A 57,671-nucleotide genomic window follows, 5' to 3' on the forward strand; every position below is an offset into this window, starting at 1 on the left:
AGCTTTATTGCAGCTAATGTTTGGATTGAAACACAAAGTGATAAAACAAAGAAAGTACTTTTTAAAAGCATGTATATTCCTAAATTGACTTAAATTCTAAAATTTCTAATATTGAAAGTTACTTCAATTTTACTTGAAACTATTTTTAGGTCAACAAGCAATATAGACAACTCATTAATAAAGCGACTACTTATCTTCTTTAAACTCAACACCATCAAATTGATAAACAATAGACTTATCTTCCACAACAGTTGTGATTGAAACAGGTCTCTTCCAAATCTTATAGATATTTGCCATCGTATCTTGGGCCTGAGTTAAGTCTAGATCGACACCCTGGTGAACATGGCGAAGCAGTAACTCTCCACGGTTCTTATGATTAGCAGATTCGACCTCTATTATTGGAGAACCAAAATTCGTTAGTTGATTTAGAAGCTTTGCCTTAATTTCTTTGAAGTCACGTGTTTCGATCTCATTTCGGCCAGTGCGTGAGTTATACTTGTAAGTGAAAAGCTGCATACGGTTGCAAAATTCTTCAGTAAAGAACTCATCGATAAAAGTAATATCGTTATGAGTACGTCTTACTTCAAAAATCTTTTCGCGTCCTTTATTCGTTTCAATATGCCAATTCTCTTTCTTGTGTAGATCTGTACACTCTTGGTATTCTTTACCAAATTTTCCAGTATCCCAACGGTACTCAATATCGCGCATCAGCTCAATACCGATTTTATATGGATTAATATTTTGCTTACTCATGGCCATAACACCAGAGTGAATATCTGCAAAATCAATAATCTCAGAACTATTCAATGCCTTCTTCGTTAGGATCTTAGAGTGCCAATAAGAGGCCCATCCCTCATTCATAATTTTTGTCATTCTTTGAGGTAGAAAGTAATACGCTTCCTCTCTAAGAATACCTATGATATCCGCTTGCCAATCTTCAATTGGAGCATGATCGATAAGAAATTTCATGATATCACGTGTGCCGCGAATCTCTTCATCTAATAGCTCTAGAGGCGTCTTTTTGACTTCGTCCTTACCTTCTTCAAGTCCAACTCGTCCCATTTTAGAATTCATGAAAGAGCGCAGAACTTGCGAGCGATCATCTTTGAATTCAAAATCCTCGTCGGCCGATGTTTTTTGTTTTTCTTCGCTTTGGAAAAGAACATTAACATCCAGTAAGTTTTCAAAAGAAAGAACTGTATCAATGAATTCTTCCACACGATCTTGGCCATACTTATCCATGTAGCGACGTACTTTTGTCCCATGATTGGCCATAACATCCATCATGCGACGATCTGTTCCTCTAAACCAAGCGTTATTTTTAAAGAAGTCAGCATGGCCATAAACGTGGGCCATAACTAGCTTTTGATCAACATAACGATTAGAGCTAAGAAGATAGGCATAACAAGGGTCTGTGTTAATCACAAGTTCGTATATTTTTTGAAAACCGTATTTATTACCTTTAGCAAGGCGGTCATACTCTAGACCGAATCTCCAATGAGGATAGCGTGAAGGAAATCCTCCATTTGCGGCAAGAATACAAACTGTATCATAGTCACAAACTTCGAATACAACAGGATAGAAATCAAGTCCGTACTCGACTGCATAGCCGTGTACTTCATCTCTTAATCTTGCAAGTTCACCACTTAGTGGTTTTGTTCTTTCCATACTACTTATTACTGGAGTCACGCCTTACTTACCTTTTCCTAGAAAATCTTTTATTGAATCTAAGATTGCTTCTTTATTTTTAATTTTACTTAAAATGACATCCTCATGTTTTTCACCGAACTCTTTGGAAAGGTCTTTATAAAATTGACCTGAACCATAACGAGACTCAACTTGTCCGTAGAAGAATGCATTTGAATTTGGAATGATTGAATTCTTTAAAATATCAAGACAAACCTTTGTGTCTTCGGCCGACCAGTTATCACCATCAGAAAAATGGAAAGGATAAATATTCCATTCATCCGAATTATAATCACTAGCGATCATATCCTTACAAAGCTTAAGTGCCGATGAAATCAGAGTTCCACCACTTTCACGCGTTCTAAAGAATGTCTCTTCATCAACTTCTTTTGCCGTTGCATCGTGGATGATATAGCGAATTTCAATGTCTTTATACTGAGACTTAAGCCATAGGTTAATCCAAAAAGATTCTGTGCGAACAATTTCTTTTTGCTCATCACCCATTGAACCTGAGACGTCCATCATATAAATAACAACCGCAGAGTTTTCAAATTCAATCTTTGAATCACTTGAGCGGTAGCGCATATCACTTTTAATTGGAACAACCACAGGATTCTTTGGATCATAAGTCCCCATTGCGATTTGACGCTTTAAGGCCTCTTTAAAAGATCTCTTATAATGCTTTAGGGAATCTGGCCCAACTGTACCGATACTAGTGTAGCGATCCACAGTTGACTGCATATTCTTCTTCCCCTTAGGTTCAATCTTAGGTAGCGCGAGTTCATTGCCAAGAATTGAAGCAAGCTCATCGAGACTCATTTCAACATCAAGGGCCTTCTCACCTTCCCCTTCACCAGCTTCTCCTGGCTCTCCTTGACCTTCTTGTGGTTCACCTTGTCCATCGACTGGATCCCCAGGTTGGCCATCACCTTGTCCTGTTCCACCTTGACTTTTGTCGCCAAAACGAAATTGTGGAGTGTTGATAGAAGGCATTGGAACTTTAAATTGGCCATTACCTTTTGGAATAGGCATCTCACCGCCGGCAATATACTTTCTTAGATTATCACGCACCTTTCCTTTAATAATTTTACGAAAACGTGCGTGGTCTCTTTTAATCGGGTGATCCATTAACTCTCCAATTGTGGAGGTGCTAAGTCCTAAGACTTAGCACTGTCTCCTTTTGCAAAAATACTAGCGACATAATTAAGAGCATCAGTTGCTGAGATTTCACAGTAACCGTAGTTCTTAATTAGACGAGACTTGATAACATCAATCTTCTCTTGTGTTTCTTTATCAACAACATTAGAGATGATTGTTGTAAGTTTAATCGCATCTTTTTGATCTTCAAAAAGCTTAAGCTCAAGTGCACGGTGTAGTCTTTCATTCATCTTGTAATCAAATTGCTTACCTTCGATTGCAAGAGCACCGATGTAGTTCATGATCTCACGTCTAAAGTCATCCTTGCGTGATTCAGCAATGTCGATTTTCTCTTCGATGCTTCTCATGAAACGCTCATCCGCTTCTTCAAGTTTACCTGTGTACTTGTTGCGAACCTTCTCTTTTTGAGTGTAGGCCTTAACGTTATCAATATAATTTGCACATAGAGTTTCAATTGCAGTTTCATCAAGAGAGATCGCTTTTTGAACATCATTTTTAACGATGTCAGTATACTCTTGGCGAACAATTGCTAGCATCTCACGGTACTTATCAACAGCTTCAGGATTATTTGCCATTGAATTCTTAAGTCCTGACTCAAGTTCATTGAAAACCATAAATGGATTTAATGATCCAGTATGACCGTACTTTACAAGTGCATTTGAAATTTTATCTTGAATATAACGTGGAGAGATACCTTCTAGACCTTCTCTAACAGCTTCTTTACGTAGCTCTTTTACATTATCTTCATTGTAACCAGTCAGTGTCTTACCATTGTATAGCTTAAGTTTTTGAACAAGAGTAAGATCTGCTTTCTTTGGCTCCTCCATTCTTGTAAGAACTGCCCACATCGCGGCCATATCAAGTGTATGTGGAGCAATATGTACGTGAGGAATTTTTTCTGCGTTAAAATCACGCTGATAGATTCTCACTTCGTTATCAAGACGAGTGATATATGGAATATCAATTTTTACGGTACGGTCGCGAAGTGCTTCCATAAATTCGTTATTTTGTAGCTTTCTAAATTCAGGCTCATTTGTGTGACCAAGAATAACAAGGTCAATATCAGTTTGAGCGAATTTCTTAGGCTTAATCGATTGCTCTTGAGAAGCGCCTAGTAGGTCATATAAGAAAGCAACATCAAGTTTTAACATTTCGATAAATTCGATAATACCACGGTTCGCGATATTGAATTCACCATCAAAGTTAAAGGCACGTGGGTCAGAGTCTGATCCATATTGTGCAATCTTTCTGTAGTTGATATCCCCTGTTAACTCAGTAGAGTCTTGGTTCTTTTCATCTTTAGGTTGGAAAGTACCAATACCTAGACGATCTTTTTCTGAAAGAATTAGTCTTTTAACACGGATATGGTTTTCCATAACCTTCATGAAGTCACCATCATACTTAATCATGTATTCATTCAGGATATAACGGTCAGCAGGACAAACTTCACCACGGATTTTAATCTTGTGGTCCTTATTGCCCTTATTCATATTTTCTAAGAACTCTTTTCTTACTTCGTGTGGAATTAGCTTTAATGGATCTTCATGCATTGGAGATGGAAAAACTTTTTGTCCACCAAGAATGTCAGATTCTTCTTCGTCATACCATTCAAAAGTATAAAGAGCACCTTCATCTGTGCGTGAATAGTGTTCTAAACCTTTTTTAAGATTTCTTGCAATTGATGACTTAGCAGAACCAACAGGCCCATGAAGTAGTAGAACCCTTTTTTCAGTTCCGTAACCAAGAGCTGCGGCCTTAAAAAAGTTAACTAATTTCATTAGGTGTACATCAATTCCAAAAACGGCATCTTTACCATTTCCAATTGGGTCATCAAAAAAGTGATAGCGAGTGATTTCTTTTTTATATTCTAGATAAGTACTCGTTCCAAAAGTCATAATCATATCGAAAATTCTTTGGAATGAATTGCGTCCGATTCTTGGGTCTTCAGCTACAAGATCTACGTAATCCTGAAAACTCCCCGTCCAGTGTAAGTGAGCAAAGTCTTCAACTTTGTAGTTCTCACTCATAAAGTCTTTCATATTCATTTTAGTCATATCTTCTCCATCCATGAGTTGCATTCGATGCAAGCTAAATTCCTAAATATATTATAACGTAAAAAACTAAGTAGAAGCAAAGGTAACTATAAAAAAAATATGTAGTGACTTTTTGACACCGTAAAATAATCAGGTACTCACTAAAATTACTAGGCAAATATTTGGCAAAATGAATGCCCAACAAAAGCATTTGACTAAAATCTGTATCCAATTGAAAATATAGGAATTACAGATTTAGCATTGTTGAGGGATTACAAGGGTGAATATGGATATTATTTGTGCCGGCGTATCAGATATTGGACGCAAGAGAGAGACCAACCAGGATTCAATTTACGTTGGGAATTCAAGTAAACTCTATGTCGTGGCAGATGGCATGGGTGGACACTCTGGCGGTGAACTGGCCTCAACAATGGCCATCAAATATGTTGCAGAGAAAGTGAAAGAGCTCAAAGCATCAAACACTGATACTTCTTCTGTCCTCAAAGACTCTGTTCACTTTGCTAACGAAAAAATTAAAAATTACGCTGATGAAGAACCATCTTTAAAAGGAATGGGAACAACTGTTGTTGGAATTCTCTTTGGCGAAGATAAAGCAAGTATTGCAAATGTTGGTGATTCACGTGCCTATGTCATCACTCAAGGACAGATCTTTCAATTAACAAAAGACCACTCTGTCATCCAAGAAAAAATCAATTTTGGAATCTATACTCGTGAACAAGCTGCTAATGATCCAAATAAGAATTACCTGTCTCGAACGGTCGGGTTTGAATCAGGAATTGAAGTAGATCTTTATGATTACAAACCGAATAAGGGAGATATTTTTCTTCTTTGCTCAGACGGGCTTCATGGAAAACTAAGTGACGAAGATATCCTCTTTATCATTAGCGATATGATAAAAAAGAACGACGAACTAAGTCATCAGCTCATTCACGACTGCGCACAAACACTTGTGAGGCAGGCCAATGAACACGGTGGACAGGACAATATATCTGTAATCTTAGCTGTAGTTAATTAATCTTAACCAGCTTAATCAGGACGATTATTTCGTCTCATTGTGTCATGGATTAATGTCTTGCAAACTGTTATCAAGAAACCTACAATAAACATCAGAAATTATTGAAAATTCAAGGAAGTAATTTTGAGTCGTTTTTACACAATTATGGTAATTCCTGAAAAGGAGAAGGGAGTTAAGTCATTTCGCATTCCACGAGTGATCTTTAACTCAGTTCTATTTTTCATCGTTATCATTGTAGCAGTTATTGGTATTCTTACTTTTGACTATATTAAAATTCTTAAACAAGTTTACGAAAACCGTCACCTAAGCATTGAGAACCGTCAGCTTAAAGAGCAAATCCAACTCTTTAATATGAAACTCAATACATTAACTGATGATATTGAACGTATTCAAAAAATCGAAAGTAAATTAAGAGTGATCTCTGGTTTTAAGGACTTTGATCTAACAAAGCCAGTAATGCAAAACTCTGATGAGCACGAGGCACAAGAAGGCGATCATGGCCATAATCACACGGCCCCTTCAAATCCTTCGCGCAACCCACAGTCTGTTCTCATCCCCCAACGAGACCAGGAGTTAATGAATAAAGTTAAGTCGGAGCTAATTGACCTTAAGAATGTTGAGGAGTTTAGCGACATTAATGATCTCTACGAAAGAAAGATCGCAACAAACTTTGGGTTAACTTCTGGTTATAGCTTCACAAAAGAATGGAGTAGCTTAATTAAACAAAGTTTTAAGTTAGCTGAAAACTTTGCGTTTTTTGATTATCGATATTCAATCCTACGCAAGATTTCAGGTGATTTAGAGATTCGTGTAAATGAGCTCGATCAATTCTTACTCGATCGCGAGTCTTTCTTAAGATCAACACCAACACTTCTTCCGGCCCGTGGCTGGATTACTTCGTACTATGGGCCTCGTATGAGTCACTACTCAAAACGAGTAAAAATGCACGAAGGCCTCGATGTTGGTGCACCAATTGGAACAATCATCCTAGCTCCAGCAGATGGGATCGTTAAAGTATCAAAGAAAAATTACGGTTTTGGAAACCACGTTGAAATAGATCATGGATACGGTATAACTACAGTTTACGGACATAATTCAGAAAACATCGTTGTAAAAGGCCAAAGTGTCAAACGGGGGCAACCAATTGCAAAAGTTGGTAACTCCGGTTTATCCACAGGCCCCCATTTGCACTACGAAATTCGCATTAATGGAACACCGGTGGACCCACTTTATTATGTACTGGATTAATTAGGAGAAATTTAAATGTTTAATCCGCTTAAGTCTTTTTTTGGCACGAAACACGATCGCGATATCAAGAAGCTCATGCCAATCGTTAATGAAATTAATTCTCTTGAAGCACAAATGGAAAAACTTAGTGATGACGAGCTTAAGGCACAGACGACTAAGTTTAAGCAACGCCTAAGTGAAGGAGCGACTCTAGACCAAATTCTTCCTGAAGCATTTGCAACAGTAAGAGAAGCTGCTAAGCGTGTCCTTGGTATGCGTCCGTATGATGTACAGATCATCGGTGGTATTGTTCTTTACAAAGGAATTATTGCGGAGATGAAGACAGGGGAAGGTAAGACTCTTACTGCAACTCTGCCTCTTTACCTAAAAGCTCTTGAAGGAAAAGGTGCCCACCTTGTAACAGTTAACGACTACCTAGCAAGTCGTGATGCTCAGGAGATGGGTGTTCTTTATAATTGGTTAGGTCTAACGACTGGTTGTATTATTGCAGATATGGAAGATGAAGATCGCCAGACGGCATATGCTTCAGATATCACATACGGTACAAATAACGAATTTGCTTTCGACTACCTAAGAGATAATATGAAATTCTCTTTAGAAGAATATGTTCAAAGAGATTTTCACTATTGTATCGTGGATGAGGTTGACTCGATTCTAATTGATGAGGCCAGAACTCCCCTACTAATTTCAGGTCCAAGTGAAGGTGACTCAACTCTTTATGGTGTTGCAAATAAAGTTATCCCACAACTTACTGTTGAAAAGCATTTCACAATTGATGAAAAATCAATGTCAGCTGTTTTTACAGAAGAAGGGATTTTAAAAGTTCAAGAGCTAATGAAAGTTGATAATCTTTATGATATCGAAAACTCTGCTCTACTTCACCACTTAAACCAAGCGCTTCGTGCTCATCACCTATTTAAAAGAGACGCTAACTACATCATTAAAGATGGTGAAGTTATTATCGTTGATGAGTTTACAGGACGTCTTAAAACGGGTTCTCGTTGGTCAGACGGTCTTCACCAAGCTATCGAAGCAAAAGAAGGTGTTGAGATTAAGCAAGAAAACCAAACTCTTGCCTCGATTACATTCCAGAACTACTTTAAAATGTACTCAAACCTAGCAGGTATGACAGGTACAGCAGATACAGAAGCGGAAGAATTTAAGAAGATCTATGATCTTGACGTAATTGTTATTCCTACAAATCTTCCAATTGCTCGTGTTGATGAAGCGGACGTTATCTATAAGAACAAGCAAGCAAAATATAGAGCAATTATTAAGCTTCTAAGAGAACTAAACGAAAAAGGCCAACCGGTTCTAGTTGGGACAATTACAGTTGACTCTTCTAACCTACTTTCGCAAGAGCTAGAAAAGGCAGGAATTGAACACAATGTTCTAAATGCCAAGCAACACGGTAAGGAAGCCGGTATCATTGAAAATGCTGGCCGAAAGGGATCTGTCACAATTGCAACAAATATGGCCGGTCGTGGTACCGACATTAAAATCAATGATGAAGTAAAGGCCCTAGGTGGTTTATATATCCTTTGTACTGAAAGACACGAGTCTCGTCGTATTGACAACCAGCTTCGTGGTCGTTCAGGACGTCAAGGAGACCCTGGTCGTTCAAAATTCTTCCTTTCTCTAGAAGATGATTTAATGAGAATTTTCGGAAGTGATCGTATCGCAAAAGTGATGAACACTCTTGGAATGGAAGAAGATGAGCCAATTGAGCACAAGATGATTACTAATGCCATCGCTAAAGCTCAAAAGAAAGTTGAAACGCACAACTTTGAAATCAGAAAGCACCTTCTTGACTTTGATAATGTTATGAATGAACAACGTCGAGTAATCTACCGTATCCGTCGTGATATTCTTTCAGATGAAGACAACCTTGGATTCGTTAAAGAGATGACAGAAGATGTTGCTGACAACCTTCATGAAACATATCGTCCACAAAAGAAAGTTCCTCTTGAGGACCTTCCTTGGGAAGAGATGAAATCAGGATTCTGTGCTACTTTTAATACAGAATACGAAGTAAGTGCAGTTGAATGTTCTGACAAATTCGAAGGTAATGTAAGCAAGTACTTTGAAGAAAGAGCAAAAGAAATTCTTGAAACAAAGCTTGCTGGTTATGACGAAAGACAAGTGACTCTTGCTCTAAGAGAAATTCTACTTTCAACTTTTGACCAACACTGGAAAGATCACTTAAGAAATATGGATCACCTAAAAGAAGGGATCAATCTTAAGGCCTACGCACAAAAAGATCCTCTTACTGAATATAAGAGAGAAGCTTTCAACCTATTCGAACAAATGCGTGTTGATGTAAAAGCAAGTGTTGTTCGCAATATGTTTACTGTACGTCTATACACTCAAGAAGAGATTGAAGAACTAAGACGTCAACAGGAAGAAGAACTACAAAAGCAACTAGAAATTCTAAAAGCAAAAAGAATTGCTGAAGAAGAAGGACATGATGAACCAGCACAAGCTCAGGCTCCTCGTTCACGCGGTCAAGTTAAGGTAGGACGCAACGACGCCTGCCCATGTGGTTCTGGAAAGAAATTTAAACACTGTCACGGATCATAATTAATATGTCAGATGGCGATAACAAGAACGATTTAACACGTATTGAGGACTTGTCTGAGTTTCTTCATCAAGGTGATGATGAGCTCGACAAGCTTCTTTCTGATCTTGATGAGTCCAGTGAGGACTCTAATGAAGAAGACGAAGCTGAAATCGAGTTAGCGCCATTTGAATATTCAAATAACTCAGAAGAAAATTCGGATGACGATACTTATGAGTCTGAAGAAGAGTTTTATAATGACAATAATGAGGACGACTCATATGACGAGGCCGAATACGCCTTTGATGAGTCAGGCCTCGACGACGATGTCGATCATGAAGACGATCAGGAAGTTGGTCAAGAAGACGATCAAACAGACTTCAACGAAGACTTTGAAAGCAACTTTGAAAACGACTCCCAAAATGACGCCCTCGATGACGACTTCGACAACAATCAAGACGAAAATGTCGAATATGCAGAAGATGACCAAATAGAGGACCAAGAAAGCGAAGAAGCTGAAGAAGCTGAAATCGAACTATCTCCTTTCGAAGAAGAAACTGAAACTGAATCTGAAACTGAAGAAGACAATAACATCCTTGAAGAAGAACTTCCTCAGCAAGAAGAGCTCTCTACACCAGAAGCACAAGCCTATGAGCAAGTAGAAACTCCCCTTACTGCCACACCTGAAACCGTAACACCTGAAGTTAAAATGGCCCAAGACTTTGCTGAAGTCAGAGACTTTGCGGCCAACTCAACATACGGCAAGGTTGCAATTGGTGGAAATCCACCTTTTTCCATCCTTATGCAAGGAATTATTCCTGGTGAAAATGATGAGAGTATTCTTGCCATTTTAAATGAACATGGACTCTTAGGTGATAACGAAGATCTTTATCGCACAGGCCTAGAAAGTGGACAGCTTCTGATTGCACAAATTGGCGAGTTCAGTGCCATTTACTTAGCAGGAAAATTACGTCGCTATTGCCGTGTGATCAAGCTTGGACTGGCCCATGAAATCCATGCTAGCCCTAATTATGACCACAATGATCAGAGAGGGCTAACAGGGCCTCGCTCAGTCAACCAAAATAAAACAAAGCGTTTTGTCAGAAATGATGAAGACTTTAACCAAGAAGATGTTCTTCTTAGCTCTTCTCACTTCGTCCCAGGATACCTTATCACACATAGCTTAGGGCCAATGCAGATAAATGAAGTCATTGATGGTAACGAGTTTAATGATATTAAATCAATTAACCTCATCGAATACTTCAGTGACCAATTCAAAGAAAGCGCCTTTAAAAAGGGTGCCAATGCAATTATTTCGATCCATTTTACAGTGAATCATCACAATAAAGACTCAGCGTCTAATGATATTATTATCATGGCCCACGGGGACTATGTCGTTTTAGAAGAAAACAAGGCATAGAAAATAGACAATTATGATTAGCAATTTAAGCGATACAAAAGATTTTTACAGCACCATCATTATTGGAGGCGGCATTGTAGGGGCCGGAGTTTTCCGAGACCTAAGCCTACATGATGTCGATACTCTTCTTGTCGACAAGAAGGACTTTGCCTCTCAAACGAGTTCTAAGAGCTCTAAAATGCTTCACGGTGGAATCCGCTATCTTGAAAATTTTGACTTTCCCCTAGTATGGGAGGCCTTACATGAGAAGAACCTGTGGCTAAAACTTGCTCCTCACCTTTGCTTTGAAGAAAAGTTCTATCTACCGATCTATTCTGATTCAATTCGTCCAAAGTGGATGATTAGAATTGGCCTTTTCTTATATGATCTTCTTTCAAGCTTTCAAAACTCTCCGTATGAGATGAAGAGTAAAATTGAAACACTTGAAACAAATGCGGATTTAAAAGAAGACGATTTAAAAGGAAGCGGCGTTTATCATGATGCTGTTGTACACGATGGGCGATTAACGATTGAAGTCCTAAGAGATGGGGCCTTCAATCCTAAGTGTCATGCTCTAAATCATGTGGCCTTAGTTGATTATGAATTTCTAGCAGATGGAACAATCAGAGTTGTTCTAAATGATGAAATTGAAGGGACAACAAAGGAAGTCTACTGCAATGACATGATCTTTGCGACAGGACCTTTTACAGACAAAATCCTCGCAAAATCGAAGCAAATCCACTGGCATCCACAACTACTACCATCACGTGGTAGTCATATTTGGATCTCAAAAGAGCGCTTAAAAATAAAGAGTGCAATTCTTTTAACACCAAATGATGGCCGAGTTATTTTTGTCATTCCACAGGCCGATAAAATTCTAGTTGGTACAACAGAAGCAAAAGTAGAAGAAGATTATTTTGATCTAAAACCAACTCAAGAAGAGATCACTTACTTACTCGCCAACTTAAATCAATATTTCCCAAAGGCCAAGATCGAAGAAAGTGATATACTCTCAAGCTTTGCAGGAATTCGTCCACTGGTAAAAGATGATTCCACGGCCGCTCTAGGAAAGACTGCGCGAGTCCACAAATACTTTCAACCATTGAAAAACTGTCACGTTCTCATTGGTGGAAAATATACGACATTTAGAACAATGGCCCAAGATGTAGCAAGAGCAATCGTTCACAAACATAAGAAACCATATATTCAAGATAAGACCCTTGCAGAGTTTCGCTTTAAGATGCGCTACAATCCTTTTAAGCAAAAAGGCTTCACACCTGAGCAGGAAGTTGAAGTTAGAAAATACGAATTTGTTCGTTGTGAAGAAGATTTTAACAGACGCCACTAGAGTATTAAGTCGCGTCTGTTAAGAGAAACTAGAAGCGCAAGTAGGCTCCAGCAATTGCTCTAAAGCCACTTAGAGAGATCGTATTTTCAACTGTCGATCCACCAGTTTCAATACTGAAAGTTGATGAGCTGCTAAAGTAGTCACCTTTTGCATAGAAACCAAATCCTGAATCAAGTGTGTACTTGATCCCACCACCAAAATTCATATATGTCCCTGAACCAGAAAGGCTTTCAGTTGTTGAAGAACCAGCACTCTGTGGGATTTCATTAAGTGAAGTCATCGATAGACCAAAACCAACTTCAACGTAAGGAATAAAGCGGTTTGTTGCAAGAGGATTAAAAATATGGAAATTAACGGCCCCACCAAAATCAATTGAAGATGAAGTTGAGTCAGAGATGCCATTGCTTCCAGAATAGTAACCAACACTTGCTTTAAGTGAAAATTTTTGTAGAAAACTTTGAGACTTTGGAAAGAATAGCTCAAACTCTCCAGCAAAACCAAGTGAGCTAAGTTCTGCATCAGTACTTACACCAACATTGTCATATGTTCCGCTAAGCATATTAAGGCCAGCTGAGACATTAAAGGCCATATTCTTATCTAGAATCTTACTTGGTGTCGGTTTAGACATTGTTTGATTGCTTGAAAATGATGTTGTTTTAATGGCCTCAAGCTCACTCTGTTCCTCATAGCTATTTGAAGCTGAAGATTGAGTATATGAACTTCTTTGTTGTGGGGCAGAACGGTTAACATCAACAGGCTCCCCCATCTGCTTTCCACCAGGATACGTTGCCTGTAGAGACTTCGATCGATCATCTGTCAGTTTCACAGGAGAAGAAATCTTTAAGTTTGCAACTTTATCACGTTGGATTTCATTAGGTTTTACAATTCGATAAATACTCCATACAGAACGTGAAGGAGTGGCCTTAATACAGACAGCTCTTGCAAAAACACCTGTCGTAATAAAGAACTTTGCATGATCCCCGATAACTAGGCCATCTTCAAGGCCTCGATTCATAAGAATCGTTTTCTTCGATGTTGAAGTCTGAAGAATTCTGAAAGTTAACTTCTCATCAATATCCAGAGCCAGTGTACTAGAGCTCAATAGTGTAATTAGTGAGAAGGTTAGAATTTTTAGTAAACGTCCTGTCATATCATATCCTTAAAAAAATATACTTAAACTAGCGATAAATTTTAAATTATTAACTGTTTGGTTAAGTGCAAAATTATTAGCATCCGTTGCATTAACTTCGCTTATAGGAGACAAACTTAGTAGTTCATAGTTTAACTTGGCCCCTATACCATAGCCAAACATATTCCCTTTTTCATAATCTCTAAATGTAGAAATTCTTGTTTTAATTCCAAGAGTAATTGAAGGAAGAGCGACTGATTCATAGTCATAGCTGTAATTAGCAAAAGAGGCAGAGGTCGTCTCACCAGTTCCTCGTTTCATTCCAAGACCAACAAAAGCAAGAAGTTTATTTCGCACGTAAGGAGCATTGTAGAAGTAATAATTAACATGCGCGCCAAAATTCATATAAGTCATGCGGCCATTGATACCACCAAGATCAACATTTAGGTTTGAAACGTCGAGACCAAAGTCAACACTCCACTTTTTGAGAGAATCATGTGCTCTGATAAGATGAAATTCATAAGAAGCGGCAAGGCCATAACCAAGGTTTTGGTGGTTACTGTCACTATCCGTATAATTTGGCATAAGGTTTGAAATAAAGCTTAACTGAACTTCATTACCACTTTCGATTGAAAGAACATTTTCTCTTCTAAATTTTTCACGAGCAATACCAGATGACTTTAAATAGCGACTAAGTTGCTCACTATCCATATCAGCAGACCATAGTGGCCCTTCTTTATCGAGAACTGCCTTTGCCGATTTTGTCACACGATTCTTGGCCCTTTCTCTTGCAAGGCTTTCTTCCATCGCATTTGGAATTGAGAGATTTGAATTAGCACCAGTTAAGTCAGGTCGCCCACTATAGAGCATTTCTTTGTAGCCATCTTGGGCCGCAGAGATCTTACTTAATTGATCTTGATTTTGGCGTGCCATTTGAGCATCAAATTCTTCGGCCGTAAGTTTTGCTGTATCAACAGGCTCTAGCTGAGAATCGACATACTTATAACGAAGTCTACCATCTCTAACGATAATCTCGTCACCATCTCTTAACTGAGTTTTCTTTGTGACCTTATAAATTGTCGACTCATCAATTCTTGAGTCATAATTCTTATCACTTGGAGTCTCTTTATCTTGCACAAGATCTGTCGGAACTTCACCATCGATGGCGTGTTGATTATTAAATTTTGTTTTCTTTGACTCATAGGCCTTAATTTCGTAGACAGGTTTTTTCTTATAACGGCCACTTGCGGTTTGAGATCGAATTTGTAGCGCAATAGTTGCATCCGGAGCGAAATTAGCACGGTTTAGCTTATCTCCAGAAATATCCTTGAAATACCAATAAGATTCTCGATCTGAAACCTTTAGAAGCTCAATACTTCCAAGGTAGAGGTATTTTGGTTTTTGATAGTCGCCAATACGCATTGATACGTCTGCCACATCACCAGTTTTTAGTCCTGTAAGCTTTCCGACAGACAGCTTAATTGTGCGTCCAGACTGGGAAAGGGCCACAACTTTTGCTTGCATCATTGCATAAGTATTTGCCATCAATAAATTTAGCAAAAGTATCATTACGAATTGTTTATATTTATCCATATATTTAATTATAACGAATGGAAGTATTTGAAACAATATGGTAAGGTATGTATATTTTTACAAAATTATGCCACGGTGCACCACGAGTGAACGGAGGAAAATATGGCCAAAAGAAAGAAGAATATTCAGATTTTTCGATACGAATGCCAAATGACTGGCGAAGTTTACAAAACAACTAAGAAAGCAGCTAATCCTGATGATCTAGTAAGCGTCAACGCATACTACGACATGAACCCTGAGGAAGATGATCGTCCTGAGGAAATTAAGAAAGAATTAGGAATTGAATAAAATTTAGAAAAAAACGGAGTTTTTAAATGGCACACCACAAAGTCATTATTATTGGATCAGGTCCTGCTGGTTATACAGCGGCCCTATATGCATCACGTGCAAACCTTGAGCCTCTTGTTATTGAAGGACATGAGCCAGGTGGGCAATTAACGACGACGACTGATGTTGATAACTTTCCAGGATTCCCAGAAGGAATCATGGGGCCAGAGCTTATGGCCAATATGAAAAAACAAACTCAGAGATTTGGTACACAATACCTGAGTGGTTTTGTCACTGGGCTTGATACGTCAAAGAGACCTTTTACTCTTACAGTAGATGAAGATAAAACTTACACTGCAGATGCTGTTATTCTTGCAACTGGTGCATCGGCCAAGTATCTTGGCCTTCCAAATGAAAAAGAATTAATTGGTAAAGGTGTTAGTGCTTGTGCAACTTGTGATGGATTCTTCTACCGCGACCGTGTTGTTCACGTTGTTGGTGGTGGGGATACTGCAATGGAAGAAGCAACTTTCCTTACAAAATTTGCTTCTAAAGTATATGTTGTCCATAGAAGAGATGAGCTTCGTGCATCTAAGCCAATGCAAGAGCGTGCTTTTAATAACGAAAAGATTGAATTCGTATGGGATAGCGCTGTTACAGAAATCATCGCAGATGCAACAGGTGTAACTTCAATTAAGGTTGAAAACTTAAAAACTGGTGAAGTTACTGAGAGAAAAACTGATGGCCTATTTATGGGTATCGGACATAAGCCAAATACAGACTTCTTAAAAGGTAAAGTTGATCTAGATGATCACGGTTTTATCATCACTGAAGGAAGACACCCTGATACAAGTGTTGCTGGTATTTTTGCTTGTGGTGATGTTCAAGACTCTTACTACCGTCAGGCAATTTCTGCGGCAGGTTCTGGATGTCAGGCAGCAATCAGAGCAGAAAGATTCTTAGAAGAAAACGAATAATTTAAATTCATATCGTGGCCTAGAGAAAATCTAGGCCACATTATCTGAAATATACAACTCAACTCTTTCAACAGTTTCATTAAATAAGCGCTTTACAACCTTACTACCATTTTTAAGGCGGCCAACCATATCTTCGTAGTCGATTAAGGAGCCTTTTGCCACAGACTTAAGCCCTACGGCACCTTCTTTTAATTGCTTGGCCACGAAGAAATAAAGATAGAGGTCTGCACACTCCTGTTCATTTAGGTCATGTTCATCAAAGGCATTAATTTTTAAATCATTGGCCTCAATTGATATTTGTGGCTGTATGTCCTTTTCAAATAAAGGAGTGATCTCACTCGTTCTAATCGTCAAATTTCCACTGCCTTTATTAAAGATCATGAGTCTTGCAATACAGGCCTTGAGTTCAGAAATATTTCCAGGCCAGTCATAATCGAGAAGCATTTTTTGAACACGATGAGAAAGACGTTTTTTAGTGGTATGATTTTTAAGGCTATATTGTGAGATAAAGTAATTTGCAAAGAAGAGAATATCTTCCTTTCTCTCAACGAGTGAGATGGTTTTAAAGCTTGGAATCATTAACTCATTCAAATAAACAGTACCAGTAAAAAGAATTCTAAACGATTCTCTCTGATCAACAGTCTCGATAATATAATTTGCCACCGTAGGTGAAAGCTTATCAAGGCCCTTAAAGATTACATGGCCATTAATAACACGATCTCTAATCTTATCAACAACCTCATCAATATCTTTCTTTGTCATCTTGGCATAGCAATTAACAACTTCGATATGAGTATTAGCAGTATTAGACTGGCGAGCAATTTTTTCACAAAGATAGAACTTACCACTTCCCTCGCCGCCGTAAATATAGACAGGGCCCTTTTCATTAGGTGCGCTATATTGATCTAAGAACGATTGGGCACCTTTGGCAAAAACACTTATTCCCATTGAAGTATTTAAAGCAACTTCATTTTCGTAATCGTCCCCATAATCACCACTATTATATTCTTCATACTCTTCAATCTCATCACTCTTGTAAAAGTAGAGAAGGCCAATAACTCGAGCTAGGAACATTGCCTGTTTTAAATCGTTATCAGTAAAGAGTTCATTCTTTTCTTTATTTGAAAAATTTAAAATCCCAAAGATATTTTCATTATGATCGAAAATCGGACACATCATATATGTTGAGATCGTTGTATTATTAACAACCTCGTACATATTAAAGAATTCATCACTTGATAGAGATTGAGAGAATTTTGATTTAATACCACGAGGATTGTTATATAGCTCCTCAAGTATTCCAACAATAGGATACTCAATTTCTTTTAGCTGATTCGTGTGAAAATCAAACTCACTGAAAGTGTGTTCATCATGTCCTACAATAAAAGCCCTAGCATCTCGTGCCTTAACAATTCTTTGGACTTCAATAATGAATAATTTTATCAATTCAACTTTATTACGATAGTTCTTAAAGATGTGAAATAAATCAAGAATCATTGAAACAGAAACATTATCATCGATATCTTTATCGAATGTATTATCAGAATCATAATTTCCCGCAACTGCTTCATTTAAAACCATATCATACATAAGGTTTCGAAGACGTCTCTTGCCCATTGAAGAAACAAGTTCTGTCATGAGGTTCATAATGCTTTCAACCTCGTAGTCAATAAACTCAAGGCCAAGGTAGTTATCACCAACATTATTAAAATTTGGACGATATCGTCTTAGCTTAACGGTTTGGAATAATCGTATTTTTTTAAACTTAATTTCAATCTTAAAAATTTGACTATCAACATACTCTCCGATGAGAACACCAATACCTGTTGTTGATATATTGTCGACGGCCACATTGAATGAATTTGAAGTTGAGTCTCCAATCATTTCATAGAGAATACACTCTATATTATCCGACTCTTTTAGTTTAATACGATAATTTCTAAGTTTCTTCATATGAATATTTATCGTCTAGTAAAATTACTAACTTTAACTCTCAGAGATATAAAAATTCTAAAGAAATCGACGATAAGAAGATATCTGAAATCGGACCCATCATTGAGGAATAATTGAAATTTAATATTCAAAATTACAAATTTTTCAAATCATATCGCTTCCCAATTCACGAGGAAGATAAAGTTAGTGCTGAAGTGATCACAATAGATCGCGAAAATATCAAACATAATAATGTTCGCATTGACTCAATAAACCTCTCTGGCCTAAATTTCATTTGCTCGCAAAAATATTCAATTGGCGAGAAAGTTAAAATCAAAATCGCAACTAAAAGACTTTTTAATAACTGGGACTTTGAGTTAACTGGAATAATCATCCGCTCATTCATCTATTGTGAGGATGTGACAAAGACGATATACGGAATTTCAATTGAACCAAATTCACAAACAACGGTTTTAAAATACTTTTTAAAAGACTTCTTATCACACTATCGAACGGCGAAGCTCAAAGACAAGCTCTTTCAAATCTGCCAAAATAAAATAAAGATCAATCGTGATGATGGGGTTGAGTTATTTTCACTCTTTCAAAGCTTAATTCAAAAAACCTATAGTGGTAAGATTATCGATATCTTAAATGAGCTTCCTAGCATTTTCCGCTGTGAAAACTATCATATCTTTCTCTTTGATGCCAAAACAGGTGAATTCGAAATTGAAAGAACCAATAGTGACGTTACACCGAGGGATCATAGCTTTAATAGCATTCTAAAAGAAGCCTACTTTAATAAAGTAATCATTAACAAAAGTTTTCATGAAAAAAAAGCAACCGGTGTCGATCTCGACATTAAAAATATCCTAATGTCCCCTATTGTTAACCACAATGGAGAAAGCATTGGCATTATTTGTATGTCTAATAGTGTATCGGGTGGGAAGTTTAATTTTACGATGATTGAAAATATAAAGATTATCGCTAGCCTTATCTCTTATTTTTATGCAGGTAAAAAGCATACTATTAGTAGTGAAAAGGTAGAAAACAAACTTCCAGATCACTTCATTTTCAGTGATAAATCACAAACCGGACAATCGATCATTAACACTCTAAATACAATTAAGAACACTAGAGAAAATCTCTATATCCACGGAGAAGTAGGCCTTGGAAAGAGAGCGTACGCACGTTATATTTGTGGCGATAATGAAGAGAATGTCATTGACTTTAATGACGATGAAATTGCTAATCATAAAAAACTCGAACAAATAAGTGAGCTGACAAATAAGGGAATAAAGGATTTAATCGTTAAAAACCTTGAGATGCTAAGCTACGATGAACAAGCAACCTTCTACAATATTATTAGGTCGCTTAAAATTAGAATCGTGACAATTGCAACCAATGATCTGAAGGCCCTTGAAAAAAACGATATTATTCTAACAGACCTCTACAATCTCATCACAACAGTAAAACTCAATATTCCACCACTTCGACTACGTCGAGCAGAGATTGTTGAAATCGCTAAGCACTATATTAAATATGAATGCACTAAACGCGGCATGAGTGTGAGAAAACTTTCACAAGAATCAATAAATGATCTAGAGGCCGCAAACTGGGACTTCAACAATAGCACCCTTCACGCAATAATAGTTAAGGCCTTATTAAAGTCTGAGCCAAACGAACAGGTAATTCAACTAAGGCTTATAACAAGGGATTCCAGAAGAATAGTAAGTAGCGATCAAAACACTCAACTACAAGAATACATCCTTAACACCTTAAATTCATGTGATAAGTCTATTTCTTATAAGAATACTGAAAGTATTTTTGTGGAAAATTTAATGAGAAAAAAAGCTTCTTAGATTTGACAGACCCAAAGCAAAATTGAAATAATTTTATTAACAGATCACGGATCGATCTGAGAGTTTACATTTAGTAACTAGAAACTGCATCGGATAGCAGTTTTAAAAAGACCAGGGAAGGTATCAATGAGTAATTTCTTTAAGTACAATACACTCAATATTTCACTATCTAGACAAACTCGTACATGCAACGTTGTCATCGCCAACGATGAACAGTTTTTCAATACTTCGACGTACTTAAATGAACTTGAACACTTCTTTGACTGGTTAACTAATAAAATTGAAATTCATTCAGTAGTTTTTAAATTTGCTAGTGATGATATTGAATTATTCAAAAAAGAAGAACTTAGATTTTTCGATGAAGTAAACCTTGGTAATACTCTACAACAACTAGCAAGACTTAGCTGGGGACAATTGCTATTACCACAGACGATCCTTTGGTCATTTCAAAAATCTGCTTGCCCATTTAGTCTAGAATTAGCAATGGGTGGAGATATCCGCTACTGCGCTCCTTCTTTTAGTGTGACTTTTAATCAACTCGATAAGGGAATCACACCAATGGCAGGTATGAATACTCTTACTAACGAAAAAGCAAATAGTGCAAAGCTTATGCAATACCTACTATCTTCTCAAAGCGTAGGTGCCGATGCCCTTATAAACGCAGGCCTTGTCGGAAAAATTCTTTACAGCGAAAATGAACTTGAAGATATTGTAACTCGTATCTCTAAGCAGTCACCTACTGCAAGAATTCAAACAAAGAGATCATTTAACAACGCTCTTATTAAGGCAATGGAAGATGACCTTTTAGAGGAAATCACTTTTGCTAACTCAACATTGGCCACTGGTGACTTTAAAAACTATGCAAATGGAAAGGATTTCATTAATCCACGCGACTTTGCCCGTGTTTTAAAACAAGCTCCTACTGTTGCAGAGGCCATCTAGCCTAAGAACGGCCCATCTCGTCTCCAAGAGAGTGGGCCAAGTCACTGATTTCACATAAATTTCTCTCGAAAACATAGCTCACCATAAAATATTTACACAAAACAGTGCAATGCACTTTTTTGTGTTATAACCTCCTCGAACAAGAAAACAAAAAGATTGAATGAGGAGAGAATATGAAAAAGTTAATTTTTGCACTATCACTACTTACAGTAACAAGCTCTTTTGCTAACTGTAAGCAAATCTCTAGGCACGTTAAAATTTATGAATGTAGAGATCTAATTGCACAACACGTACTTAAAAAAGGAAGATGTTGGTACAACGATAATATGTATATCGAATCTTATAATGCATTTGCAGGGGTAGCATTTGTTGAAGAAGTTTACCTAAAAGATGCCAATCACAATCTTCTTACTGAAAGAAGAACTGTTCTTAGTACAACGAGTGGAACAGGTACAGGTGTACAAGCAATGGATTCTTATTGGGACTGTCGCAAGGCCATGGGAGAGCTTGAAACATACAGCTTAGAAGAAGTTAAAGATTTTTACGGAATTCAACAGTAAGAACTCAAACAGAAAAAATGGAGAAGAACATGAAAAATATTATTTTACTACTATCGATTTTAGCGACAACAAATATCCTTGCAAGCACATGGTGTGAAAAAGGTAAGCATGACGAAAATTACAAATGCCGAGTGAGTGTGAATGAGTATGCACTATCTGTCGGACAATGTAGTGCCTTTCCATGGCCAAATGGAGATGTTGAATATAGTGCCAAGGCAATGGCGGTTGAAGTTTTTCAAGAATTTGAAGTAAACGATAATAACGAAGTTGTCTCAGATATAAGATATAACTACATAACAAAACAATCAGTATTTTCTGGTGTCTATGCCATGAAAACAATGAAGATATGTAAAGATAAAAGAAAAGTAACACCAACACACAAGCTTGCTGATATTAGAAAAATGTACGGTATCAGATAAGAAACTTAAAGGCCCACTTGTGAATGTGGGCCTTATTTATACTGGTCTAATTTCAAAATTAGCTAATTGTGAAGGTAGCTTAGAAATATCACGGGCCAGACCTAGAAGAAAACCTCCCCCACCGGCACCACAAAGCTTCAAATAGAAATCATTCGATTCAAGACCTTCTGTCCATAGATCTCGATAAAGAGCAGGAATCATCGGGTTGAAATGTTCAAATTGAAACGAAGATAACTCTTTAAACTTCTTCCAGAGCTTTTCACGATCGTCATTAATATAATACTTTATACACTCATCAGAAATTGGCGTTAAGACGCGATCGCAAAGATAAGCAAAGTCCTTAGAAGAACACTTTTCCATGAATAAGTTTACAAGTGGCTCTGTTCTTCTGGCACGGCCTGTATTTAAAAGAAATAGCCCTGGGCCTTTGGATTCATTTTTTAAAACAACTTCAGTCAGCTGTTTCTTACTATCAATTAGAAGCGGAACATTTAAGTAACTTATCAGTGGATCAACTCCAGATGAAGATCCGTGAAAGTGTGATTCCATTTCTTTAAAACAATCCTTTAAGAAGGCAATATCGTTTTTTTGTTCATCACTAATACGTGCATAACGATCAAAAACGGCCGCACATAATGCCCCCGAACTTCCAACACCATAACCCTGAGGAATAGTTGATTTAAATCTAATGCCACTAGAGATATCAAAAGAAAAAGATTGGTGATCAAAGTTAAAGCTAAGGTTTCCCTTCTCATTTTGTTTCTTTAAATATTGTGAAAATGCAGATAACTCAGAATCAACTCCTGTGTTTTGCTTTTCAGGAAAGTTTAGCTTTCCGTCAAAAAGTGAGTAAGGCATCGCTAAAGCTTTTGACGAGCGAATGATTGAGTACTCACCAAAAAGAAGAATTTTTGCGCTAAAACTTCCGACACTTTCCATTATGAATCTCGATTTAAAAATTCCACTTCGACACCATTACCCATGTGATCATGGATAACAACGTTATTATGACAAAGGCCAGAAACTTCATCTTCAATAAATTGACGAACTTTAGCTTCATCTTCTTTTAGATAAAGAATATGTACATTTGGCCCAGCATCAAGAGTAAAACAGATCTTTGCGCCTGTTTGTGCTCTAAAGTTTCTGATCTTAGCGATGATTGCTAATGTATTTGGTTCCATCAGAATAAATGATGGTTTTGAATTCATCATTAGGCCGTGAAGTTCTAATGCCTCGGCCTCAACAATCTCTGCAAAGGCATCAAAGTCACCACTACTTAGAGCAAAGCAAAGTGAGTTAAAATTGTTGCAAGCATTTAAGAAACGAGTTTTTGCAAATGGATGCGTATTCATAAGAGCATGGCCAGCTGTAGAGCTTACGGCCTTCTCACTTGCACTTACAATTGCAATAGAATCACAAATTCCTTCAAATGACTTATCATAGCTATCAAGCCCAACAGCATACTCTTGAGAGCTTCCTTGAACCGACTTACCCCAAATCGACATTTTTGGAAAAAGTGATCGTGAAGCACTTCCAGAGCCTAAGCGGGCCATAAAAGAAGCTTTCTTTAGGTAATATTCTTCGTCGTGGTCTTCTTGCGTCACTATTTTTTCAATCTCACAAAGTGCACTGGCAAAATTTGACATTGATGCTGCTGAAGAAGCAATTCCAGACGAATGAGGAAATGAATTCATTGAATCCATTTCAATTCGACACTCATTGATAAATGGGAAGAACTCAACTGCTCGATTAAAAAACTTTTCAACACGGGCCTGGAACTTCTCATTACTCTTTGACTCAAATTTAAAATCTAATTCAAATTTATCAGATTTTGAAACTTTATAAGTTGTCAAAGTATGAGCATTATCAAGTGTGACACTTAGAGAAGGGTTTGAAGGCAGCTGCTCTCCATACTTTCCCCAGTACTTAATCAATGCAATATTAGAAGGGCTCTTTACATTGAAAGAGCGGCCTTCACTTAATTTTTCTATTTTATAATTCGTTAACTTGAAATTAGTGGACATTATTAGCTTCAACTTTTGGTTCATTATCGACAATTAAATCACGGTAAGGAATGATGACCTTTAGGCCTTTTTCCTCAAAGTAATTAGAAACGTACCTTCTATTATTCATTGTTGAAGCAAGAATGAAGTCACCACCCCATGCACCAAGAGATTTAATTTCTCCATCAAAGTCACTAAAGGCCTCTTGCTTAATAGGCTTAAGCTTAAGTTGTTTACCAATAATTTCTTCATGGGCACGGATTAAGAAGTTAAATTCCTCCTGCGTTTTTGCAGAAGCAATCTGATTTGATAATTCACTGATAGTATTGATTACTTCCGGTGAATGTGGACGCAATTGATTATAGTACTCAATAGCATCACGAGAGTTTTTCTTATGACCTAAGTAAATAAAGTATAAGTTATTTTTAAATGATGGGTTGAATTCAACCGGCGACCACTTTGGCCCATCACCACTTTTTTGATAGATAAGTGGATCATCACTTTGCGCACAAGCGATATCGTATCCAGAACCACCAAGCGTATTAAATGCTAACTCAAATGGTGAAACCATCGCCCAGTCAGCAATATTATGAATTAAAGTTGAAGATGAACCTAGGCCCCACTCAAGAGGGAATCCAAGTTGAGTCACAACATGTACATCAACTCCATCTCTTAAGAAGTGCTTATTCTGCTTTCTAGCTTGTCTAAGCATCTGTTGCAGAACCATCATCTCTTTGGTTGGATTGTCATTTAAGATATTGAAGTGCCAGAATTCAAAGATCACTTCAAACCATAGCTTTCCAGCTGGGTCATATGACTTCCAATATAGCTTTGGATCAAATGATGCTGAATATTGAACGCGAAGAGATTGTCCAACAGTCGTTGGTAGACCAAGTGCCTGAGCACCGTCTAGAACAAAATACTCTCCAGAAAGAAGTAATTTCCCATGACCAAAGTAAAGTTGGCCATTCTTTGGAAGTTCAAGAAATTGTTCTCCTTCCAAATATTTTAAAATTGTGTTGCTTGTGTGTGTTGTGTTCATAATTTAGTTTCTTAAACTCTCTAGTTGTTCTCTTACTGCACTGAACGAAACAACCTTGTCCGCAAAGTATTCAGCAATTTTTTCTTTCTCTTCATTATTAGCTTCAAGTTGTCCCAAGATATTCATTAGGTGCATTTTCATATGTCCTTTTTGAATACCACTTGTCACTAAACTCTTTAAGGCCGCAAAGTTTTGAGCAAGTCCCACACTTGCTGTAATCATCATTAGCTCGTTTGCACTTGGACGCTCTAAAATATCAAGAGACATCTTCGCTAATGGATGCAGCTTTGTTAAACCACCAACAGTTCCCAGTGCTAGTGGAATTTCAATTTCAAATAAGAACTTATCTCCTTCAACTTTACAATTAGTTAAAGAGCGATACTGTCCGTCTCTTGCAGCATATGTATGGCCACAGGCCTCAACTGCTCTAAAGTCATTACCTGTTGCAATAACAACACCATCAATACCATTGAAGATACCTTTATTGTGAGTTGTTGCACGATGAGGATCAATGTGAGCAATGCGAACTGCACGAGCAAATTTTTGTGCAAATGTTTTTGCATCCATTCCAAGACTCTTTTCATTCAAGTCTTCAATTGAACACTCAACCCATGCACGGGCCTTACAATTAGGCGTATAATTAGAAAGGATACACATAATCACTTGTACGTGCTCCCCTAGTTTTTCTTCTAAATATTTCCCAACAGCTTCTAAAACAGAATTAATGAAGTTGGCCCCCATCGCATCACAAGTTTCAAATGCCATCTTGATTTGGTAGTAGTTTTCTTCTTTATCTGTTAGATCAACTAACTCGATCGAACGAATCCCACCGCCTCTCTTATCCATATTGATAGTTAATGGAGTCAGAGAATTTAAAATATCAATTTTTCCATTTTCAAAGAATTCTTTAAGTTGGGCCTTGTCACCTTCATAGACAAAGTGAACTTGACCAATTTTTTCACTGCCAATGATTTCGGCCTTAAAACCACCACGAGAGCTCCAAAACTTTGCTGCCTTTGACAGGGCCGCAACAACAGAGCTTTCTTCAATAACCATTGGAACGTTATATACTTTTTGATTTAAAACAAAATTAGGAACCACACCATAAGGTAGGAAGAAGTTTGAGATGGTATTCTCAGAGAATTCATCAAATGTATTTTGTAATTTTTGATCCTGATGCCAGAAAGAGAGGATCTGTTCTTTTGAACCGGCCTCAAGATTCTTTGAGATAAATTCTACTTTCTGTTCTTTTGTTAGTTTTGAAAAACCTTGAATCAATTTCAATTTTCACTCCTTACACTAAGGTATGAATTAGCAAATGCTAGACCTGCTTTTATTTGTGTAACCTGTCGACTAACACTTTCATAATCAACCATTGCCGTCTTTAGGAACTCGCTGGCCATACCAAAAATGGCATTTCCTTTCGAAAGCCTACACAGGTAGAAACCATCAAGATATGATTTAATACCACCTGAGATGATAAAGTTCTTACACCTTACCTGCTCTCCTAATTGATCGATAATCTGATTGCTCATATTTACCATTTCTAGGGCAGTATGGCCAACATGACACAGAGGTTCATGAATAGATAAGTCATTGGAATTTCTAATATATTCAAGTTTAGAAAAATTAGTTCCACCAAAGGCAGCAAATTCTATTGCGGCCAGATCCATCTGCATAAGAGCGGCCAAAGATTTCGGCCCCATTCCCTGTCCAACTTCCTTGACGATAATTGGAAAATCAAACTCTTCTAAACAGATTTTTATAATCTCTAGTGGAGAGCGCTTGATAATATCACCTTCAGGTTGAAACCATTCTTGCGCTGGATTGATGTGAATAATTAGGCCGTTGGCACCAAGTAGGTCAACGACTTCTTTGGCACGATCAAGCTCACCATCTTCGATGAGCTCCTCTAACTGGGCCACACCAAGATTGGCATAAAAAGGCGCATTAGCTGTATATTTTGAGATATCGAAGTCGCTGAAGTACTGACTACGACCTTCTTTGGAAAGAAGTTTACGACAAGAACCTAGTCCCATCCCAATGCCAAAATCGCCACATGCTCGTGCAAGATTTTCATTTATCTTTGCAGCGACACCGGTTCCACCTGTCATTGATGAAACCCAAATTGGTAATTCTAATTGATGTCCAGCAAAGTTAAGACTGAGATCGGGCACTTCTCTATTTCCACTAAAAAGTGGCTCATAGTAAAAGCGCTTATCAGCTAAGATTTGTGCCGTCTGTGCAGCATCCGTTAATTTGATATGCTCAAGCTTACGATCGCTCGTTGCCTGGGCCTCTAAATTGTCTCTTTTCATGTACATACCTAATGATTTAGGCAATTTAGCAGATTTTATTCGAAGCAACAACATTCCATTTATGCTTTGGAAAAATCTATCTGATTTGCTAGGCCTTTAAACAATTACGTAATAATAAGAATGAACTCTTTCTTTAATCCAGAAACTTCTTTGAGCAATTTCGATAACTTACCGTATTTAAGTTCCTCGTCCTCTCCATTAAGCTCCATGCCGACAAAAGCGAGACGATCACCAAAAACTTCCACAGACTCTTCAAGAAGTCTCGTTAGGCGATACGGGGTATCCATCAGAACCTTTGGCATATTTACCTTGGCCAAATTCTTTAAAAACTCCTTACGCTCTTCAGGCCTGCGCGGAGGAAAGCCAGCAAATGAAAAATTAGCGCAGTCGATACCAGACAGGGCAACGGCAAGTGAAATTGAATTGCTATGGGGAGTGCAAGTCACGCGAATCCCTAGCTCATGACATCTTTTTACGAGTTTTTGGCCAGGATCACAAAATGCCGGAAGCCCACCATCACTCATAAGATAAGCATTCTTACCACTTTGAATTTTTGCAATGATTTCATTTTCAATCTCAACTTGAGTGTGTTCATTAAAGAGAATAAAGTCTTCAATGATTTCGCGATCAAGTCCAAAACGTAACCAACGTCTACGACAAGGCTTCAAGTCTTCAATAAGAAAGAGACTTTGCTCTCGCTCTTCGATGGCAGACTTTAATAAATTTAAAGCTGTCGTATCGAGAGGGTTTTGCTCATCAATTGGAGTTGCAATTAAATATAGAGTTCCGTATTTACTTTGTTTGGCCATATCATTTATATATGACCAATTGGTTATAAACTCAAGATCGTGTATACAAATAATATGCAAAAAACTTCAAAAACATACGAATTATTTCTCTCTGTAACTCCTGGTCTCGAGGAGTTCGCCAAAGAAGAGCTAAAAGAGCTAATTCGTTACGAATTCTTTAATACAATAGAGTTCAATAATGAAGCGGGACTACTTCTTAAGTCTCAAGACCTTTTCTCTCTTCTAACACTGATAAAGTATTTGAAGATCCCGACAAGGGCACTTCTAAGAGTAGAAGAATTTAAAGCAAGAGATCTTCCTAAACTTTACAAAAAGCTATCAAAGATAAATTGGAATGATTATATCCCAACGACTGACTTTGAATTTAAGGTAAGCTCTCATAACTCGCGCTTATTTGATGATCGAAAAATCATCAAGGCCGCAAAAGACGCCATTGCAGATTATCAAAAGGCACAACCCTTTAAGGCGAAATATAACGAGCTTACGTGGAGTCATCCACCAATTATCTTTATTCGTTTCGAGGAAGATATGTGTCAGGTTTCAATCGACTGTTCAGGAGAGAGGCTTGATAAGAGAGGACATAAGATCTTTACTGCCAAGGCCCCAATGCGAGAGTCTCTTGGAGCAGCTCTTATTCGATTCATTGATAGCAATGAAGAAAAAGGTTATACCCTACTTGATCCAATGGCCGGCTCGGGAACGATCGTAAGCGAGTATCTCTTCCAAGACCAGGTGAATTCTAAGCGTCATTATAATTTTGAGAACTTTCCTCTTTTTAGGAAACAGGCTGCGCAAAAGGTAAATATTTTAAACGATGAAATTCAGCGCAAGGCCCTGGCCAATGATATAAATCGCGATAATATTAAGGCCATCAAAGAAAACCTTGAGGGATTTGATCTTGAAGTGACTCATGGTGATTTTTTTAAAATGGAAGAACTTTCAGAAAATAACTTAGTTATTGCCTGTAATCTTCCATACGGTAAGAGAATAAAGACGCAAAAAAATATTCATGAATTTGTAAATGACTTCTATGCAAAGGCACAAAAGCTTGGAGCAAAGAGTGCCTATGCTGTGATGCCAGAGACCTTTATTATCGACAAGAAGTTTAAGGCAATGAGATCACAGCGAATCAATAATGGTGGAATCTGGGTACAGTTCGTTAAGGTCAGCTACAACTAATTCTTATAGGCCATGGTCTTAACACTAACACCACTAACATGTGGAATCAGCACTAACTCACCTGTCTTAGCAGAGTCTGCCTCCCTACCATTCGTATGTGTAATCTTATGAACTTTCGTTGTTTTAACTTTTCCGTCTGGTGTATTTAAGCGAAGTTCATCTCCTACTTTTAGAGCAAACTCCTCACCGCGCATTCCCTTAATTAGAATGGCCATATGAGACTTCTTCACAACATCAACAACTTCACCTAAGAAGCCTTCATCTTGGCGTTGGGTACGCTTATTCTTAAGCTTCTTAAATAGGACATCAGATTTATTTACGTGAAAGAATCCGCGTGTCGTTGAGTTACCAAATTGATCTTTCACTTCCTTGGCCTTCGACTTATCGAAAGAATTAATAAGTGAAACAACATCATTTAAGAGATTATTATTTTCTAGATGGCGAGCATCAACTCTAAGATCATTAACACCACAATCTTTTAATTCATCGATATACTCTAAAAGAAATTGGTCTTTTGTATTAAACATAAATGTTCCGTGTTGATTTTCAACAATCGGAAATCCTTTATGAGGAGACTCTTCACTTGAACCACTAACTTCAAGGTAGTTATCTTCTAAGCTTTCATCAGAATACAAAGGAGACACAAGGTTTCGTGGTGTATAGAAAAGTAAAATTCGTCCAAAGACGAGTAATTCTGTTTCAACGCCCCACGAGTGAATCTCTTGGCAAAATTCTTTAATCACACTACTTGAGAGTTCAATTGAAAGAACAATCTTTCTTAGACGATCACCAATAAGGTTCTTCCAAACCTTAATTGAGTTAAGATTATGGTGTCCACCAGTATCTAAAAGAAGATCGATCTTTAGATCAGGATATTCGTTTAAACAAAAATTAATAGCACCAGGATCTCTTAAGCGAATACTCTTAAAACCAAGGTCTGCATATTTTTGAAATTGTTGCTTATACATTGCAAAACGAGTTTCCGTCATAAGAATATCCCACTCTAAAGAATAGGAAATTGCTTCTGACTTCAATAACTCAATGGCCTTGGCCATCTCTTCAATAGAGAGTTTTCCAATTTGAGAAAATAAGCGAGTTGCTAAGATGACTTCACTTACTAAAGACTTATTAGCAATAATATTAGGAAGATCATTAAGGTTATTTAAGTAAGTTGTCGTCTTCATTAACTTACAACCTTTGCACGAACAAGGTTATTCACCTCAACTCCTGCAACGTAAGGAATTTTAAAAAGTGCTCCAGGACGTGTACGCTCAAAATTCTCTCCAGCAAGATTAGAGATATGATCAATCTTTACATCCACGTGAGCGTTTGAAAAAGGCATGATCTCAAGAGACTCTCCTAGTTCAAATGCACTTCTTACATCAACAACGATAAACTCATTGTCCACAACTTGCGCAACCTTTCCAATCGCACGATATGTCTTATCTTCATGCTCACGATCATTATAAATCGAAGTTTCATCGGCCTCTTCAACAAGAGATGCCTGTGTGTAAGCACGGTGAGTAACTTTTGTAAGCTCATCTTCCCACTTAAGCAGATCATCGCTTAGAAAGTTTCCATGCTCTTTATAATAGGCAAGGGCCTGTGAGTAGACCATTGAAATTGTTCCCGCATACATTGGAGACTTCATACGTCCTTCAACTTTTAAGGAGTCAATTCCTGCATCAATAAAGTCCTGAAGAAGTCTGATTCCCTCAAGGTCCTTAGAGCTCATAAAGTAGCTATTAAGCTCCTTCTTTCCATCATCAATTTTATATTCAAAACGACAGCTGTGAGCACATCCACCGCGATTTGAGTCACGCCCTTGTGTATAGTTGGAAATCACGCAATTCCCAGAGTAGGCCATACACATTGAACCATGAACAAACATCTCGATCTCGACGCCGGCCTCTTCTTTGATTTTCTTAGCATCAGCAATGGCAACCTCGCGCCCAAGGACGATACGAGTAACACCTAGCTTCTTCCAAAGTTTTGCACTTTCAACATTAAGACAACTTGCCTGAGTTGAAAGGTGTATCTCTAGACTTGTATTCTCAGCTATATAATTGATCACACCAGGATCTGAAACAATAACTGCATCAATTCCCACATCATCAAGTTCTTTAATAAAGTCTAATAGGCCATCAAAATCCTTATCGTGAAAGAATGAATTTAAGACGACATAGACAAGAGCACCTCGCTCATGAGCAAACTCAACCCCTTCACGTATTTCATCAATCGTAAAGTTATCGGCCGCTTGGCGAAGTCCATATTTTTGACCACCAAGATATACGGCATTGGCACCGTAACTAATGGCCACTTTCAATTTTTCTAGGCTACCTGCCGGAGCTAAAAGCTCAGGTACCCATCTGGTGTTTTTTGCATCTTTCATAAGGTCTTCTATGTACCAGAAATTACGTATATAATAAAGTCATAGGGAAATCTTGATTAGTTTTTATGAAAAAAATATTTAACACTATATTTTATTTGGCCTGTGCGTTCATTATCACAATTTTGGGGCTTCTAAGTTACCATTATCACAAGGCCCCTCTGCGAGAAACTCCAGCACCATATGTCATGGCACCAGAAACCTATGGGCCTGATGAAGTTGCCTCAAATGCCGACGTACTAATTGTCGGAGATGAAATGGGTGTATCAATCAGTCCATTTATCAATGACATCACAACTCAACTCTCAAAAAAGTTGGCCAGGCCACTTTCTATTTACAATATTTCTTCTAAGGGCGACTCCCTTTATCGCACCATTCAAAGAGTGGCGGCGCTAAAGAAAGTTCCTAAGATTCTTATTCTTGCAACTGGCTATTCAGAGTTACAAGAAGATATTTATCCAAAGAAGAAAGAGGCCATTAAACTTAATAATCAGAATTTTAAACTCTTTAAAAATCTCTATATCCAAAGTTTGATTAAGCTTCATCCAAATCTGTCACGTTTAATTTTCTTAAATGAAGACCTTAAACAGCTAACTTCAGAAATTGAACCACTTGAATTTGATAAATTATCTCCTGAACGCTTTAGAAGTATTTTAGAAAAAGAACTTCTTCTCTATGATATTCGTCTCGAAAAATTCTTTCGAACTCTAAAGGCCAAAGGAGTTAATATCCTTACCGTCATTCCACCAATCAATATGGAGATAAATGACCTTAGAATTTGTGAAGATACAAATGGCCTAGAATTTGAAGAGGCCCTAAAAAAACTCGATACACTTCTTTCTGAATCTAAAACGAAAGAGGCCCATGTACTTGTTCAGTCTCTTGAAAAAAATATTTTGGCCAACACGAAATTTCATCAATTAAAGCAAGAGTTTTTTGAAAAACAGGGTGAGATAACAAAGGCCTATGATCAGGCTTTACAAAAAGTGGCCTTTGCATGTGAGGTCAAGTCTTCGCACCCACTCTTTGTTAAACAGCTTGAAAAGATCTCAACTCATCAAAATGTGGATATCGTAAACTATAACGAAGTTCTTAAGCAAAATTATACAAGAAACCCTTTATTTATTTCTAATAAAGTTCCACAATCTATCTATTACCCTAAACTTGTCAGTGAGCTAGTAATTAAGCTTAAGCAGATTACCCAACTAAAATAAGAGGCCATATGAGAATTGTTCATAACGAAAATGCTATCATCATTAAACAGGGAGATCAGTCTGATACGATCTATCTGGTTGAAGAGGGAGAACTTCTCGTCTTTGTTGTTGACGGTAATAAAGTTAGTCCAGTTGCGACAGTAGGCCCTGGAGAGATGATTGGTGAGATGGCCTTCTTCGCTGGTACTCACCGCGCAGCCTATGTTATGGCAAAAACGAAGGTCACACTAATGGAAATCGATAGTCAGACAATCAAAGAAGAGCTTCCTGATTGGCTCTTTAAGATGACAAAGAATGTAGTTGATCGTATCCACCACCTCGATAAAGTCATCGCAAAAAGTGGAATAAAAAGAAAGAAGGCCGACACTGTTAGGCCTTTAAGTATTGAAGAGCAAAGAGAGATTCTAGATCTTATAAAATAAAGCTAAGAAGGGCGAATATATGAAAAAGTATAACGGCCTATTCTATTCAAAATGTAGTGTAAATGATGTCTCAGATATACTTGAAACAAACCTTGAAAGCGGACTTACACAAGAAGAAATCACAAGTAGACAAAAACTCTATGGCCCTAATGAACTTTCGGTTAGGCCAAGCACATCTAAAATTACGATTCTTATAAGACAACTAAAGAGCATCATTGTCTTCTTGCTGCTTATTGCGGCCGCCACATCTTTTTCCATTGGCCATATTGTCGAAGGCTTCACAGTTATTGCAGTCCTCGTTGTTAACACTGCACTAGGATTTTTCACAGAACTTAAGGCCGTAAGATCCATGGAAGCACTCAAAAAAATCGGCGTCACAAAATGTGGAGTTATTCGACAAGGACAAATATTTCACCTTAACACAAAAGAGCTGGTACCTGGTGATATCGTCATCTTTGAGGCCGGAGATATTTTAGGGGCCGACCTTAGAGTTGCCCAGGCCAATAATATAAATGTTAATGAATCAATTTTGACTGGTGAATCGGCCCCAGTCGATAAAGTAAGTGAAGCATTAGAAGAAGACACCATACTAGCTGAGCGAAGCAATATTCTTTTTAAAGGAACATCAATCACAAGAGGCTCAGGAAAAGGAATTGTTATTGCAACGGCCATGGACACAGAGGTTGGTAAAATTGCCAAAGAGGTTCAAGGTGATGCCGTTAATAAAGATGAAACCACCCCTCTAGAGAAACGACTTAATAAGCTTGGTGGTCAGATAGTCTGGTTTTCATTAGCAATTGCTACCCTTATTGCAGTCTCAGGAATAATGGCAGGAAAGGCTCCAGTACTTATGCTAGAGACGGCCATTGCACTTGCTATTGCAACCATTCCGGAAGGCCTTCCTATTGTGGCCACCCTCGCCTTGGCCAAGGGAATGTGGCGCATGGCCGACAACAATGCTCTCATCAACAAATTAGCAGCTGTTGAAACCCTTGGAGCAACTTCAGTAATCTTCACCGACAAAACAGGAACTCTCACAGAAAATAAAATGAGCGTTCAGCTCTTTAAAACCCTCCACACTGTTTTTCACATGAATAATGTCGAAAAAAATAAAGACGAGAGAGAACTAAGAAGACTCCTCGAAATAGGTATCCTCTGTAATAACTCAGAAATTTCTCAAGAAAAGAAGAGTCATAATATTGGTGATCCAATGGAGATTGCTCTACTTAGTATTGGGGAAGATTTTGGCCTTGTTAGAGCAAAACTACTGGATCAGCTGCCAGAGTTAAAAGAGGTTCCCTTTGATAGCTCTACCCTAATGATGGCCACCTACCATATGTTAAAAGAAGAGGACGAAGAGACAATACTCGTGGCCGTAAAGGGTGCACCTGAGGCCATTATAAGTAGCTCTACACTTATACGAGATCAGTCTGAAGATAAGATCTTCAATGAAGAATTAAAAAGTGAATGGATTAAAGAAAATCATACACTAGCAAGTGATGGCCTACGTATCCTCGCCTTGGCCGAGAAAAAAGTAAAAAGTACTGAAGATGGGCCCTACAACGATCTTACTTTTTTAGGACTCGTTGCCCTTCTTGATCCTCCTCGTTCAGATGTAAAAGAAGCAATCTCAAAATCAAATGAGGCCGGCATTAAAACAATTATGGTTACAGGTGACCAAGAAGGAACGGCCTTAAAGATCGCCAAAGACATAGGCCTTATTGGGCCTGATAATAGCTATTCAATAAATGGAAAGAACTTCGGGCCACAGCAAGACTGGAGTGAAGAACTGATTAAAAAAATCGATAAGACCCAGGTCTTTAGTCGTGTTAGTCCAATTCAAAAACTTGATTTGATTAAGTACTTTCAATCAAAGAATGCTGTCGTTGCCATGACCGGAGACGGAGTCAACGATGCACCAGCATTGAAGCATGCAGATATTGGCGTAGCAATGGGCCAAAGAGGAACTCAAATTGCAAAAGAAGCGGCAGATATGGTGCTACAAGATGATCGCTTTAACACCATTATCTTGGCCATCAAGCAAGGACGTATCATCTATAGTAATATTCAGCGTTTTGTGGTCTATCTTCTTTCTTGTAATATTAGTGAGATTCTAATTGTTTCAATCGCCTCACTGATGAATATGCCTCTGCCTCTTTTACCATTACAAATTCTATTTTTAAATCTCGTCACAGATGTATTCCCGGCCTTGGCCCTTGGGATGGGTGAAGGAGACGCTAGCTACTTAAAGTCATCTCCCCGTCCACGTAATGAACAAATAATTACAAAGAGGAAGTGGGGCCTAATTTCACTCTACGGTATCATTCTTACAAGCTGCGTACTTTCTGGCTTCCTCTACACACTTAAGACAACTGGTGATGATCAAACAGCATTAACTGTCTCCTTCTTAAGCCTGGCCTTTGGCCAAGTTTTTCATGTTTTCAATATGCGACTTGAGAATTCAAATCTATTTGTAAATGAGATCACAAAGAATATTCATGTCTGGGGAGCAGTATGCCTTTGCACAGTACTGTTACTTGCAACAATCTATATCCCTGCCCTTAGGAATATCCTCAGCTTAAAACTTATCAATCTCGAAAATTGGAAAATTGTGACTTATGCGTCTCTGTCTCCGCTTCTGATCATTCAAGTTTTATCGAAATTTAAATTGGGAATTAGAATATAAGGTGCCATGCTCCTTTGGTTTCGCATGTGCTAAATATTCTATATAAGTAGATAAGGTGAGCTCCTTTGATTTAGCATGTGCGAAACCAAAGGAGCATGGCACCTATACTAGACCTAGATCTTTAACAGTATTTCTTTCTGTGCGAAGTTCTTCAAGAGTTGTATTAAACTTCTCTTGTCCAAAAGCATTGTGCTCTTGGCCTTCAACAACTTTTAGCTCACCGTTTTCAACACGACATGGGAATGAGAAGATAAGACCTTCGTCAACTCCATACTCACCTTTTGAAGCAAGACACATAGAGAATGTCTCACCAGCTGGTGTGTCATGAGTAAGAGCGTATACACCTGCAACACATGCGTTTGCAGCTGAAGCAGCAGAAGAAGCACCACGTGCTTTAATAATTGCTGCACCTCTTTTTTGAACAGTTGAGATAAAATCACCTTGTAGGTATTCTTCATCAGAGATAACTTCTGCAGCAGACTTTCCACCAATCTTTGCATTGTAGAAATCTGGGTATTGAGTTGCTGAGTGGTTACCCCAGATTGTCATATTAGTAACTTCAGTTACATCAACTCCAGCTTTCTGAGCAAGTTGAGTCTTAGCTCTCTTCTCATCAAGAGTTGTCATTGCAAAGAAACGTGACTTATCAAGCCCTGAAGCTTCCATTGCGATATAACAATTCGTATTACATGGGTTACCAACTACGAATAATTTTGAATCTGGTGCTGAGTGTGCTGCCATTGCTTTACCAAGTGGACCAAAGATTCCACCATTAACCTTAAGAAGGTCAGCTCTTTCCATTCCATCTTTTCTTGGAACGGCACCAATTGCAAGAATCCAGTTTGCATCTTTAAATGCTACTTCCATCTTGTCTGTGCAAACAATATTTTTTAATAATGGAAAAGCACAGTCATCTAATTCCATTTTTACCCCTTCAAGTGCACCAAGCGCCTGAGGTAGTTCAAGAAGTTGTAGTTCAACTTCTGTATCTGGTCCAAACATTTGACCTGAAGCAATTCTAAAAAGAATCGCGTAACCAATTTGTCCTGCTGCACCTGTAACTGCAACCTTAACTCTTTTAGTCATGTAATTTCCCCTTTTGAAAAAATTAGAGAGTTGTTCTATTGAAATTGGCCAATTTTAACATAGGTGTTAGACAAGTTGTAGCTTTACTTAGCAATATTAGGGGCTATAATTAAATTTAAACGTAATTATGAATTATCAATAAGGGATTACAAATGGAGCAAGGCAACAAGAACGCCTCTAATTCATCGACATCGTCGTCTTCAGACAAACCACAAGGCCGTGGTAACAGAAGCCGCTCAAACAACCGCAGACGTCGTAAACGCCCAGCAAACGCAAGTGGTGCCCCTAAGGGACAAGGACAACAGGCCGGACAAGGTAGCAACAAACCTGGCGCTAAAGGGCCACAGTCAAATCAAACTAAACCAAATAAAAAGGCACAAGGAAAGTCTTCAAATCGCAATCGCAGACGCCGTGGACCAAATAAGAATCGCCGTCCAAACCCACAACATCTAAGTGGAGAGGACTTTATCATTGTAAAATACTTCAATTTACTTGAGCAGCATATTATGGCCAGACGCAAGTACTTTGATAACTTTGATCGTGTTGGTGAGAAGCAAAGAGAAAAGCTAGAGAGAAATTATATTGAAACTCAAAAAACATTTTTAGCTTTTAAGAGTCGTTTAAAAGAAGAAGACTTAAAAGTTTTTGAAGAAAAATTTGAATCTTTAAAGATGGACTTAACTTATTCAACTAATCATGAATTACCAGTTGGAGAAGTAGATCCAGAAGTTAGTGAAGAAGAAATCGAAGATCCTCATTACCTTCAAACACAGATTGAATCAAGCTATGCAGATGACACTGAAGAGTCTGTTGGTTCTCTAGATGATTATAAGGCCTATAAAGGGGTTTAATTAAATTTATTACCATTCATCCTGAACATAAAAAAAAGGGAGCTTTCGCTCCCTCTTTTTTTATCAATATTTTCTAACTAACAACCTTCGAAAAGGTAATCAGATTAGTAAACGAAGTTTGAAGTTGTAGCCGTAGCTTCTGCACCAGTTGTTGCACCAACAACACCTGATCCATCCTTTAGATAATTATCTAAAGTTTCTTCGTGATCTTTAATGATAGCGTCTTTTAATTCAGCTTCATTGATGTCTAAGATTTCACAAACTCTACGTAGCATCTTTAGTGGGATGTTACAAAGAGCACGTTCAACGTTAGAGATGAATTGACCATTCTTATAACCAAGAAGGTGTGATAATTCTGATTGAGAGTATCCTTTTGGATGTGCTGTTCTCTTTTCTTTAATTAGCTTCGCGATGTGACTAAAACTTCTCATGTATTTCTCCTAAGTATTATATTCAAGCACTTACGATTCGTATCTTAATATATTCTAAAGCAATAAAATATTTTTGTAAACATATTAACAGATTTGTAAGAAAACTTTTTACAATATTTCCGTAATTTTATTGTCGATAGCAGATATTGTTCAATATGATCGATTTAGCTTAACTATCTAGCTGAAATCACATTACCGTTATAATACGTCGCTTCAATTAAATCTGTGTATAAGGCCCTGTCTTTGTTAGGCCTCTTAATTAATTTCTTAAGTTTTTCTTCCGTCGTAAGACTTGCGCTCATCTTTTTGCTTCCAAGACTGACAAAATGAAGCTTTTTACCAAGCTCAAAATTACCACTCTCCTGCTCGAGTTTCATCGAAGTAGCACCCGCAAGTGAAGCTCGGTAAAGTCCTTGAGTATAAGAAGTATCGCGATGTCCTCTTTTATGATTCTGCATAACAAATGAATTAATTACATCGAGCATAGAAAGGAAAGGCCCACCACCAATGTCACTTGCTAGGGCCCAGTGAACTTTGAAACGATTAGCTCTCTTATAATCAAAAAGTCCCGAACCTAGTCCCAGCTCTTTAATTGGAGCATTACTTGTTGGACAGTGAGCAATCATCGTCTGTTTTTCACTTAAGAGTTTTAATTCTTTTGGTGAAAGATAAATCCCATGTCCCATAATAGTTTTTGGAGTTAAAAGTCCAACCTTGTCATAAATCTCTGTATAAGTTTTAACTTTTTCAAATCCTTTAATATCTTTATAGATACTAAGAACGAAATCGATTTCATTTTGAGTTTCACTTAAGTGGGTTTGAATGAAAGAGCGATGTTTCTTTGCAGTCTTTGCCCCAGCGGCCATTGTCACAGGATCAGTAGTAATGGCAAAACGAGGCGTTACAGCGTACTTATCTTTATACTCTTTCGCTAATACTTCAGTTTGAGCAATTGTTTCCTCTACGCCCATTGTAAGGTACTCAGGCGAGTTCATTGTCATTTGCACATTACCTAGAACATAGTCACCTTTAAAATTCTTAAGTGCTTCAGAAACAGAATGAGAGTGAATTGAGCCATAACAAGCTCCACCAATTGTTCCGTTATTTGCAATTTTATTTGTAAACTCTTTTGCCTTCTTACGTGCAAAAGCAAGTTTTTTGAAATTAGCTTCATACGGCCAAGTGTAATTTTCTAACCAATGTAGCAGATTTGCCTTTGGCATTTCACAAACGGCGTCTTGTACCCAGTGAAAGTGTGTATCATAGAGGCCAGGAATTACGTATTGGCCACTCTTATCAATAATCTCAACATTCTTCTTACGTGATAAATAAGCTGAAAGTTGTGCTTTAGGCATACGATCGATGATTTTGTAATCACCTTTTGTTGTGCGCTTTGCAACAATTGCATAATCTTCTAAAAATTCACATTTTTTATCATTTATAGGATTGAAAAAATGAGCGATAATTACTTTATAAGTAATATTATTTGATGACATGAAATCTCCTTTAATAAGCAGGTCAACATATATGAAGAAGCGTATCATTACAAGTTTTGTAGCACTCTTTACCCTATTTTTAGCATCATTCAGCGCAGTTGCAGCTGATAGCTCAAAAGAAGCTAAAGAGATTAATATCAATTCTATCGTTGCAGTTAATATTGAAGAGGCCATCACACCGGCCACTTTAAATTACCTTCAAAAGGCATTTAAAAGCATTGAAGGCCAAAGTCAGAGTGCCATCTTAATTAAGATAAACACACCAGGAGGTCTGGTTAGTGTTACAAAAGAGATTATGCACTTAATTGCCAATAGCAAAAATCTGGTCATTGGTTGGATTGGACCTAGTTCTGCATCCGCCACGAGTGCCGGGGCCATTATTGCAAGTAGTATCCCTATTCTCTATATGGCCGATGGAACGCGTATCGGTGCGGCCACGCCAATATCAGGAACTTCAGATATAAAAGAAGGCGATATGAAAAATAAGATTGTTAATGATCTTGTTGCCCTCGTAAAGTCTCAAGCTTCTGCAACTGGAAAGAATGAGAAGGTCTTCACAAAAATGATAACAGAGGCAAAGAGTTATACAGAGACTGAGGCCTTAAAAGAAAATGTCCACAACGGAATTGTTGATACGATTCAGGGTAAGGGCGGTTTAATTAATACAATTAATAATAAGACATACCTTTCTCATCATAAGTCTTTTAAAGTTAAGGTCGCTGATAACTATGTGCTCACAACATTTGAAAAAACTCTGGGTCAGAAACTTTTAAGCTTCTTTGCGTCTCCTGATATGGCCTATATTCTTTTCCTCATAGGCGCGGCCCTAATCTATGTCGAGTTTCAAGCGCCAGGTGGATTTATCGCTGGAAGTATTGGAGCAGTCGCCATCTTAATTGCAGGGATATCTTTTAATGTACTCTCCCTTAACACAGGGGCCTTCCTGCTTATTATTGCGGCCTTCATTCTCTTTATTCTAGAAATTTATATTACAAGCTTTGGGCTTTTAACCCTTGCAGGAGTGGCCAGCTTAATTTTTGGCTCCATGTTTCTTTTTCAAACTGAGGAGTCATACCTACAAATTTCTTCAACTGTTCTCTTTTCTAGTATTGGTGCGATTCTTGCCTTTATTGGTCTGATTGCTTATGTTTTTTATAAGTCTAGAAAAAGAATTTTCTCTGAACCTGAAGATCCGTACACTGGTGTTGAGATTACAGTAACAGATATTGATGGTGACAAAGTCTTTTCTCGCTACAATGGAGAATTGTGGCAACTTACGGCCACTGGCGATATGTCAAAGCTTAAAGTTGGTGATAAGGTAGAGGTCATCAAAAAAGACAACTTAAAACTACAAGTAAAACTATAGAGGTATAAAATGAGTCAAAGAAAATCTTTTCGTCAATTAATGAGTTTAATCTTTTCGATGTGTCAAAACGATCTTCCAACAAAGAGCGATATCGACTGGGCAAGAAGAGAAATTAAAAAGTTTTTTTGGCTTTAAATAATTGAAAATAAGAAGAAAAAACTAAGGGGACGTTGAGGGACGATTGATTTTTGACAAGGAAGAGAGAGAGTTTATTAAAAATCTCCCCTTAGTTTTCTTAAATTAATATTAAACTCTCAGTTTTTTTTAGAGTCAGTTAAATGTAAAGTTTTTGTCAATTCAACGGAGGATATATGATAAATTTTGCGCCTTACTTACCATTTATAATTCTACTATTAATTTTATTGTTCAACACTGTTAAGGTTCTTAAAGAGTACGAACGTGGTGTTATCTTCTTCCTAGGACGCTTCACAGCTGTTCGCGGGCCAGGACTTATTCTACTTATTCCAGGCCTAGAAAAAATGCACAAGGTTGATCTGAGAACAGTGACAATGGATATTCCATCACAAGATATTATCTCTAAAGATAACGTAACATTAAAAGTTAATGGTGTTGTTTACTTTAGAGTAGAAGATCCTGAAAAGTCAGTTGTCGCAGTTGAAAACTATCTGCTAGCGACAGGTCAAATTGCTCAAACAACTCTTCGTTCTGTAATTGGTCAATTCGAGCTTGATGAAATTCTATCAATGCGTGAACAGATTAATGCAAGACTACAAGCAATTCTTGATGAGCATACAGAGCCATGGGGTATCAAGGTTTCAACGGTAGAAGTTAAGGCCATTGACCTTCCTATTGAAATGCAAAGAGCAATGGCAAAACAAGCGGAAGCAGAAAGGGATAAGCGTGCAAAGGTTATTTCTGCACAAGGTGAATTCGATGCGGCCCTTAAGCTTGCAGAAGCGGCAAAGGTCCTTAACGAATCTCCTAATGCCATCACTCTTCGCTACCTTGATACAATGAAAGAGATCTCAAGTGGAGAAGGAAAGTCGACGACATTCTTCCCACTACCAGTTGATTTCTTAACAAATATCATGGGTAAGGGTAATTAAGAAGATCGATTATGATTTCAAAATACTTTAACTTAATACCATTTGCTGAAAATGATCTTGATCTAAAGGCCTCGGCCGAGATCAAGGTCATTGACGGCCATGTTAATTTTCACTTTTGTTTAAAAGGGGATCTCTCTCCTATTTATATACAACGTGACAATGGCAAGATGAATCGAGTTATTGGACTTTGGACTCAGACTTGTTTTGAATTCTTTATTCTCAATAAAACCGATGGTGAGTATTTTGAATTTAACTTTGGAAGTGACTCTAGTTGGAATTGTTTCATCTTTAATTCATATCGATCAGAGTTAACTGAATACTCAGATATTAACATTGATAATATTGTCATTAATTCTGAAGATGAACTCTTCACTCTTAATTGTCGTTTTGAATTAAAGAAGCTTGGCCATAATTTTGAAGACCTTTCAAATCTGCGCGTATCCCCTACCTGTGTCTTAACGGCCGAAGGTGATAAAACATACTACTACTCAAATAAGCACCCAGACAATTCTCCAAACTTTCACCACCCAGATAGTTTTGAAGATCTAATCTCTTAGTACTCGCTTAAGTCGTCTTTTTCTTCTTTTACTTCGATATTTTTTAGAATGTAATCAAGCTTGGCATCGTCGTCTTTAAAGTCAACTTCCCCAGATATTTGATAGTCAGCAAGATCTCTCTCCTGCTTCTTTCTCTCTTTCTTCGTCTCTATTTCAATCTTTGCCTTAAGATCGTCTTTTAAAACTTCATCACGACTTGAAAATGTTTTACCGAATTTTCTCTTAGCAAAATCATAAAGGCTAAATAGTTGCGCTGTTTTATAATTCCCTTTTTCAAGGTAGTAAATCATTTCACGATAAAATGCTTCATTTTCAAGTTCATGAGACCAGGCACTATAGAGCAAGGCCATCCCCTTATACTCAAATCTCTTTTCGTACTTAAGCTTTCTGAACTCATTATACATAGCAAGAGAACTCTCCTCATCACGAGAAAGATTAAGTTTTAAATTCTTCACGAGCTTATCAAGAACAACATTATGATCAGGATTATTCTTATTGTAACGAATTGTTGCACGATAAATACGTCCCTTCTCATAGAAGTAATTTTTTAGAACTCCAATATTATTGGCCTCATCAAAGAACTGCATAATATGGAAAGGGCCATTTTGCACAATTCGAGTTGCATCCTTAGCAAATAGCTGCTCACGCATCTTATAGATATAAAGAAAGTAGCCTAATTTAGGTAGTGAGTAATTTGAAAGTAGATACTTAATATCTTTATAGCTATATAGATTTAATTTCTTAATCTTTATATTGAGATTTAAAACATCTAGCCAAACTTCTTGATTTGATGAGGCCTTGATAAATTGAGTCACAACAGGAAGATTGAAAATTGCGTCCATTGGTATTGCGACATTAAATTTTTCAATCTCAAAGTCATTTACACTTAGAACTCGCCTATTCTTATAATCGACAATATCAAAATAAGGTTGGGCCTGAATCTTAGAAATACTAGGCCTTGGAAAGACCTTAAAGCTTACATCATCAAATGGAATATCAAATTGAAAATTCTGAAAATGAATACTCTTCCAAAATGGTGTCACACCACGAGAGTTTTCATATGGAGAAAGCCCCTTGTAAAGCGACTCATATTGTTTAGTGGCAATAAAGTAGTCCGATTGAATCCCTTCATCTTGGAAGGTATAATAAAATCGATATGGCATCGTAACAACAAGATAAGCACTTGATATTACGAGTACAAGAATGGTGGTTAGGAAGATCAACTTCTTCATTATGATATTTATCGGTTAACTGACCATTAAACTACATGAAAAAATTAATATTTTTTCAGAATTACCGATAAGTTAAGTGATAAATTCGGAGAATTAAATGAAAAGACTAATTTTTATCACAGCAATTATGGCCCTTACCTCATGTGTCGCTCCAAGAGAGACGCGCTCAATCTATGATACAAATAGCTCCGGCTCAAATTCTAATGTAGGTTCAGGCTCAGGTGGCTCAGTTATCGACATCGATGACTCAGACAGCTCATCTTCTAATGGTTCAAATGCAAATATTCCTAGTGCAATTGCACACTGTAGTTGGTCACTAGACGGCCAAACAGGTTTTGCAAATACTTCAAATTCGCACTTAGGACCAAATACTGTTTGTCAGTCTCGTACAAATGAAACACAAATTTATGTTCAAATAAAAAACCCAGATCAGAATTCTAGAATTTGTGTTATCCCTACTTCTCAGTCATCTGGAAATTCAATTTTTCTAGGCTCTGCTGAGTGTAAGTATATTGATAGTTCGGGAACGATCTCACTGTTTAACTTAACTAAGAATCGTGATTATGGACGTTATCAAGGTTTTAGGATTAATGGTGTTATGGTTATGAAGGAGAAGACTTATCAATTCCCTGCTCCTTTTAACCGTGAGCTAATCTCATACGATGCTTACTTTATGTGTTCAATCAATGTTGATCTTTACAATGACCGCACTTACTGTGATGCCTTTAAATCACTAGGTCAGTATTTCTACAAATCATTCTAAAAATTAAAAAATAATTTAATTAATGGGCAAGCTTATTTCCATCAATGAGCTTGCCTGTCTTATATGAATTAGACAAGTCACCATCAATTGTTGGAAAAGAGATAATTGGAACAATTAAACTCTGCTCACCTTTTTCAATTCTAGTACAAAGAGCGATATAGAAGAAGCTAACACCACTTTTTTCAAATGCCTTGAAATAAGCAAAGGCCTCATCACCATCCTCATCCTTAAATTCATAAAGCTCATCATATGTCTCTATCGTAGGACGCAAGTAATCCATATAAAGAGAGAAGTCTTCAAAAGGAATATCAAATTCCTTTCTATGAGTCATCATTTCAGCAAGAAGCTTTGATTTCTTAAGTTCAATAAGCTCAAAGTCTTCAGGGTCTAAAATAGAATTATCTTCAATTTCGCGATGGTAATCTTCAAGAGATTCAACTTCCTCACCTACTTGAAAATCTTGTACGAAGTAGTCATTTGAAGTGGCCGTAAGGGCCAAAACAAAAGAAGGAGTGTGATTAAAAACAAAGCACAAGGCCATCAGATGAATATCTTCGCCGTTATGATTGACTTTGGAAATGAAAGTAAAGATCTCTTCTTTTAAGTCATTTTCTAAACGCCAAATCTCATCAGGCTTATGGAGAACGCGGTCAACAAAAGTTGGATTTTCTAAGGCCTCTAGAGCTGGCTCATCCACAATATTAAGATCCTTTCTCTTCTTCTCAATCTTTCCTGTAAAGTAGTCAATTAGTGGAGAATAGAATTTTTCAATGCAGGCTTCGCTACAAAAGCTCAGATTAGATCCATCTTCAACAAAGAGTAAGTCTTCAATTGAAGGAACAACTTTTTTACAATTTTTACAATAATAAATATTATCTGAAATTAACAATGACGTATCCTATTTTTAAATTGATAAATTAAGGCCTGCAAATAGCGTATTCCCGTATAAAACAGGCAGGTCCCAAAGTTTTGCTGTTTCATTTAACACAGAAGAATCAGGACGAGTTACCTGAAAGCCTGCTCCCATATTTAAACGAACAGAACGTGACATACGAAGAAACATTTGTGGCATTAAGTATGAGTATTTTAAATCAGAACGCAAAGAATTAGCAGTAAAGAAATCACTAGCAGCAACCTTTACTTCACCATACGTTAGAAGAAATTGAATTTCGTGAGAAACCATAATCCCTAGATTTGCTTTGATATGAGAAATATCGCCAATGGCCATCTCTTCGTCAGTATCAAGTGTGTCAGCGAATATTCTTTCGTAATCGACACCAAGTGCCGCCGCACCAAAACGTTTCTCAGTAGTAATTCCTAACATGCGATCATTTCTTTGAGTTGCAAATTCACTCTTTCCCTTAAATCGCATTCCAAGGTATGAGTCGATAATAAGTTTATTGTAGTCATTTCCAACTTCCAGCCAATTAAAGCCAAGCTTCACTCCAGTATTGGCCTGCTCAAATTCAGCTGTTTCTAGCGATTGAGCACCACTGGCGGCAAGATCGAGGAAGATGCCATGGGCAAATCCCATCTTTAAATTGAAGTTAACAAAATTAATATTTTCGTCAGTAAAGAAAGACTTATTAGCAACGTAGCCTAAAGAGAAGTCATAATAATCAGGAAGGAATGCCCAAAGATCAGAGCTAGCGCTTGGAGCTTGCGCACGAGAGACGGCCCTTTCACTTCTTGCAGGAGCACTAGGTCTCGTCGTCACTGGATTATATGAGCTAGCACCAGATGATTTTGGGGAATAGTCCACCAAGGCAAGTGCAGAAAAATTAAATAAAATAGTCAGGGTTGCAGCTGTTAAGATATTCATCAAAAACATTCCTTGTTCATAAAAAAATTAACGCCTTCTTAGCGTCTACTTAATTGTATCTTTATATTTTCTTAATTTCAATGCGAGCATATCCTACCGAATCGCTCAACTTAGCTTACAATAACAACGACTTGCTGATACGCGTTCATAAATTAGGCCGAAAATACGTGTAGCATCAATGGAAATGTATTCCGTCTGCCAAAAGGGCCCTAAAATTTATAAAATATCTCTAGAGAATTTCAGGAGGAATGAGTTGATCGAGTTAGGATTTTTAAAACGTTATGATTCAATTAAAAGGTTAATCGATTTTGGTGCAAATGGATATTTCCCATTATTTGAAGACATTGCTATGGGAAGCAACTTTGAAGAAGTTCGCATGACAAAAGCACAACGTCTAAAGGCAAAGTCTCTACTTAAAAAAATCTCATCTCATAACAATCTTGAAAAACAGCGTGTGTTATTTTCAACTTTTGATGAAATTGACCAATATATTGTGGCACGTGCCCTAGTTGAAATGGTCGAAGGAAAGATTCTCGATGCTAATCCGCAGCTTCAGTAAGATATTCTTTTTCATTGCAACGATTGCAATCACTGCAAGCGCTAGCGCTGAGTACCGTGTCTATCAATACATGGTTTCTTCGCGCCTAAACCCAAGAGGGCCAGCAAGTGTTGTGATTACCTCGACATTAGATCCAAACTCGTATGTGAAGTATCACGGTGGTAACCGTTCTATTCGCGTCAACCTCCTTAACACTTGGATGTGTAAAGGCCATACCGGAGGAGATCCAATTTGTGATGCTCCCCTAGCAAAGCTCATGGATACAACAAACCCACAAGACGCTGAAGCTCTAGAACAAGGAGTAGATGCAGCTCTATGAGAATTGAAGATAGCAACCAATTTACGAAACAAAACTTAAAGCTTAAGAATGAGCGTGATCGCCTCATTAAAGATAAGAAACAAGAGATCGAGTCAATTCGTAAGAACTATAATCAAATGGCCAATGACCAAAGAATTATTGGTGAAGAAAAACTCGACTCAGTTCGCGATCAGAATCAAGTTGCTATTATCGAATCACTCAATCACAAAGAGGCCAGACTCAATGACATCAAAGAAAGTCTTGAGAAGACAGGCCAACAATTTGCTAAGCAAGAAAGCTATGCAAAACTTCAAGCTGATGCAAATATCGATTCCATCAGAGATAATTACCAACAGCAATTAGAGTATGTCCATCAAAGAGGCCGTGACGACCTTGAAGACACGACCAATACAGTAAATGATCTGGCCAATAAGATAAAAAATGACAATGAAGAGTTCATCATTGATGAGACGGCAAAGGCCAAAAACCTTGCTAATGAAATCTCTGTTCGAAATGATGGGTTTATTCAACGTATTAATAAGCAATTTGATCAACGTGTTCAAAAGCTCTCAAAAGAAAATTCCACAACGGTGAAAGATCTGGAAAAAGAGCAACGAAAAGAGATGTCTAAGCTTAAGAGCGATCATTATCAACAGCTGACACAAACTGGTGCTTTCCAACAAAATGAGCTCAAAACACAAAAAGCATTCCACGAGGATACAGTAAAGAGTAGAAAGGATGCTTTTGAACAAAAGTATGCGGCCCTCCAAAAAGAGCATCAAGGGCTTATGGGGCGTCTTAAAACGAAGATAGATGAAGAGCTAAATACTCTTAAAAACTACTACACAAAGGCCAAGGAAACGATCCAAGAAAAAGGCCAGGACAGCTTCTATAATATTACAAAGCTAGAACCTAGTATTAAGAGTGATCAGAACTTTTATTATTTTTCAATCGAAGTGCCAAAGCATGAGCAAGAAACCATACATATCAATGCTCAAGAGCGTGGTATTACAGTTACACAGAATAGAAAATTTGATCAACGAGTTGAAGAAAATGGTAATACATTCAAGTCAAAGCGTTCAGAAAGTTTAGTTAGACAATTTGATGTACCAGATATTCTTGATGGAAAAAAGGTAAGTCGAAATTACGATATTGAAACTTCGACTCTTACCTATCGTATTGCAAAAAGATAATTTCTTATAAAATATCGCGATCTCTTTGGTGAAACTCAACCTTGTTTACACGAATAAGTGTTTTAATTTCACGCTTAATTGGTGCAACCCAACGAGGGTGAAGTTGAACATTTAGAGTTAGAAGTCTTTCATCCGAAACCGCATCAAGAACCTCTTCACTTACAATCTCAATATCCTCAACTCTAGAGTAAAGAATTTCTTTTACATGGCCACGAATACGTCCATTTGAAAGAACCTCGATATAGAAATTTTGCTTTGCCTTATCTGATTCAAGCATACGATAAACCGGGTTTATCAAACGAAGAACAGCAAAGAGAGAGATTGTAATTAAAGCAGCAATAACAGGGTAGCCGAATCCTACAGTCATCCCAATTGCGGCAACAACCCAGACTGTTGCAGCAGTCGTCATCCCAACGACATTACCACGGCCTTGAATAATGGCACCGGCACCTAAGAAACCGATCCCACTTACAATTTGCGCGGCCATCCGATTGGGGTCGGCCACCGTTCCCATATGCTCACTCATGGTTAAAACACTTAAGGAAGTATATGTTGCTGCTCCAAGACAGATCAACATATTCGTCTTTATCCCCGCAGACTTCATCTTCTGCTCACGGTCATATCCAATAAAGCCACCTAGAATAATTGAGCTAACTACTTTGATGCCCATCGAAATATAAACTGGTTGCTCTCCAATGAATTCAATATACATATAACCTCTTGTGGAATAAAATAAACTAAAGTCTATTTTAACAAGGATTTATAAGTTGAAAAGGGCCAAGGCCGTAAATTTTTTAGCTATTCAAACGAATAACTACCTTAATATCAAGGCAGACTTCACAATGAGTGAAAATTTGTATTCGAAGAATAAGGACTTTGAAAAATTTGAAGCGCGTTTTCCTATTCAAGCATATAAGTTACTTAGGGCCTATGAATTCGAAATCAAGGTTGTGGCCCTTGATCACAATAACAAGGAATTGTTCACAAAGAACTTAGAAACAGATTCATATGGTGGGCTACTTGCCAAAATCCCTCTACCAAAGGGTTGCAAGGATTGCTTAGCAAAGATTGAGGCCTACGAAATTTCAAAATATCCTGGGCTTGAATTACATCTTGGAACATTTATCCCATTAAAGATTACAGATAATCGCAAGATCATCATTTGTGACTTTGATAAAACATTAGTTGAAACAAAGTACTCTAAACCGAGTGAGATCTATGACTCACTGACCAGTCCTTTAAAAAACTATCCAACTCTAGAAAACTCAGTAAAGCTTTTAAAGTCATATATTGAACAGGGCTACCATCCATTTATTCTATCTGCCTCTCCACACTTTTATGAAGATGCAATTCGCGATTGGCTATACGCTAATGAGATTTTTACGGCCGGAATCTTTTTAAAAGATTATCGTCGTATTCTTTCGATCTTAGAAAATGATCTAACTCCAAAAGATATCAAGACTCAAGGGATCTATAAACTTGGGCACCTCCTTGATATTGTTAATATGACAGATATCCCATCTTCAGTCGTTTTGATGGGTGATAATTTTGAGTCTGACCCACTAATCTACTTAACATTTTCAGAACTAATGTCTGGACGAGTGGAACCAAGACAACTTTGGAATGAGCTAAAACGCGTGGAAGACTTTAAGGTTACGGCCCGTCAAAACGGACTATTCTTAAATAAGATTTTCCAAATCAAAGATAACGTCAAACACCACGGACTCGATAAAGAAGTAAAGATCTACATTAGAAAGAAAGGTAGTGAATCACAACTGAATATTCGTGCTCCATTTAATTCTTATCATGGAAAGATTGAGTTATATGACGGAAACCTTCTTAAAGAAGATTCTAAGAAGCAAATAGAAGCTCAGGCGCCCACAGAATAATTTGTCCAATACAAATATAGAGACCAACTTTGTGAAACCTTTGTGTGAAATCTTCACCAAAGTTTTTAGAAAATTGTTTTGAAATAGGCCAATTAGCTGGAGAAAATCGAGTTAATTCTATGGCCACTCTTAGGCCTGATAAGGCAACACATACGGCAATAAAAGTTTGATTGCTAGGATTAACAAGTGAACTTAAAATATTAGACATGAGCGCTCCATTTAAAGAAAATTCTCCGTTATACATAGAACTCTTCGACAACTTAGAAGAATCAATTTATCAATTGGCCGCATTAGATAAGGAAGACGTAAATCTTGCCTGGAGCAACTTGAAAGAAAGTTCATACTTTGGGCCAAATATCTTAAAAGGCGCAATTCATAAACTCTTTAGTCAGGTATTTGCCTACCAAAGTACGTTTTTAAAGGAAAAGGAAGACTCACAAGAATTCTACAAAAGCTCTTATAATAAGCTAATTAATAGCTATGCCAAAGGTCTTGGTATAAGGGCCAAGGACGCTCTCTACCTAAGCTTCATGCATGAGTACTTAAATAATCCAAGTGCAATTTTTGAAGGAATTAAGGATCATCACCTTGAAAGTAACTCTCCAATTGAATTAATTAATACTCCAATTCAAGAGACTTTTAATGACAAGCTAAGATTTGTTCATTTCAAATCACCGGAGAATCTTGAGGCCATTGTCATTCAAAATCTCATGTCTCCATTTGCAACATATGGTGGCGTCAATGAGTCAGGCCTAAGTGTTCAGTTAGTTCAAAGAGATGCTCTAAAGATTAATTACCATGGAATGAGTGCTAGTTTTCTTGCCCTTGTTATCTTACTTGGCTTTAATGATATTGTTGAAATAGAGAAATTTTTAAAGGGCCAGCAATTAGTCTTTCATTGGGAATTTCACGTAAAAGACTCGCTAGGTAATTATAAGATCATCGCAATCGATGGCCAAGAAGTAGAGATTCGTGATGGACAATCACGAGACACAAAAGAGGCCTTTAAGTATCATCTTGAGATTTACAAAAAGAAGCATTGGCCAACAACAGTTTCGGCCCTAACGATTGGTTCAAACGATATTTTTCTTTCACTTATTGATTCAAAGAATTTTGAAATTAAGCAAATTCACTACAGTGACCTTTTTCAGTCGAGGCCTTCTGTGACGAAGAAGACACCAAGATTATCAAAGTCCATAAAAGAGATCTTTACGATAAAGAATTATCTCAATCATGCTCAAGTGGCCTTTAATAGTAATAATTCAGAGGACTGCTATCATCAAATTCAACTGGCCATTGTCTTTGCCAAGAAAATGGCGGGAAATCAGAAACCGTTGATCGCCAAGCTTGAGTTAGTATTTATGGCCTGTCAGTATATCTTTGAGTCTCATCGAGAAACTCAGCAATACATTCATCAAAACCTCATTAAACTCTATCCAGGCCTTGGCCCTTACCATAAAGATTTAGCATTAATTCTTATGCAGAGATTACAAATTCTGATGAATGAAGAAATCAATTTATTAGAAGGCCCAAAAGAGCTTAAAAGAGTGGTTTTTACAGAATCAAAGCTTGGAAAACTGGCCCATCAGGCCCTAAAGAAAACAACTTTACTAAGGCCAAATCACCTCGACTTCTGTCCAACATCAGGACTGTAGTATGGTTTAAAAAAAATTAGAGGATATCCAACCTTCTGATGGCCTCATTCACCTTTTCTTTCTTGTCCTTAAGCTTCTTTTTCACGGAGTGCTTACGTTTGTATAGCTCTTCTAGGAAGCTTTTTATCAATGACATACGCTTACTATCATTATTGCTCTCATCAAAATTTTTTGAGCCATCACAACTCTTGTGAAGTCTTTTGACGCGAGTCTCATCTGAGCTTAATCGATCAGTAGGACGCACAGGATTTTCGAGTTTTTTGATATTTAACGCCATGTATCCATTATAACCTTGATCAAATTAAACAAAGACTAAATATTATAAAAACTACCTTCACTAAATTACTGAAATTATTCAGTTTTTAAAGATAATTATAATTGTGATTAGGTTGACATTAAAAAACTGTCTTATTCATGCTAAAAGAGCGTAATTTCAAAATGTTAGATTTTTTTAGGTTTCTATATATATTAGGGTTCAATATACGAGGAGAACAACCAATGAAACACACAATTGTTGCGGTAATGAGCTTAGTACTAGCAATAACAACAGGAATCTCTTGTAAGAGAGATATGAAATTAGGAAGTAAAGACAATCCTGTAAAACTATACTTCACACCATCAGTTGATGCAGACACAATTGCATCGAACTCAGTTCACTTTATCAAATTCTTAGAAAAAGAGACTGGCCTATTCTTCAAAACAGGTATTCCAACAAACTACATTTCAGTAGTTGAATCATTTGGTTCAAAAAGAGCAGACATTGCAGTTATGAACTCTTTTGGTTACCTAATGGCAAACGAAAAATATGGAGCTAGTGCAAAACTTAAAGTTCTTCGTTATGGACACGATTACTACCAAGGGCAAATCATCGCTCACGTAGATAGCGGAATTAACTCAATCAAAGACCTAGAAGGTAAGAAATTCGCTTACACAGATCCTTCATCAACTTCAGGTTATATGTTTCCACTTAAGATTATGATGGAAAATGATGTTAAGCCAGGTAATACAACTTTTGCTATTAAGCACGACAACGTTGTAACAATGGTTTACCAAAGACAAGTAGATGCTGGTGCAACTTACTACTCTGCTCCATCTTCTGACGGAACAATTCGTGATGCACGTTCACGTGTAAAAACTCAATTCCCAGATGTTGAAGATAAAGTAAAAATCGTTCAAATCACTGAAAAAATCCCTAATGATCCATTCGTATTCAGAAAGGACCTTCCTGCAGAAGTAACTGAAAAGTTTATTGCAGCTGTTAAGAAATATATCGCTACTCCAGAAGGTAAAGATGTATTCGAAAATATTTACAGTGTTGGTGGCCTAGTTGATACAACTGATGCAGATTACGATGGACTAAGAAACGTAATTAAAACACTAAATATCAATCTTGAAGAACAACTAAACAAGAAATAGGTTTTATTTTAAATAAAGAGAGAATGAAATGATTCTAGAAGTTAAAAATGTTAACAAAGTTTATCCTAACGGATGCCACGCTCTAAACAACGTTAGCTTTAACGTTAACAAGGGTGAGTTCCTTGTTATTATCGGTCTGTCTGGTTCAGGTAAGTCGACAATGCTTAGATGTATGAACCGCCTTCACGATGTAACAAGTGGTGAGATCGTCTTCGAAGGAAAAGATATTACGAAACTTAAGGGTGCAGCAATGAGAAATGCTCGCTCACACATCGGAATGATCTTCCAACACTTTAACTTAATCCCAAGAAGAACTGTTATGACTAACGTTCTTTCTGGAACACTTGCAAGAACAGGAGTTATCAAGTCAGTACTTGGTATCTACTCTGAAGAAGATAAGAAAAAAGCAATGGAATACATCAAGATCGTTGGTCTTGAAGGTAAAGAAAACGTACGTGCGGACAACCTTTCAGGTGGTCAGCAACAACGTGTTGCTATTGCTCGTGCTCTTATGCAAAACCCTAAGGTTCTTCTTGCTGACGAGCCAGTTGCGTCTCTTGACCCTGCAACTTCTCACTCAGTTATGCAATACCTTAAGAAAGTTAACGAAGAACTTGGTGTTACAGTTATCTGTAACCTTCACTTCTTATCACTAGTTAGAGAATACGCTTCACGCGTAGTTGCTCTTAAAGGTGGGAAGCTGATTTATGAAGGTCAACCACTTGATATTAACGAAGAATGGTTCCAGACAATCTACGGTGAAGATGCTGTAGAAGTAACGATTAACTAAGTTTTTTGGATATAGGATTAAATAATGACAACGACGACTCAAACGGCAGATACGCAAGTTAATAACTTACCAAAACCAAAAGAAGAGTACACATCATACAAAGTAAAAATGAATTTCTTTTCATTCTTAATTGATTTCCTTCTTTGGTCATACATGATTCTTGTTTCATGGAAGATCGTATGGGAGAGACTAATTCTTGGTCTACGTTACCCAGACTTTTCTTGGAACCAGCCACTAATCGCTCTTGGAGCAGGTTTTGTAGTAGCAGCAGCTCTTTACACAACTAAAATGTCTCTTGGACGTGGGCTAACAGGAATTATGAAAAGAGATGAGAATACTCTATTTATGAAAGAGCCATTCTCATTCGTACTTATTGCAACTGTAGTACTAACATTTATTGCTAGTATTTATGTTTCACAAATTTCAATTTACGAATTCCTTTCTGAATCAGGAATGACTGGTGCAAAGAGAATCTTTACAGCTCTTCTAACACCAAACTTTGCAATTTTCGAAGAAGCTCTATTTGCAGCAATTGAAACGATCTACATGGCGTTTATTGCAACAGCAGTAGCACTTCCAATTGCATTTGTTCTAGCATTCTTTGCAGCAAGAAACCTAATGAATGGATCTCGTCTAACAATGACAATTTACTCTGTCGTTAGATTCTTCCTAAACGTTTCACGTTCAATTGAGCCACTAGTATGGGCGATTATCTTCTCTGTATGGGTAGGTATTGGACCTTTCGCTGGTATGATGGCACTTTGTCTTCACTCAGTATCTTCACTTTCGAAGCTATACTCTGAGCAGATTGAAAACGTTTCAAACGGACCTATCGAAGCAATGATGGCAACTGGTGCTCATCCTATCCAAGTAATTTGGTTTGGTGTTGTTCCACAAATCGTTCTTCCATACCTATCATTCTCAATCTACCGTTGGGACATCAACGTTCGTATGGCCACAGTAATTGGTCTAGTTGGTGGTGGTGGTATTGGTACAATGCTAATGCAGTACCAAGGTCTAGCTAAGTGGAATGAAGTTGGTCTTCTAGTAATCGTAATTGCTGCGATTGTATGGATCATGGACTGGCTATCTTCTAAGATCCGTGAAGCGATCAAGTAGTAAAGTAAAACTAGTTTATATACAAAGAAGGCCCGCATCCGCGGGCCTTTTTATTTCTCTCCCTTAAAAATATCTATTAATCAGTACACATTCCTTTTTTAGAAAATGAGTCTTGGATCTTCAACGCATCACCTTTTGTATACCAATACTGGCTATGAGGTTTGTCATTAATCAAGATCCGATAATGATTCTTAGCTGGGTGTTTTTGTAGTGAACAAGCACCATCTACTGAGGCAATATCTCGCTGGGGGGATGACCCACAAGAAGCAAGGGTAAGCCCTAATACGGCCATGGCCATTAATTTTTTCATAATTCCTCCTACGTCCTAATCACGTAGTAAATTTATCGGTTTTTCTTAAGAGTAACTTTAGTATATTGATCAACTATTATTGTATTTGAAAAAAGTCACCTTTCATGTATGCTTTATGAAAGGAGAAAAAATGAAGGGAAATCAAGAAGTTATCAATATTTTTAATGAATTATTAACACAAGAGCTATCGGCCATCGATCTCTATTTCCTTCACTCACGCCTTTTCCAAGACATGGGACTAACAAAGCTTTATGAACGCATTGATCATGAGAAAGATGATGAAACAATCCACGCAACTAAGCTTATTGAAAGAATCATTTTTCTAGAAGGCTTACCTGAGCTAGGTACTCGCCTACCATATAAGCCAAGTCGCGATGTGAAGCAGCTAATATCAGACGAGCTTCAATATGAAGTTGAAAATAGTAAATTACTCAGAAAAGCAATTGCTCTATGCGAGTCAGTTAATGACTATGTCTCAAGAGATATTCTTTTAGAGCTACTTTCAGATACTGAAAATGATCATATTGACTGGTTAGAAACTCAACTTTCACTAATTGATAAAATTGGTTTACAAAATTATCTACAGACTGCATCTGAATCTGTTTAAAGAAAGTAAAAAAAAGTAAACATTCATCTGTTTTTTATTTATAATTAGATAAATTAATTAAACACGGATGTTTACTTTTATGAATCTAATTAAATTATCACTCATTTTAATTCCTCTAAGTCTTTTCCAAGCAAACGCAATTGCGGCCTTTGCCAAGGTCGTTAATATTCGTGGTGAAGTTTCTCAACTTCCACCAGGGGCCATGCAGGCCAGCTGGATAAAGAAAGGTCAGCTCCTTAAAGAAAATACTTCGATTGTCACGAGGTTGCGCTCTTTTGTGAAGATCGAAATTCTTGAAGATGGTAGTTATATCGTCGTTGGGCCAAACTCAAAAATCGAGCTTACAAAAGTTGAAAAGAAAGCTGGAAGTATTATCCAAGTTTTGAATGGAAAAATGCGATCAAAGATTGTTCCTGCAAAAAAGTCAAAAGGACATAGTGCCTTTAATAAAGTCTATGTAAAGACAAAGACCATGGCCTTAGGTGTTCGTGGAACAGAATTTGTCACGGTGGTAAGTCAGGAAAACCAGGCCACATCAGTTGTAACACTTGAGGGTGAAGTTGCTGTAAAAAAGATCAATAGCGAGAGTATTGATCCGGAAAAAACAGTGAAAGATAATGTCGACCGTGATGATGTCACAATCGTTAAAAAAGGGACGGCCTCAACGACCTATGCTCACCTCTATGATGAAATCCCTCCGCAGAAAGTAAATCCAAGTCAGCTCATTGCACTTGAAAAGAACGAAAACCTTGAGAGTGTAAAAAGAAGCGATATTCAAGTTGCTAGTAGTGAAGACTTAAGCAAGACGGAAATCACTAAGCTCTATGGAAATGATGTCGAAGCCGATGAAGTTCCAAAAAATGGTGCAATCGTCGACCTTGACTCAGCGATCTTCATTCCAGCGATTCAAGATGAATCACTTGATATTGGTAGTGTCGATAAGAACACTGGGCAATTTG

Annotated in this window: 55 protein-coding genes (2 of these 55 running past the window's edge); 30 read left to right on the forward strand and 25 right to left on the reverse strand. The window is 37.5% G+C overall.

The genetic code is table 11. The features are described from left to right. The 4 genes from ABMA72_RS02015 to ABMA72_RS02030 all read right to left on the reverse strand — a co-directional run. Window positions 1–71 carry the start of a hypothetical protein gene (locus ABMA72_RS02015; RefSeq protein ID WP_393055783.1) on the reverse strand. The gene continues 1,756 nt to the left of window position 1, outside the view, so 71 of the gene's 1,827 nt are visible here — the first part of the coding sequence; it begins with the start codon at window positions 69–71; its stop codon lies beyond the left edge, outside the window. A 115-nt stretch (window positions 72–186) separates the two neighbouring features. Next, window positions 187–1,668 carry a SpoVR family protein gene (locus ABMA72_RS02020; protein WP_392860824.1) on the reverse strand — a complete coding sequence of 494 codons (1,482 nt, stop codon included), beginning with the start codon at window positions 1,666–1,668 and terminating at the stop codon, window positions 187–189. 24 nt (window positions 1,669–1,692) lie between these two features. Next, window positions 1,693–2,814: a DUF444 family protein gene (locus ABMA72_RS02025; RefSeq protein ID WP_392860825.1), complete on the reverse strand. Its 1,122-nt coding sequence runs from the start codon at window positions 2,812–2,814 to the stop codon at window positions 1,693–1,695. 29 nt (window positions 2,815–2,843) lie between these two features. Beyond that, window positions 2,844–4,898, reverse strand: coding sequence for a PrkA family serine protein kinase (locus tag ABMA72_RS02030; RefSeq protein ID WP_392860826.1), 2,055 nt, complete (start codon window positions 4,896–4,898; stop codon window positions 2,844–2,846). Window positions 4,899–5,163: 265 nt separating this feature from the next. Between ABMA72_RS02030 and ABMA72_RS02035 the strand changes: the two genes are divergently transcribed. The 5 genes from ABMA72_RS02035 (at window position 5,164) to ABMA72_RS02055 (ending at window position 12,465) form a co-directional block, all read left to right on the forward strand. Then, a complete protein-coding gene (locus ABMA72_RS02035) occupies window positions 5,164–5,913 on the forward strand; it encodes a Stp1/IreP family PP2C-type Ser/Thr phosphatase (RefSeq protein ID WP_393055786.1) in 750 nt (249 codons plus the stop codon). A gap of 123 nt (window positions 5,914–6,036) precedes the next feature. Beyond that, the gene (locus ABMA72_RS02040) at window positions 6,037–7,161 is read left to right on the forward strand and encodes a M23 family metallopeptidase (protein WP_392860829.1); all 1,125 of its coding nucleotides are present in this window, start codon (window positions 6,037–6,039) and stop codon (window positions 7,159–7,161) included. Window positions 7,162–7,176: 15 nt separating this feature from the next. After that, window positions 7,177–9,741, forward strand: a complete 2,565-nt coding sequence (gene secA / locus ABMA72_RS02045) for a preprotein translocase subunit SecA (RefSeq protein WP_393055789.1) — start codon at window positions 7,177–7,179, stop codon at window positions 9,739–9,741. Window positions 9,742–9,746: 5 nt separating this feature from the next. Further along, window positions 9,747–11,138 (forward strand): hypothetical protein, encoded by a 1,392-nt coding sequence (locus ABMA72_RS02050; protein ID WP_393055792.1) that lies wholly within the window; start codon window positions 9,747–9,749, stop codon window positions 11,136–11,138. Window positions 11,139–11,151: 13 nt separating this feature from the next. After that, on the forward strand, window positions 11,152–12,465 hold the full coding sequence (locus tag ABMA72_RS02055) for a glycerol-3-phosphate dehydrogenase/oxidase (protein ID WP_393055795.1): 1,314 nt from the start codon (window positions 11,152–11,154) through the stop codon (window positions 12,463–12,465). A 28-nt stretch (window positions 12,466–12,493) separates the two neighbouring features. Here the strand turns inward: ABMA72_RS02055 and ABMA72_RS02060 are convergent, their stop codons facing one another. Together ABMA72_RS02060 and ABMA72_RS02065 are read right to left on the reverse strand one after the other, a co-directional pair. Then, the gene (locus tag ABMA72_RS02060; protein ID WP_392860836.1) at window positions 12,494–13,615 is read right to left on the reverse strand and encodes a hypothetical protein; all 1,122 of its coding nucleotides are present in this window, start codon (window positions 13,613–13,615) and stop codon (window positions 12,494–12,496) included. A 9-nt stretch (window positions 13,616–13,624) separates the two neighbouring features. Continuing rightward, window positions 13,625–15,187, reverse strand: coding sequence for a hypothetical protein (locus ABMA72_RS02065; RefSeq protein ID WP_393055798.1), 1,563 nt, complete (start codon window positions 15,185–15,187; stop codon window positions 13,625–13,627). Between the two features lie 102 nt (window positions 15,188–15,289). Between ABMA72_RS02065 and ABMA72_RS02070 the strand changes: the two genes are divergently transcribed. Together ABMA72_RS02070 and trxB are read left to right on the forward strand one after the other, a co-directional pair. Beyond that, window positions 15,290–15,475, forward strand: a complete 186-nt coding sequence (locus ABMA72_RS02070; protein ID WP_392860838.1) for a hypothetical protein — start codon at window positions 15,290–15,292, stop codon at window positions 15,473–15,475. Between the two features lie 26 nt (window positions 15,476–15,501). After that, complete coding sequence (gene trxB / locus ABMA72_RS02075) at window positions 15,502–16,431, forward strand: thioredoxin-disulfide reductase (RefSeq protein WP_392860840.1); 930 nt, start codon at window positions 15,502–15,504, stop codon at window positions 16,429–16,431. A gap of 30 nt (window positions 16,432–16,461) precedes the next feature. Here trxB and ABMA72_RS02080 read toward each other — a convergent pair whose 3' ends face one another. Continuing rightward, window positions 16,462–18,384, reverse strand: a complete 1,923-nt coding sequence (locus ABMA72_RS02080; protein ID WP_392860842.1) for a hypothetical protein — start codon at window positions 18,382–18,384, stop codon at window positions 16,462–16,464. 113 nt (window positions 18,385–18,497) lie between these two features. On the opposite strand from ABMA72_RS02080, the gene ABMA72_RS02085 reads away from it, so the two are divergent. From ABMA72_RS02085 to ABMA72_RS02100, 4 genes are all read left to right on the forward strand, one after another. Further along, window positions 18,498–20,222, forward strand: coding sequence for a hypothetical protein (locus ABMA72_RS02085; protein WP_393055801.1), 1,725 nt, complete (start codon window positions 18,498–18,500; stop codon window positions 20,220–20,222). Between the two features lie 126 nt (window positions 20,223–20,348). Further along, a complete protein-coding gene (locus ABMA72_RS02090) occupies window positions 20,349–21,164 on the forward strand; it encodes an enoyl-CoA hydratase/isomerase family protein (RefSeq protein ID WP_392860846.1) in 816 nt (271 codons plus the stop codon). 173 nt (window positions 21,165–21,337) lie between these two features. Then, window positions 21,338–21,724, forward strand: a complete 387-nt coding sequence (locus tag ABMA72_RS02095) for a hypothetical protein (protein WP_393055804.1) — start codon at window positions 21,338–21,340, stop codon at window positions 21,722–21,724. A gap of 29 nt (window positions 21,725–21,753) precedes the next feature. Next, on the forward strand, window positions 21,754–22,143 hold the full coding sequence (locus ABMA72_RS02100) for a hypothetical protein (protein WP_392860850.1): 390 nt from the start codon (window positions 21,754–21,756) through the stop codon (window positions 22,141–22,143). 36 nt (window positions 22,144–22,179) lie between these two features. Here the strand turns inward: ABMA72_RS02100 and ABMA72_RS02105 are convergent, their stop codons facing one another. From ABMA72_RS02105 to ABMA72_RS02130, 6 genes are all read right to left on the reverse strand, one after another. Continuing rightward, a complete protein-coding gene (locus ABMA72_RS02105; RefSeq protein WP_392860852.1) occupies window positions 22,180–23,082 on the reverse strand; it encodes a mevalonate kinase in 903 nt (300 codons plus the stop codon). Then, window positions 23,082–24,167 carry a diphosphomevalonate decarboxylase gene (gene mvaD / locus ABMA72_RS02110; protein ID WP_393055807.1) on the reverse strand — a complete coding sequence of 362 codons (1,086 nt, stop codon included), beginning with the start codon at window positions 24,165–24,167 and terminating at the stop codon, window positions 23,082–23,084. The genes ABMA72_RS02105 and mvaD overlap by 1 nt, the downstream gene beginning before the upstream one ends. Continuing rightward, window positions 24,157–25,188 (reverse strand): GYDIA family GHMP kinase, encoded by a 1,032-nt coding sequence (locus ABMA72_RS02115; protein ID WP_392860856.1) that lies wholly within the window; start codon window positions 25,186–25,188, stop codon window positions 24,157–24,159. The genes mvaD and ABMA72_RS02115 overlap by 11 nt, the downstream gene beginning before the upstream one ends. A 3-nt stretch (window positions 25,189–25,191) precedes the next feature. Next, complete coding sequence (locus ABMA72_RS02120; RefSeq protein WP_393055810.1) at window positions 25,192–26,472, reverse strand: hydroxymethylglutaryl-CoA reductase, degradative; 1,281 nt, start codon at window positions 26,470–26,472, stop codon at window positions 25,192–25,194. Further along, complete coding sequence (locus ABMA72_RS02125; protein WP_393055813.1) at window positions 26,469–27,506, reverse strand: isopentenyl-diphosphate delta-isomerase; 1,038 nt, start codon at window positions 27,504–27,506, stop codon at window positions 26,469–26,471. Before ABMA72_RS02125 ends, ABMA72_RS02120 begins: the two co-directional genes overlap by 4 nt. A 104-nt stretch (window positions 27,507–27,610) precedes the next feature. Beyond that, window positions 27,611–28,315: an SAM-dependent methyltransferase gene (locus ABMA72_RS02130; protein ID WP_393055815.1), complete on the reverse strand. Its 705-nt coding sequence runs from the start codon at window positions 28,313–28,315 to the stop codon at window positions 27,611–27,613. A gap of 54 nt (window positions 28,316–28,369) precedes the next feature. Between ABMA72_RS02130 and ABMA72_RS02135 the strand changes: the two genes are divergently transcribed. Beyond that, on the forward strand, window positions 28,370–29,494 hold the full coding sequence (locus ABMA72_RS02135) for a THUMP domain-containing protein (protein ID WP_393055818.1): 1,125 nt from the start codon (window positions 28,370–28,372) through the stop codon (window positions 29,492–29,494). On the opposite strand, the gene ABMA72_RS02140 is transcribed toward ABMA72_RS02135, so the two are convergent. Together ABMA72_RS02140 and ABMA72_RS02145 are read right to left on the reverse strand one after the other, a co-directional pair. Beyond that, the gene (locus tag ABMA72_RS02140) at window positions 29,491–30,678 is read right to left on the reverse strand and encodes a peptidase U32 family protein (RefSeq protein WP_393055821.1); all 1,188 of its coding nucleotides are present in this window, start codon (window positions 30,676–30,678) and stop codon (window positions 29,491–29,493) included. The two genes, ABMA72_RS02135 and ABMA72_RS02140, sit on opposite strands and share 4 nt — an antisense overlap. Continuing rightward, entirely contained in the window at window positions 30,678–31,886 is a 1,209-nt protein-coding gene (locus ABMA72_RS02145; RefSeq protein WP_392860868.1) for a U32 family peptidase, read from the reverse strand. The genes ABMA72_RS02140 and ABMA72_RS02145 overlap by 1 nt, the downstream gene beginning before the upstream one ends. 65 nt (window positions 31,887–31,951) lie before the next feature. Here ABMA72_RS02145 and ABMA72_RS02150 point away from each other — a divergent pair, with 65 nt between their 5' ends. Genes ABMA72_RS02150 through ABMA72_RS02160 form a run of 3 tightly spaced genes read left to right on the forward strand, consistent with a single transcriptional unit; the run spans window position 31,952 to window position 36,205 of the window. Next, a complete protein-coding gene (locus tag ABMA72_RS02150; RefSeq protein WP_393055824.1) occupies window positions 31,952–33,097 on the forward strand; it encodes a hypothetical protein in 1,146 nt (381 codons plus the stop codon). An 8-nt stretch (window positions 33,098–33,105) separates the two neighbouring features. Beyond that, a complete protein-coding gene (locus ABMA72_RS02155; RefSeq protein ID WP_392860872.1) occupies window positions 33,106–33,519 on the forward strand; it encodes a cyclic nucleotide-binding domain-containing protein in 414 nt (137 codons plus the stop codon). A gap of 19 nt (window positions 33,520–33,538) precedes the next feature. Then, the gene (locus ABMA72_RS02160; RefSeq protein ID WP_393055827.1) at window positions 33,539–36,205 is read left to right on the forward strand and encodes a cation-translocating P-type ATPase; all 2,667 of its coding nucleotides are present in this window, start codon (window positions 33,539–33,541) and stop codon (window positions 36,203–36,205) included. Window positions 36,206–36,307: 102 nt separating this feature from the next. Here the strand turns inward: ABMA72_RS02160 and ABMA72_RS02165 are convergent, their stop codons facing one another. After that, window positions 36,308–37,291 carry a malate dehydrogenase gene (locus tag ABMA72_RS02165; RefSeq protein ID WP_392860876.1) on the reverse strand — a complete coding sequence of 328 codons (984 nt, stop codon included), beginning with the start codon at window positions 37,289–37,291 and terminating at the stop codon, window positions 36,308–36,310. A gap of 152 nt (window positions 37,292–37,443) precedes the next feature. On the opposite strand from ABMA72_RS02165, the gene ABMA72_RS02170 reads away from it, so the two are divergent. After that, window positions 37,444–38,142: a hypothetical protein gene (locus tag ABMA72_RS02170; RefSeq protein ID WP_392860878.1), complete on the forward strand. Its 699-nt coding sequence runs from the start codon at window positions 37,444–37,446 to the stop codon at window positions 38,140–38,142. Between the two features lie 104 nt (window positions 38,143–38,246). Here ABMA72_RS02170 and ABMA72_RS02175 read toward each other — a convergent pair whose 3' ends face one another. Further along, window positions 38,247–38,573 carry a helix-turn-helix domain-containing protein gene (locus ABMA72_RS02175; protein ID WP_021266982.1) on the reverse strand — a complete coding sequence of 109 codons (327 nt, stop codon included), beginning with the start codon at window positions 38,571–38,573 and terminating at the stop codon, window positions 38,247–38,249. 173 nt (window positions 38,574–38,746) lie between these two features. Next, a complete protein-coding gene (locus ABMA72_RS02180; protein WP_392860880.1) occupies window positions 38,747–40,069 on the reverse strand; it encodes an amidohydrolase family protein in 1,323 nt (440 codons plus the stop codon). A gap of 31 nt (window positions 40,070–40,100) precedes the next feature. Here ABMA72_RS02180 and ABMA72_RS02185 point away from each other — a divergent pair, with 31 nt between their 5' ends. The 3 genes from ABMA72_RS02185 (at window position 40,101) to ABMA72_RS02195 (ending at window position 43,059) form a co-directional block, all read left to right on the forward strand. Beyond that, window positions 40,101–41,435 (forward strand): nodulation protein NfeD, encoded by a 1,335-nt coding sequence (locus tag ABMA72_RS02185; protein ID WP_392860881.1) that lies wholly within the window; start codon window positions 40,101–40,103, stop codon window positions 41,433–41,435. A gap of 311 nt (window positions 41,436–41,746) precedes the next feature. Continuing rightward, window positions 41,747–42,502 (forward strand): slipin family protein, encoded by a 756-nt coding sequence (locus ABMA72_RS02190; RefSeq protein ID WP_392860883.1) that lies wholly within the window; start codon window positions 41,747–41,749, stop codon window positions 42,500–42,502. Window positions 42,503–42,513: 11 nt separating this feature from the next. After that, a complete protein-coding gene (locus ABMA72_RS02195; RefSeq protein WP_392860884.1) occupies window positions 42,514–43,059 on the forward strand; it encodes a hypothetical protein in 546 nt (181 codons plus the stop codon). On the opposite strand, the gene ABMA72_RS02200 is transcribed toward ABMA72_RS02195, so the two are convergent. Then, window positions 43,056–44,291, reverse strand: a complete 1,236-nt coding sequence (locus tag ABMA72_RS02200) for a hypothetical protein (RefSeq protein WP_393055830.1) — start codon at window positions 44,289–44,291, stop codon at window positions 43,056–43,058. The genes ABMA72_RS02195 and ABMA72_RS02200 overlap by 4 nt on opposite strands. Before the next feature lie 97 nt (window positions 44,292–44,388). Here ABMA72_RS02200 and ABMA72_RS02205 point away from each other — a divergent pair, with 97 nt between their 5' ends. After that, the gene (locus ABMA72_RS02205) at window positions 44,389–45,054 is read left to right on the forward strand and encodes a hypothetical protein (RefSeq protein ID WP_392860887.1); all 666 of its coding nucleotides are present in this window, start codon (window positions 44,389–44,391) and stop codon (window positions 45,052–45,054) included. Window positions 45,055–45,073: 19 nt separating this feature from the next. On the opposite strand, the gene ABMA72_RS02210 is transcribed toward ABMA72_RS02205, so the two are convergent. Then, on the reverse strand, window positions 45,074–45,943 hold the full coding sequence (locus tag ABMA72_RS02210; RefSeq protein WP_392860888.1) for a hypothetical protein: 870 nt from the start codon (window positions 45,941–45,943) through the stop codon (window positions 45,074–45,076). A 15-nt stretch (window positions 45,944–45,958) separates the two neighbouring features. Then, window positions 45,959–46,876: a hypothetical protein gene (locus ABMA72_RS02215; RefSeq protein WP_392860889.1), complete on the reverse strand. Its 918-nt coding sequence runs from the start codon at window positions 46,874–46,876 to the stop codon at window positions 45,959–45,961. Window positions 46,877–47,129: 253 nt separating this feature from the next. On the opposite strand from ABMA72_RS02215, the gene ABMA72_RS02220 reads away from it, so the two are divergent. The 3 genes from ABMA72_RS02220 to ABMA72_RS02230 are packed head-to-tail and all read left to right on the forward strand — an operon-like array spanning window position 47,130 to window position 48,926. Continuing rightward, entirely contained in the window at window positions 47,130–47,435 is a 306-nt protein-coding gene (locus ABMA72_RS02220; protein ID WP_392860890.1) for a hypothetical protein, read from the forward strand. After that, a complete protein-coding gene (locus ABMA72_RS02225; protein WP_392860892.1) occupies window positions 47,413–47,754 on the forward strand; it encodes a hypothetical protein in 342 nt (113 codons plus the stop codon). Before ABMA72_RS02220 ends, ABMA72_RS02225 begins: the two co-directional genes overlap by 23 nt. Further along, window positions 47,751–48,926, forward strand: coding sequence for an Hsp20 family protein (locus tag ABMA72_RS02230; protein WP_392860893.1), 1,176 nt, complete (start codon window positions 47,751–47,753; stop codon window positions 48,924–48,926). Before ABMA72_RS02225 ends, ABMA72_RS02230 begins: the two co-directional genes overlap by 4 nt. A 4-nt stretch (window positions 48,927–48,930) precedes the next feature. On the opposite strand, the gene ABMA72_RS02235 is transcribed toward ABMA72_RS02230, so the two are convergent. Next, window positions 48,931–49,638, reverse strand: a complete 708-nt coding sequence (locus ABMA72_RS02235; RefSeq protein ID WP_392860894.1) for an MgtC/SapB family protein — start codon at window positions 49,636–49,638, stop codon at window positions 48,931–48,933. 55 nt (window positions 49,639–49,693) lie between these two features. On the opposite strand from ABMA72_RS02235, the gene ABMA72_RS02240 reads away from it, so the two are divergent. Continuing rightward, window positions 49,694–50,815, forward strand: coding sequence for a phosphatase domain-containing protein (locus tag ABMA72_RS02240; RefSeq protein WP_393055832.1), 1,122 nt, complete (start codon window positions 49,694–49,696; stop codon window positions 50,813–50,815). On the opposite strand, the gene ABMA72_RS02245 is transcribed toward ABMA72_RS02240, so the two are convergent. Beyond that, on the reverse strand, window positions 50,778–51,023 hold the full coding sequence (locus tag ABMA72_RS02245; protein ID WP_103217354.1) for a hypothetical protein: 246 nt from the start codon (window positions 51,021–51,023) through the stop codon (window positions 50,778–50,780). The two genes, ABMA72_RS02240 and ABMA72_RS02245, sit on opposite strands and share 38 nt — an antisense overlap. On the opposite strand from ABMA72_RS02245, the gene ABMA72_RS02250 reads away from it, so the two are divergent. Beyond that, entirely contained in the window at window positions 51,022–52,470 is a 1,449-nt protein-coding gene (locus tag ABMA72_RS02250) for a hypothetical protein (protein ID WP_393055835.1), read from the forward strand. The two genes, ABMA72_RS02245 and ABMA72_RS02250, sit on opposite strands and share 2 nt — an antisense overlap. 16 nt (window positions 52,471–52,486) lie before the next feature. Here the strand turns inward: ABMA72_RS02250 and ABMA72_RS02255 are convergent, their stop codons facing one another. Next, the gene (locus ABMA72_RS02255) at window positions 52,487–52,747 is read right to left on the reverse strand and encodes a hypothetical protein (protein WP_392860897.1); all 261 of its coding nucleotides are present in this window, start codon (window positions 52,745–52,747) and stop codon (window positions 52,487–52,489) included. A gap of 221 nt (window positions 52,748–52,968) precedes the next feature. Here ABMA72_RS02255 and ABMA72_RS02260 point away from each other — a divergent pair, with 221 nt between their 5' ends. Genes ABMA72_RS02260 through phnE form a run of 3 tightly spaced genes read left to right on the forward strand, consistent with a single transcriptional unit; the run spans window position 52,969 to window position 55,795 of the window. After that, entirely contained in the window at window positions 52,969–53,886 is a 918-nt protein-coding gene (locus ABMA72_RS02260; RefSeq protein WP_392860899.1) for a phosphate/phosphite/phosphonate ABC transporter substrate-binding protein, read from the forward strand. 28 nt (window positions 53,887–53,914) lie between these two features. Beyond that, entirely contained in the window at window positions 53,915–54,676 is a 762-nt protein-coding gene (gene phnC / locus ABMA72_RS02265) for a phosphonate ABC transporter ATP-binding protein (protein WP_392860900.1), read from the forward strand. A gap of 24 nt (window positions 54,677–54,700) precedes the next feature. Next, complete coding sequence (gene phnE / locus ABMA72_RS02270; RefSeq protein WP_392860901.1) at window positions 54,701–55,795, forward strand: phosphonate ABC transporter, permease protein PhnE; 1,095 nt, start codon at window positions 54,701–54,703, stop codon at window positions 55,793–55,795. A 76-nt stretch (window positions 55,796–55,871) separates the two neighbouring features. On the opposite strand, the gene ABMA72_RS02275 is transcribed toward phnE, so the two are convergent. Further along, on the reverse strand, window positions 55,872–56,105 hold the full coding sequence (locus ABMA72_RS02275) for a hypothetical protein (protein ID WP_392860903.1): 234 nt from the start codon (window positions 56,103–56,105) through the stop codon (window positions 55,872–55,874). Window positions 56,106–56,235: 130 nt separating this feature from the next. Here ABMA72_RS02275 and bfr point away from each other — a divergent pair, with 130 nt between their 5' ends. Beyond that, window positions 56,236–56,712, forward strand: coding sequence for a bacterioferritin (gene bfr / locus ABMA72_RS02280; RefSeq protein ID WP_392860904.1), 477 nt, complete (start codon window positions 56,236–56,238; stop codon window positions 56,710–56,712). A gap of 79 nt (window positions 56,713–56,791) precedes the next feature. After that, window positions 56,792–57,671 carry the 5' portion of a FecR domain-containing protein gene (locus ABMA72_RS02285; RefSeq protein ID WP_393055837.1) on the forward strand. 812 nt of this gene lie beyond the right edge of the window, so the window shows 880 of its 1,692 coding nt (coding positions 1–880); it begins with the start codon at window positions 56,792–56,794; the stop codon falls past the right edge of the window.

This window comes from Halobacteriovorax sp. CON-3 (genome assembly GCF_043196995.1).
Lineage (GTDB): Bacteria > Bdellovibrionota > Bacteriovoracia > Bacteriovoracales > Bacteriovoracaceae > Halobacteriovorax_A.

What these genes read in the sequence shown, in the direction of transcription:
- bfr (WP_392860904.1), top strand. Translation starts at nt 56,236, where the DNA reads ATGAAGGGAAATCAAGAAGTTATCAATATTTTTAATGAATTATTAACA.
- ABMA72_RS02095 (WP_393055804.1), top strand. Translation starts at nt 21,338, where the DNA reads ATGAAAAAGTTAATTTTTGCACTATCACTACTTACAGTAACAAGCTCT.
- phnC (WP_392860900.1), top strand. Translation starts at nt 53,915, where the DNA reads ATGATTCTAGAAGTTAAAAATGTTAACAAAGTTTATCCTAACGGATGC.
- ABMA72_RS02260 (WP_392860899.1), top strand. Translation starts at nt 52,969, where the DNA reads ATGAAACACACAATTGTTGCGGTAATGAGCTTAGTACTAGCAATAACA.
- ABMA72_RS02245 (WP_103217354.1), bottom strand. Translation starts at nt 51,023, where the DNA reads ATGTCTAATATTTTAAGTTCACTTGTTAATCCTAGCAATCAAACTTTT.
- ABMA72_RS02195 (WP_392860884.1), top strand. Translation starts at nt 42,514, where the DNA reads ATGATTTCAAAATACTTTAACTTAATACCATTTGCTGAAAATGATCTT.
- mvaD (WP_393055807.1), bottom strand. Translation starts at nt 24,167, where the DNA reads ATGTCCACTAATTTCAAGTTAACGAATTATAAAATAGAAAAATTAAGT.
- ABMA72_RS02090 (WP_392860846.1), top strand. Translation starts at nt 20,349, where the DNA reads ATGAGTAATTTCTTTAAGTACAATACACTCAATATTTCACTATCTAGA.
- secA (WP_393055789.1), top strand. Translation starts at nt 7,177, where the DNA reads ATGTTTAATCCGCTTAAGTCTTTTTTTGGCACGAAACACGATCGCGAT.
- ABMA72_RS02025 (WP_392860825.1), bottom strand. Translation starts at nt 2,814, where the DNA reads ATGGATCACCCGATTAAAAGAGACCACGCACGTTTTCGTAAAATTATT.
- ABMA72_RS02275 (WP_392860903.1), bottom strand. Translation starts at nt 56,105, where the DNA reads ATGAAAAAATTAATGGCCATGGCCGTATTAGGGCTTACCCTTGCTTCT.
- ABMA72_RS02145 (WP_392860868.1), bottom strand. Translation starts at nt 31,886, where the DNA reads ATGAAAGATGCAAAAAACACCAGATGGGTACCTGAGCTTTTAGCTCCG.
- ABMA72_RS02140 (WP_393055821.1), bottom strand. Translation starts at nt 30,678, where the DNA reads ATGAAGACGACAACTTACTTAAATAACCTTAATGATCTTCCTAATATT.
- ABMA72_RS02185 (WP_392860881.1), top strand. Translation starts at nt 40,101, where the DNA reads ATGAAGAAGCGTATCATTACAAGTTTTGTAGCACTCTTTACCCTATTT.
- ABMA72_RS02115 (WP_392860856.1), bottom strand. Translation starts at nt 25,188, where the DNA reads ATGAACACAACACACACAAGCAACACAATTTTAAAATATTTGGAAGGA.
- ABMA72_RS02190 (WP_392860883.1), top strand. Translation starts at nt 41,747, where the DNA reads ATGATAAATTTTGCGCCTTACTTACCATTTATAATTCTACTATTAATT.
- ABMA72_RS02235 (WP_392860894.1), bottom strand. Translation starts at nt 49,638, where the DNA reads ATGTATATTGAATTCATTGGAGAGCAACCAGTTTATATTTCGATGGGC.
- ABMA72_RS02135 (WP_393055818.1), top strand. Translation starts at nt 28,370, where the DNA reads ATGCAAAAAACTTCAAAAACATACGAATTATTTCTCTCTGTAACTCCT.
- ABMA72_RS02200 (WP_393055830.1), bottom strand. Translation starts at nt 44,291, where the DNA reads ATGAAGAAGTTGATCTTCCTAACCACCATTCTTGTACTCGTAATATCA.
- ABMA72_RS02225 (WP_392860892.1), top strand. Translation starts at nt 47,413, where the DNA reads ATGCTAATCCGCAGCTTCAGTAAGATATTCTTTTTCATTGCAACGATT.
- ABMA72_RS02035 (WP_393055786.1), top strand. Translation starts at nt 5,164, where the DNA reads ATGGATATTATTTGTGCCGGCGTATCAGATATTGGACGCAAGAGAGAG.
- ABMA72_RS02125 (WP_393055813.1), bottom strand. Translation starts at nt 27,506, where the DNA reads ATGAAAAGAGACAATTTAGAGGCCCAGGCAACGAGCGATCGTAAGCTT.
- ABMA72_RS02105 (WP_392860852.1), bottom strand. Translation starts at nt 23,082, where the DNA reads ATGGAAAGTGTCGGAAGTTTTAGCGCAAAAATTCTTCTTTTTGGTGAG.
- ABMA72_RS02255 (WP_392860897.1), bottom strand. Translation starts at nt 52,747, where the DNA reads ATGGCGTTAAATATCAAAAAACTCGAAAATCCTGTGCGTCCTACTGAT.
- ABMA72_RS02080 (WP_392860842.1), bottom strand. Translation starts at nt 18,384, where the DNA reads ATGAAGAAACTTAGAAATTATCGTATTAAACTAAAAGAGTCGGATAAT.
- ABMA72_RS02155 (WP_392860872.1), top strand. Translation starts at nt 33,106, where the DNA reads ATGAGAATTGTTCATAACGAAAATGCTATCATCATTAAACAGGGAGAT.
- ABMA72_RS02175 (WP_021266982.1), bottom strand. Translation starts at nt 38,573, where the DNA reads ATGAGAAGTTTTAGTCACATCGCGAAGCTAATTAAAGAAAAGAGAACA.
- ABMA72_RS02050 (WP_393055792.1), top strand. Translation starts at nt 9,747, where the DNA reads ATGTCAGATGGCGATAACAAGAACGATTTAACACGTATTGAGGACTTG.
- ABMA72_RS02230 (WP_392860893.1), top strand. Translation starts at nt 47,751, where the DNA reads ATGAGAATTGAAGATAGCAACCAATTTACGAAACAAAACTTAAAGCTT.
- ABMA72_RS02180 (WP_392860880.1), bottom strand. Translation starts at nt 40,069, where the DNA reads ATGTCATCAAATAATATTACTTATAAAGTAATTATCGCTCATTTTTTC.
- ABMA72_RS02160 (WP_393055827.1), top strand. Translation starts at nt 33,539, where the DNA reads ATGAAAAAGTATAACGGCCTATTCTATTCAAAATGTAGTGTAAATGAT.
- ABMA72_RS02170 (WP_392860878.1), top strand. Translation starts at nt 37,444, where the DNA reads ATGGAGCAAGGCAACAAGAACGCCTCTAATTCATCGACATCGTCGTCT.
- ABMA72_RS02250 (WP_393055835.1), top strand. Translation starts at nt 51,022, where the DNA reads ATGAGCGCTCCATTTAAAGAAAATTCTCCGTTATACATAGAACTCTTC.
- ABMA72_RS02165 (WP_392860876.1), bottom strand. Translation starts at nt 37,291, where the DNA reads ATGACTAAAAGAGTTAAGGTTGCAGTTACAGGTGCAGCAGGACAAATT.
- ABMA72_RS02065 (WP_393055798.1), bottom strand. Translation starts at nt 15,187, where the DNA reads ATGGATAAATATAAACAATTCGTAATGATACTTTTGCTAAATTTATTG.
- ABMA72_RS02070 (WP_392860838.1), top strand. Translation starts at nt 15,290, where the DNA reads ATGGCCAAAAGAAAGAAGAATATTCAGATTTTTCGATACGAATGCCAA.
- phnE (WP_392860901.1), top strand. Translation starts at nt 54,701, where the DNA reads ATGACAACGACGACTCAAACGGCAGATACGCAAGTTAATAACTTACCA.
- trxB (WP_392860840.1), top strand. Translation starts at nt 15,502, where the DNA reads ATGGCACACCACAAAGTCATTATTATTGGATCAGGTCCTGCTGGTTAT.
- ABMA72_RS02020 (WP_392860824.1), bottom strand. Translation starts at nt 1,668, where the DNA reads ATGGAAAGAACAAAACCACTAAGTGGTGAACTTGCAAGATTAAGAGAT.
- ABMA72_RS02100 (WP_392860850.1), top strand. Translation starts at nt 21,754, where the DNA reads ATGAAAAATATTATTTTACTACTATCGATTTTAGCGACAACAAATATC.
- ABMA72_RS02030 (WP_392860826.1), bottom strand. Translation starts at nt 4,898, where the DNA reads ATGACTAAAATGAATATGAAAGACTTTATGAGTGAGAACTACAAAGTT.
- ABMA72_RS02150 (WP_393055824.1), top strand. Translation starts at nt 31,952, where the DNA reads ATGAAAAAAATATTTAACACTATATTTTATTTGGCCTGTGCGTTCATT.
- ABMA72_RS02055 (WP_393055795.1), top strand. Translation starts at nt 11,152, where the DNA reads ATGATTAGCAATTTAAGCGATACAAAAGATTTTTACAGCACCATCATT.
- ABMA72_RS02130 (WP_393055815.1), bottom strand. Translation starts at nt 28,315, where the DNA reads ATGGCCAAACAAAGTAAATACGGAACTCTATATTTAATTGCAACTCCA.
- ABMA72_RS02205 (WP_392860887.1), top strand. Translation starts at nt 44,389, where the DNA reads ATGAAAAGACTAATTTTTATCACAGCAATTATGGCCCTTACCTCATGT.
- ABMA72_RS02060 (WP_392860836.1), bottom strand. Translation starts at nt 13,615, where the DNA reads ATGACAGGACGTTTACTAAAAATTCTAACCTTCTCACTAATTACACTA.
- ABMA72_RS02215 (WP_392860889.1), bottom strand. Translation starts at nt 46,876, where the DNA reads ATGAATATCTTAACAGCTGCAACCCTGACTATTTTATTTAATTTTTCT.